Raw genomic sequence first — 57,671 nt, forward strand, 5'->3', positions numbered from 1 at the left:
AAAATCCGGCCTGCCGCTGAACGACGCCGTGCGCCTGATCGCCAACGAATCCCCCGAGCCGGTCAAGACCGAGTTCCGCCGCATAGTCGATTCGCAGCAAATGGGTTTGTCGATCCCCGACGCGGCCATGCGCATGCCAGAAACGATGCCGTGCACCGAGGCGAGCTTCTTCGGCATCGTCATCCAGATCCAGTCTCAGGCCGGCGGCAATCTTTCCGAAGCGCTGGGCAATCTTTCGCGCGTGCTTCGCGACCGCAAGAAAATGAAAGCCAAGGTCCAGGCATTGTCCATGGAAGCCAAGGCATCCGCCGTGATCATCGGCGCGTTGCCTTTCGTCGTCGCCTTTCTCGTCTATTTGACGAGCCCGAACTACATCATGCCCCTCTTCATCACCAGCACCGGCCATCTGATCCTCGGTTGTTCCGGCATCTGGATGTCGATGGGCGTCCTGGTAATGCGCAAGATGATGAATTTCGAAGTCTAGGACTCGCGTATGACCGATCACGTCATCAGAACTCTCACCGACCCGTCCCTGCTGATCGCACTGCTGGTCGGCATCGCGGTGTTTGCGACCGTCTTCACGCTGCTGCCCGCTTTTGGCGGGAACCAGCTCAAGGCGCGCATGAAATCCGTAGCGCTGGAGCGCGATGAGCTGCGCGCCAAGCAGCGCGCGCGGCTGGCAGTCGAAGCCGACCGCCGCCGCAAGGGCCTGCGCGAAGAACAGTCGGTCGGCATGCGCAATATTGTCGATCGCCTGGATCTCAGGCGTGCGCTGGCGGATGAAGGTACCTTGCAGAAATTGAAAGTGGCGGGTTTTCGCGGGCAAAATCCGCTGACGCGCTTCCTTTTCTTCCGTCTCGTCCTGCCCTTCATCGGCTTTGCATTGGCGGCGATGTATCTGTTCGTGCTCGGCGGATTGCCCGAGCAGCCGCTTTTCGTGAAGCTGTTCGTGTGCATCGTGGTAGCCTATGCGGGATTCTACGCGCCGGTGCTCTACGTCAACAACCGCGCTACCAAGCGCAAGCAATCGATTCAGATGGCGTGGCCGGACGCGCTCGACCTGTTGCTGATATGCGTCGAGTCCGGCATGTCGGTGGAAGCGGCGCTTCGCAAGGTCGCCGATGAGATCGGCGCGCAATCGGTGGCATTGGCGGAAGAATTCATCCTGACAAACGCCGAGCTTTCCTATCTGCAGGAGCGCAAGCAGGCCTATGAGAACCTTGCAAGCCGAACTGGCCTGGAATCCGTCAGGTCGGTGTCTCAGGCGTTGGTTCAGGCCGAGCGCTACGGCACGCCCGTGGCGCATGCGTTGCGGGTGCTTGCCAGTGAGAGCCGCGACATGCGCATGAATGCCGCCGAGAAGAAGGCGGCCGCGCTGCCGCCGAAGCTCACCGTGCCGATGATCCTGTTCTTCCTGCCGGTGCTGTTCGCCATCATTCTGGGTCCCGCCGGCATTCAGGTGAGCCAGCGCGGCATCTTTGGCGACCAGCCGAAATCCAGCAGCGAGTAGCGCCAGCGGCGTTGCCAGAAACGCTGATACGATTCAGAGCCACGCTGCCGGTGCACCGCGGCTCTTTGCGTTAGACATGTTGCGGAATTCGCGCGCCGGTTCGGCGCTCGAAGCGGTCAGTTGGTGGCGGGCTTTGCCTTGTCCTGGTCCTTGAGCTGGCTCCAGGCATTCTGCTGCGCCAGCATCTGGCGAAGGTAAGCGACGTTAGCCTGCGCCTGATCCTGCGACAGCTCTTGCGAGGCGATCTTCTCGGCCTCGTCGAAACGGCCTTGCAGACCGACGACCAGCGCAAGGTTCTGGCGGACGCGGCTATCTGCATTCGGCTGCTGGGCGGCTGAGCGCATATAGGTTTCGGCTGTGCGCAAATCACCTTCCAGCACGTACGACATGCCGAGATTGGAAAGGATCGACGGTTCGTTCGGCCTGAGGTCAAGCGCCTTGCGATAGCCTTGGCGCGCCTCGTCCTTCTGGCCGAGCTGGTCCAGAATGGCAGCTTCCGCCGATACCAGTTTCCAGTCAGGATATTCGGGCGTCTGGGCGCGGCGCACGGCATCGAGAGCCGGTTCGAACTGTCCGTTGGCGGCAAGCGCCTTGCCATAGGCGGCGAGCACGTCGCGGTCCTTCGGCAGGGCGATCGCCAGCTTGCGCATCACCGCAAGCGATTGGTCTGCGTCGCCGTCCATCTGCAGCGCCGCGGCATAATTTGTCGCGATCCGCTTGTCGCTGGGGTTTTTCGAATAGGACTGGCCGAGCGCCATCGTAGCGTTGTGCAGTTCGCCCGCCGACATTGTTTCCAGCGGCTTGCCGCTTGGACGAGAAATCGAGCCAGTCGTCAATTTGCTGGTTCCGCAGCCAGCGACGCCTGCGGCAAGCGCCATCATCAACGCCGTGCTGATCAGCCTATTTGCGCTGGCGTTCATCCTGCGGTTGGTCGGCATCGGCACCAGGGCTCCGTTCATGGGCGTGACCATTTGCGAGGTCATCTTTCCTCCCGCAGAAATATTCTGTTAACCCTAACGGAGAGTTAAGAAACGCCGACTCGGAAGCCGGAGGCCAGCGAAATGCCTGTCGAACTCGTCGAGAAAGAATTGAGCAATGCGCTGCCGGTCCATCTGGTGGCGAAGGATGCTCTGGCGGCGGCGGGCCTTGCGCCATCGTCGGTCGCCTGGGCCAAGGCCAACGGCTTTTCCGGCGAGGCCGGCAGGACGCTGATCGTGCCTGGCGACAACGGCGCGATTGCCGAAGCCCTGTTCGGCACCGGTGATGGCGAGGGCGCACTGGCCATCGGCGCACTAGCGAGAGCCTTGCCCGAAGGCGAGTGGCATTTTGCGTCCGCACCGGCCAAGCCGGAGCTTACGGCACTCGCCGTGGCGCTCGGCGGCTATGTCTTCACCCGCTACGGCAAGAAGCCAGGCAAGACGCTTCGCCTCGCGCTGCCGGCAGGCACCGACGCCGCCCGCATCCGCCGCCTCGCCGATGGCATTTTCCTGGCGCGCGATCTGGTTAACACGCCGACCAGCGATATGGGCCCCGGGCAGTTGGAGAAGGCCGCCCGGACCTTGGCCGCGACGCACAAGGCGGAAATATCGGTGACCAAAGGCGACGATCTTCTTACCGCCAACTTTCCGATGATCCACGCCGTCGGTCGGGCTTCTGCCGACGCGCCACGCCTGATCGACATGATTTGGGGGCCGAACAATGCCCCCAAGATAACGCTGGTCGGCAAGGGCGTCTGCTTCGATACAGGCGGTCTCGACATCAAGCCGTCCTCGGGCATGCTTTTGATGAAGAAGGACATGGGCGGCGCTGCCAATGTGCTGGGTCTCGCTTCCATGATCATGGCCACCGGGTTGAAGGTTCGGCTGCGCGTGCTCATCCCGGCTGTCGAGAATTCGATAGCCGGCAACGCCTTCCGGCCAGGCGACGTGCTGGTGAGCCGCAAGGGCATCACCGTCGAAATCGGCAACACCGACGCCGAAGGACGGCTGGTGCTCGCCGATGCCTTGGCCTTGGCCGATGACGAAGAGCCGCAGATGCTGGTCGATATGGCGACGCTGACAGGCGCTGCCCGTGTTGCGCTCGGTCCCGACCTGCCGCCGTTCTACACCGGTGACGAGGCGCTTGCATCCGAGCTGGCGGACGCCTCGGTTGCGGTCGAGGATCCGCTATGGCGCATGCCGTTGTGGAAGCCCTATGACGCCAAGCTGGCGTCGAAGGTGGCCAACATCAACAACGTCACGTCGGACGGTTTCGCCGGCTCGATCACCGCGGCGCTTTTCCTGAAGCGCTTCGTGGAAAAGACCGCCGGCTGGGCGCATGTCGACATCTTCGCCTGGAACCCGTTCGACCGCCCGCACGGCCTTGCCGGTGGCGAAGCGCAAGGCATCCGGGCGCTGGAGCAGGTCATTTCGAACCGCTACGGCTGATTCTCGGCATAGCCGACGAAGGTATTGACTGAAACGGAACCGAAACAATTTTCCGTCATGCTGGACGGATGTCGATTATCATGCGTCCAAGCCAGGCCTTGCGACTATGGCAACAGGTGGTGTTATCCGAGGTGCGTGACGACGCGCCCGATCTCACCATGCGCCAGACGGCGATCCTGTTCACCATCTATCTCGATCCGCCGCCGCACACGGTGCGGGGGTTAGCCGCCCGCCTCAACGTCACCAAGCCGGTGATCACCCGTGCGCTCGATACGATGGGGGCGCTGAAACTGGTGTCGCGCCACCGCGACGAGCTCGACAAGCGCAACGTGCTGGTCAGGCGCACAGTCGAAGGCGCGCTCTTTGTCGAGCGCTTTGGCGATGTTATCATTGCCAGAGCCCAAGAGTTGCCCATTTAAACGAGTTGCCGATTTGACCGCCAGGGATGCCCGCCTTCATGCCTTCCGCTCCGATCTCGCCGACGCCAGGCTGAGAGGCGAGGTCGCCGCCGACCGTTTCGTCGCCGGCCGGCCGGCTCGCATATCAGCCTCCGTCGCCGACATCCGCAAGGCGCCGCGCCCGGACGCCGGCGTCGATACCCAGCTTCTGTTCGGCGAAGACGTCCTCGTCTTCGAGGACGTTGAGGGCTGGGCCTGGATACAGGCCGAGCGCGACGGCTATGTCGGCTATGTCGCCGACACCGTGCTGGGCGGTCGGGAGCATGCGCCCACACATGTTGTCTCGGTGCCGCGCACTTTCCTCTATCCGGGACCGGATTTGCGGTTCCCGATCAGCGGGCAACTCTCGATGGGATCGGCGGTAACGGTGAAAGGCGCGGCTGAAACACGCCGCACGTACTATGCTCTGCTGCCATCCGGCGAGGCGGTCATATCTGACCATCTCAGGCCTGTCGCCGAGGTTGCCCCCGACTACGTCGCGGTCGCCGAGGCGTTTCTCGGCACGCCCTATCTGTGGGGCGGCGTTTCCGGCTTCGGCATCGATTGTTCCGGTCTCGTGCAACTTGCAATGCACATGGCTGGCAGGCAAGTGCTGCGCGACACCGACATGCAGGCGGCGACCGTCGGTGAACCGCTCGACCCCGGGCCGGATTTTGCCGGGTTGCGGCGCGGCGACCTGGTCTTCTGGAAAGGCCACGTCGCGATCATGACGGATCCGGAGACTATGATCCACGCCAACGGCCACACCATGCTGGTGTCGCGTGAAGGACTGAGGGAGGCGGTCGCCCGTATCGGCTATCTCTATGGCGGACCGACCTGGTTTCGCCGGCCGTAACGCGAATCGATCACCTTTTGTTCTGATTCTGCTTGGCGATTGCGCGCCGCCGCGCTACGTCTGGCGCGTGACAGAGCAGCCGCGCCTTGCCCAACAGAATGCCGCCGTCGTCCTGCCCGAGCCATTTGTCAAATGGTTTGAGGAAAAGGGCTGGTCGCCGCGCGCCCACCAGATCGATTTGCTGGCCAAAGCCCAGGGTGGGCAGTCGGTATTGCTGATCGCCCCGACCGGCGCCGGCAAGACGCTGGCCGGGTTCTTGCCATCGCTGACCGAACTGGCCGGCCGACCGAGGAGAAGGCCGGGGCAGGCGCATCGAGGCATCCACACACTCTACATCTCGCCGCTGAAGGCGCTGGCCGTCGACATCGAGCGCAATCTCGGCAAACCCGTCGAAGAAATCGGGCTGCCGGTCACCGTCGAGACGCGCACCGGCGACACGCCCGCACACAAGCGCCAGCGGCAGAAGCTGGCGCCGCCCGACATTCTCCTGACCACGCCCGAGCAATTGGCGCTGCTGATTGCCGCGCCCGATGCCAGGCGCTTCTTCGAGGACCTGCGCTATGTCGTGCTCGACGAATTGCATTCGCTGGTGACCTCGAAGCGCGGGCATCTCCTGTCGCTCGGGCTGGCCCGGCTGCGCTCGTTTGTGCCCGCCCTGCAGACGATAGGCCTGTCGGCGACGGTCGCCGAGCCTGACGAATTGCGGCGCTGGCTGGTCAGCCAGAATCCACCGGGGCCGATGGCCGAACTGATCGTCGTCACTGGCGGCGCCAAGCCCGACATCTCCATTCTCGATTCGGAGGAGCGCGTGCCGTGGGCGGGACATTCGGCCCGCTACGCAACGCCGGAGATCTACAACGAGATCAAGCGCCACAAGACAACTCTGCTGTTCGTCAACACGCGCAGCCAGGCGGAGTTGCTGTTCCAGGAGTTGTGGCGGGTCAACGAGGAGACCTTGCCGATCGCACTGCATCACGGTTCGCTCGACGTCGCGCAGCGCCGGCGTGTCGAAAAGGCAATGGGCGAGAACGCCCTGCGCGCCATCGTCGCCACGTCGACGCTCGACCTCGGCATCGACTGGGGCGATGTCGACCTGGTCGTCCATGTCGGCGCGCCGAAAGGTGCCAGCCGGCTGGCGCAGCGCATCGGCCGCGCCAACCACCGTATGGACGAGCCGTCTAAGGCGATCCTGATACCGGCCAACCGCTTCGAGGTGCTGGAATGCAGGGCGGCGCTCGACGCCAATTATCTCGGTGCCCAGGATACGCCGCCGCTGATCGATGGCGGGCTCGACGTCCTGGCGCAGCACGTGCTGGGCTGTGCCTGCGGTGCGCCGTTCCATGCCGATGCGCTGTTCGAGGAGGTGCGGACGGCAGCACCCTATGCCGATCTCGATCGCCCGACATTCGATCGCGTCATCGATTTCGTCGCCACTGGCGGCTATGCGCTAAAGAACTACGAGCGTTATGCCCGCATCCGGTTGAACAAGGACGGACTGTGGCGGGTCTCAAATCCTCGCGTCGCCCAGCAATACCGGCTCAACGTCGGAACCATCATCGAAGTGCCGGCGCTCAACGTCCGCTACGTCCAGGCCGGCAGCAGAGGCGCGGCGTCGCGTGGCGGCCGGGTTCTGGGCAAGATCGAGGAGGCGTTCCTCGAAACGCTGACGCATGGCGACACCTTCATGTTCGCCGGCAAGGTGCTGCGCTTCGAAGGTATCCGCGAGAATGAGTGCTTTGTCTCGAATGCACCCGGCAGCGACGCCAAGGTGCCGTATTACGGTGGTGGCAAATTCCCGCTTTCGACGTACCTGGCCGAACAGGTCCGCGCCATGCTGGACGATCCGCAGCGCTGGAAGAAGCTGCCGGAGCAGGTCGCCGACTGGCTACGCTTCCAGGCCGACAAGTCGGTGCTGCCGAAACGCGACGATCTGCTGATCGAGACCTTTCCGCGCGGCAACCGCTACTATCTGGTGGCCTATCCGTTCGAGGGCAGGCTGGCGCACCAGACGCTCGGCATGCTGCTCACCCGCCGCCTCGACAGGGCGGGAGCCAAGCCGCTCGGCTTCGTCGCCACCGACTATGCGCTTGCCATATGGTCGCTGGCCGATATGGGCCATATGTTCAGGGCGAAGAAACCGTCGCTGGCTGCGCTATTCGATCAGGACATGCTGGGCGACGACCTCGAAGCCTGGCTCGCCGGCAGTTGGTTGTTGAAGCGCACCTTTCGCAATTGCGCGCTGATCTCGGGATTGATCGAGAAACGCCACCCGGGGCAGGAGAAGAGCGGCCGCCAGGTAACCGTGTCGACTGACCTGATCTACGACGTGCTGCGCAGCCACGAGCCCGACCATATCCTTTTGCAGGCGACGCGTGCCGATGCCGCGACCGGTCTCTTGGATGTCAGCAGACTTGCCGAGATGCTCTCGCGCGTCCAAGGTCGAATCATGCATAAGAACCTCGAGCAGATATCGCCGCTCGCCGTGCCGATCATGCTCGAGATCGGCAAAATGCCGGTGCACGGCGAGGCCGACGACACGCTGCTGATGGATGCAGCCACGCTGGTCGAGGAGGCCATGGGGACGAAATGACTGTCGCGCTCGCCATGGCTGCGCCTCTGGCGGATGCGGGCGCTGTCCGTATCGCCGGCGAACGCGCGAGCTGCGACCGTCGCGGCGTGCTCTATTTTCCCGAATTCCGGCTTCTGACCGTATCCGACCTGCATCTGGAAAAAGGCTCATCACTGGCGAGGCGCGGCACGCTGGTCCCACCTTACGACACCGGTGCGACGTTGCTCCGGCTGCAGGCGGTGATCGCCGATTATCAGCCTGCGATCGTTATCAGCCTGGGCGACAGTTTTCACGATGGCGGCGGCGCCGCACGTATGCACGCGAGCTTTCGCCAAAGGCTGGAAGGGCTGATGGTCGGGCGCGACTGGTTCTGGGTCGCCGGCAATCATGATCCTGAAGCGCCGGCCGACTTGCCAGGCGAGACCGTGCGCGAGCTGGCCATAGGCTCGCTACTCTTCCGGCACGAGCCTTCGGCGGTGAGAGTGGAAGGCGAGATATCAGGCCACCTGCATCCTTGCGCCCGCATCGTGCAGCAAGGCCGTTCGGTGCGGCGTCGTTGCTTTGCCGGCGATGGCGGCCGCATGATCATGCCGGCTTTCGGCGCCTATACCGGCTCGCTCAACGTGCTCGATCGCGCCTATGCCGGGCTGTTCCGCCGCGAAACGCTGATGGCCTATATGCTTGGCACACAGCGCATTTTCGCGATTTCCCACGCGATGCTCAGGCCGGGCTGAACCTACCTGCCGTAGTACAAAGTGACCGTGTGCTTGGCCTCGGCGAAGAACAGCCAGCGCTCGACCAGCATTCCGGCGAGTTGGGCGATTGGGGCAAGTATCGACAGTGCTGCCGCATAGGGCCACGGCAAGGCGAACGCCGCGACCAGCAGCAACGCGGGCAAAGCAAAGGCCAGCACCTGCGTGATCTGGCGGAGTTTAGCGCTGTGCTTGCGCGCAATGCGAAAACCCATCTCCTTGAGCAGATAGTTTTCCTCGGTATGCGGCCATTCCAGCGACCGCACCGTGCCGCCGGAAAGCCCGGTTGCGGTGTTGGCGTTGGTCGGGATCTCCAGCCTGTCATTGTATCGCCAGGTCGCCAGCTTCAAACCCCAGCCGAGCGCGGTCAGCAACAGGGCAGCCGCCAGAAGCATATTCGAGCCTGCGGCAAATCCCTGCAGCAGGGCGTTGAGCAGTACGCTGCCGGTCATCGCCGAAAAGACCAGGTAGGCGGGCAGGGTGAAGCGGGTGTGCCACTGGGCAATCGGCTTCAACGACGCGTAGATCATGCCGGTGGTGCAGACGGTTGCGACCGCGCCGATGGCAGCGAGCAGCCCGGCGACAGCCGCCCAGCCGCTCGTACGGCCGAGGACCACCCAGCCAATACCGAACAGTCCCGCCGGCACGAAGGTGGCGACCGAGGCAACACCTTCGCGCGACAGCCATGAGCTACGCCATTGCGAGAAGGCACGCCAGGCGCGTTCGGGCCGGCCGAGATGGCCGGCCGACGACAGCAGGCCTGTCGAGATCAGGCCAAGCGCCAGCCCCATGCCGGTGAGGCCAAGCCAGAAATCGGGCGGGATAAAGCCCTGTCCAGCGAGCACGCCAAGCAGCGCGAGCAGGCCGTAACCGGCGCCCGTGGCCGTGGTGAAAAAAACGACAGAGAAGGCTGGATGCATGAAGGCACGGGTCAGTTCGAAAGCATGCGGTCGACCCAGCCGAGGAAGCCGCCTTCGGCCCGCACCGCTTCAAGCGCTGGCGCCGGCACCGATGCGGCGCGGGTGGTGTGGGCACGTGGCGGCAGATATTTGTTGGTTGGCTTATAGCCCATTTCCGGCATCAGATCGACACCGCCGCGCTCGGCCACCAGTTGCGAGATAGCCGATGCCGGATCGCCCAGATCGCCGAAATGCCGCGCGCTGGTCGGGCAAGCAGCGACGCAGGCCGGCACGCGATCTTCTTCCGCCAGATTGTCGTTGTAGATACGGTCGACGCACAGCGTGCATTTCTTCATCACGCCGACATCGCTGTCGAACTCGCGCGCGCCATAGGGGCAGGCCCAGCTGCACAATTTGCAACCGATGCACTTGTCCTCGTCGACCAGCACGATGCCATCCGACGCCCGTTTGTAGGAGGCGCCGGTCGGACAGACCGTGACGCACGCCGGCGTCTCGCAGTGCAGGCAGGAGCGTGGGAAATTGACCGTGCGCCCACCCATCTCGGTCATGTGCTCATAACTGTGCACGCGGTTGAACCAGACGCCGTCGACATTGCCGCCATAGGGGTCGATGTCGGTTAGCGGCGCCATATGGCCGCCGGTGTTCCATTCCTTGCAGGCGGTGACGCAGGCCTGGCAGCCGACGCAGGTGTCGAGGTCAATGACCAGGCCGAGCTTCTTGTCGGTATGGGCGGGAAGGCAGGTCATTCGGCGGCTTCTCTTTTCATGCGGAACTCGGCGCCGAAACTGAGTTTGTCGGGCGAGGGCTCAGAGTCCGGCAGCTGGCGGAACCGCTCGAACTGCGGTTCGGTGAAGCCGGCTTCCTCGGGCGCGCATTTGACGATGCGCACGCGCAGGTCGAACCATGCCGCCTGGCCGGTGACAGGATCGGAATTCGAATAGTGTTTGCCATTCGCATCGGCAGAGGTCTGGTCGCCGATGATGTGGTTGAGTAGAAAGCCGCGATTGGATTCGGCCGCATTATCCTTCAGCCCCCAGCTGCCGCGACGCTTGCCGATCGCATTCCAGGTCCACACCGTATTGGCGTTGACGCCGTCGACCAGCTTGATCTGTCCTTTGACCTTGCCGTTGATGCTCTCGATCCACACCCAGTCGTCATCGACAAGCCCGAGGCTGGCGGCGGTCCGATTGTGCACGAACAGCCGGTTCTGGCTGGTGATCTGCCTTAGCCACGCATTCTGCGCGCCCCAGGAATGGTACATGTGCATCGGCCGCTGCGTCAGCGCGTGGAGCGGATAGGCTTGGCTATCGACCGCAGCCTCTTCGAAGGGCGCGTACCAGAACGGCAGCGGATCCATATAGGTCTCGATACGGCTGCGCTCCGCCTCCGGCGGCAGCACCCCGCCATGGCCGCGCGCCGCAAGGCGAAAGCGCTGCATCGGCTCCGAATAGAGTTGGAAGACGATCGGCTCGGCCTTCGGCATGAAGCCCATGCTCTCAGCGAATTCGAGATACGAGCGGTTGGCCATCTTGTAGTAGCGCTGATCGGCGGCGAAATCCTGGTGCCAGAAGCCGCCATTGTCGATGTAGCGCTGCAACTGGTCGGGATTGACCTCGCCCTTGCCGATCGAGGCCCCGTCCTTGCCGCGCCAGCCGGCGAGCGGACCGACACCTGGCGTGCGCTCGTGATTGACGATGTAGTCGGCATAATCGCGGTACTTGGCGGAACCATCGTCATCGACGAAGCCGGGCAGGCTTAGCCGCGCGCCGAGTTCGATCAGCACCGTCTGGAACGCCCTGACGTCGCGATCCGGCTCGACAACGGGATGGCGGATAGCGTCGCCCGGCCCGTCGGCATGGCTGATCGGCCGGTCGAGCAGACTGATACAGTCATGACGCTCGAGATAGGTCGTGTCCGGCAGCACCAGATCGGCAAAAGGTACGGTCTCGGAATAATAAGCGTCGGAATAGATGATGAACGGGATCTTGTACTCGTCCGACGCATCGATATCGGTCAGCATCGCCATCGTCTCGACGGTGTTCATCGACGAGTTCCAGGCCATGTTGGACATGTACATGAACAGCGTGTCGATCTTGTAGGGATCGCCGGCCCAGGCGTTACGAATGACCGTGTGCATGAGTCCGTGTGCGGCCAGCGGCGCATCCCAGGAGTAGGCCTTGTCGATACGGATCGGTTTGCCGCCTCCGTCGATCAGCAGGTCTTCCGGCCCGCAGACGAAGCCGAGCGGCATGCCTTCGAGTGGTGTCATCGGCTTCACATTCTTGCCGGCGGGCTTTGGACCCGGCGGCGCGGACCGCGGATAGGGAGGCTTGAAGCGGAAGCCGCCCGGCACGTCCACCGTGCCGAGAAGCACCTGAAGCAGATGAATGGCCCGGCAAGAGTGAAAACCGTTCGAATGGGCCGAGATGCCGCGCATCGCATGCATCGACACCGGGCGGCCCTTGATGGTCTCGTGCCGGCGGCCAGCCCAGTCCGTCCAGGCCACCGGCAATTCGATTTGCTGTTCGAAGGCGACATGGGCGAGTTCTGCGGCAATGCGTCGGATGGTGTCGGCGGAGATGCCGCACCGGTCAGCCACGGCGTCCGGTGAATAGCTCTCGTCCAGATAGCGGTCGGCGACGAGTTGGAAGACCGGCACGCAGCGGCGGCCGTCGACGAGAAAGCTGCCGGTCAATGCGGGCTTCGCGTCGGCATCGCTGGCATTGACAGGCATCTTCGCCACCCTGTCCCAAGCCAGCGGATTGCCGTCGCCATTGCGCATGAACAGCCCGTCATCGACAGTTCCAGGCTCCTGAACGACCAGGATGTGGGCATTGGTGTAGCGCAAGAGGTACTCGAGATCGATGCGGCCAGCCTTCAGCAATTCATGGATGAGGGCGAACACGAACAGGCCGTCGGTGCCGGGCCGGATGCCGATCCAGTCGTCGGCAATTGCATTATAGCCGGTGCGGCAGGGATTGATTGAAACCACCTTGGCGCCGCGCGCTTTGAGCTTGCCGAGGCCGATCTTGATCGGATTGGAATCATGGTCTTCGGCAACCCCGAACAGCATAAAATACTTGGTGTTGTCCCAGTCGGGCTCGCCGAACTCCCAGAACGAGCCGCCAATCGTGTAGAGGCCGCCGGCTGCCATGTTCACCGAGCAGAAACCGCCATGGGCCGCGAAGTTCGGCGTGCCGAACTGGCTCGCCCACCAGCCGGTCAGCGATTGCGACTGGTCGCGCCCGGTGAAGAAGGCAAGTTTCTTCGGATCGGTTCGGCGGATGTTCGAAAGCCGTTCTGTCGCGATCGACAAGGCCTCCTCCCACTCGATTTCGCGGAACTCACCCGAGCCGCGCGGGCCGGTGCGCAGTAGCGGCTTCTTTAGCCGGGCCGGGCTGTAATGCTGCATGATGCCGGCGCTGCCCTTGCCGCACAGCACACCGCGGTTGACCGGGTGATCCTTGTTGCCGTTGATGTAGCGGACCTTGCCGTCCTTGATATGGACGTCGATGCCGCAGCGGCAGGCGCACATATAGCAAGTCGTCTTGGCGACGCTGTCGGAGACATCGGGCGACGTATCGACGCCGTCGCCTTCAGCGGGCGCGCGCGTATCGGCAAGCGGCCGTTGTGATGGTGCCGAATTGGCTCCGCGCAGCAGGTTGTTGGTCATGATCCGGTGATGCTCTTGCGCTCCGCGAACTTGGCTCTCGTCTTCGGGCCGGGGCCGCGCATGTAATGCTCTTCCGGCCGATAGCGTTCACCCAAGAGCCGCCGCCGCAGGCTGCGGGTCCAGTGCGCAAACACGGATTTGAACCGCCCCACCAATTCTACCCTCGACTGCTCTGGCGCGACTTTTTTCCAATTTCGGGTCAAAATTTAGAACAAAGCGACCGATCCGTCTAACAACTTGCTCTTGTAATTCCAATCGGATTTGCTTCTTAGTGTCGGAATGACCCTGGACCAGTTGCGGATCTTCGTCGCCGTCGCCGAACGGGCGCACATGACCAAAGCGGCCGAGTTGCTGGGCATCTCACAGTCGGCCGCGTCGGCCGCCATCCGCTCGCTCGAACAGCAGCACGGCGTCCAGTTGTTCAACCGAGTGGGCCGCAATATCGAGCTCGCCGAGACCGGACGCCGATTCTTGCCCGAGGCCAAGGCGGTCCTCGAGCGGACTGCGGCCGCCCACAATGTGCTGGAGCATGTCGCGCAGACGATATCAGGCAGTCTCTCGATCGCTGCCAGCCAGACCATCGCCAGTTATTGGCTGCCGCGCCGGCTCGCCTCTTTCCACGAAGCCTATCCTGCCGTCAGGCTGAGCGTGAGCATTGGCAACACCAGGCAGGTCGAGACCAATGTACTTGATGGCGCAGCCGATTTTGGCCTGGTCGAGGGGCGCACCGAATCCGACATTTTGCGCCGTGCCAAGGTCGATATCGATCGCATGATGCTGGTCGTGGCGCGCTCGCACCCTGAGATCGCAGAAGTTTCGCCTGGACATCCCGACCTTGGCGGGCTTCGCTGGATCATTCGCGAAGGCGGGTCGGGCACGCGCGAGGCGCTGGAGGACCTTGCCCGACGCGACGGGATTTCGTTCGCGGACCTGCAGATATTCCTGGTATTGCCGAGCAATGAGGCTATTCGCCAGGCGGTCGAGGCCGGCGCCGGCGCCAGCATCATTTCGGAACTCGTCGTCGCGCGCGCAGTCGCCGAAGGCAGTCTGCGTTCCGTGCCGATCGATCTGCCGAAGCGCGAATTTGCCATGATCACGCATCGCGACCGGCAGCCAAGCCTGGCCCAGATGGCGCTCAAGGCGCATCTCGGCGGCAAAGCTGAGATATCCGCGCCGCCTTAAGCCGATCAGCCGAACTTCCGCTGCGCGTCGAGCGCCAGCCCAAGCCCGACCGAGCCGAACACATCGCCTTCGATTACCGACGCCTGCGGCACCAGCGCCAGGATCTGCTGCCTGGCCAGCGGGATCGCGGTCGATCCGCCGGTCAAGAACACCGCGGTGATATCCGAGGCCTTCACCTGTGCGTCGCGGACGGTTTGCTCGACGGTAGCTGCAACGCGCTCAATATCCCTGGCTATGGTGGCTTCGAGACTCTTGCGCGTGATTTCTGCCGTGAACCTCACCTCCGGCAGCGCGACCTTGACATCGGCCGACGATCGGTCCGTCAGCTCGATCTTGGCCTTTTCGACCAGCGCCGCCAGCGCGTGGCCGTAACGATGCTCGACGATGTGGATGAAGCGGTCGACCAGGTCTGCGCGCTCTGCCTCGTAGCGGATCTGGCGCAGATGCGTCATCGCCCTTGCGGTATAGACCAGGTTGATGCGCTGCCACGTCGCCAGGTCGATGAAGTAGCTCGCCGGCAGATTACGTTTGCCATCCTTGGTCGGTGAGAGATGGCCGAGCTGCGGCATCACATGGGCGATGCTCAACAGCCGGTCGAAGTCGGTGCCGCCGATATGGATGCCGCGGCTGGCCAGGATGTCGTCCTTGCGGTCAAGCGAGCGGGCGCGCTCAGGCGAGACCCGCACGATCGAGAAGTCGGACGTGCCGCCGCCCATGTCGACGATCAATGCCAGTTCCTCGCGCGTCACCTTTTGTTCGTAGTCGAGTGCCGCGGCAATCGGTTCGAACTGGAAGGCGATGTGCTTGAAGCCGTGGGCACGAGCGGCATTTTCGAGTTCGTGCTCCGCCTTGGCGTCGGCCTCGGCATCGTCGTCGACGAACTGCACGGGCCGTCCCAGCACGACGCTGTCGACCGCGTCATGGGCTTCTTCTTCCAGCTTCTTTTTCAGATGGCCGACGAACAGGCCGACAATCTCCATGAAGCCGATCGAGCGCGCCTTGATGCGCGTCTTTTCGTGGGCGAGCGAGCTGCCGAGCACGCTCTTCAACGAGCGCATCAGGCGGCCTTCGATACTGTCCGTATAGTTGGCAAGGGCGCGTCGCCCGAAATAGGTGCGGTTGTCCTCGAAATTGAAGAATACCGCACTGGGCAGCGTGACCTGGCCGTCTTCCAACGCCACCAGCCGCGGCTGCCCGTTCCTGACCACGCTCACGGTGGAATTCGAAGTGCCGAAGTCAATACCGGCAAATGCTGGTCGCATCGTGCGTTCCTGTAGTTCTGATTTGGGGAGCAGCAGCTCGTATCCGGTCGGGCCGGGGGTCGCGGTCTAACCCATACCCTCGGAAAGGGAAACCACTTTTACGAGAGTTCAGTCTTTCCTGAACACCAGTCTTCCGAGCCAGCCGGTCAGCATGGCCAGCGATACGGCAAAGACACCGTAGAGGAAGGAATAGTCGTGCGCGACGCGGAAGATCGACTGTTCGAAACCGGACTTGCGGATTTCGAGCTGGGCGGAGCTTTCCTTGATGAACAGGCCGCTCTTGAACAGGAACGCGCGGGCCTTATGGGTGCCGACCGGAACGTTTGGGGCGAGCCTGACGGTGGCGCGGAACAGGTTCTGCGACAGGAACTGCACACCGCCGACATTCTCGCTGTAGAGGCCGGTCGCCGCCTTGCGTTCGCGCAGCGCGGCCGTGAACTCCTCGATTGTCGCCGGGCTGTCCTCCGCGTCGGCCGGCTGCAAATAGAGGTTGGAGGCGCCAAGCGACAGCTGCTTGTAGCTGTTCGGATCGGTGACGTCCTGCAGCGGCCGCGTCGTCGCCACCGAATAGGATACAGGTACGTTTTTGAAGGTCTCCGATTCCAGATTGACCCAGACGCCGAGCACCCGGTCCTTGCGGCGCACGACGACCGGCCGAGCCGGGCCTTCCAGCACGACGATCACGTCGTAGCGCCCTTGCCGCGCGACAAGCGGATCGGCATTTTCCAGTGAGCCGAAAATGGTCAGGTCGGCGCCGGAAAAGCCGGCGGTAATCGAGACATTGTCGGTGGAAAGGCCGATCTGGATGTTTTCGGTTAGTGGCGCCTGCGCCTTCGCCGGTGGCGCAGCAGCCAGCAGCGACAGCAAGGCGGCGGCCGCGAGCGTCCTTAGGCCGGCCATCAGCTCAGGCCCACGCCGGACAGAGAATAGAGATTGGGCGGCGTGACGAAAAGATCGATGGCAAGCCGGATGGCTACCGCCAGCACGAGCAGCGCCAGCAGCGCCCTGAGTTGCTCGCCCCGCAGCCTCTGACCAGCCTTGGCGCCATATTGCGCGCCGGCGACGCCGCCTGCCATCAACAGGAAGGCGAGCATGACGTCGACCGTCTGGTTGGTGGTGGCGTGGACCAGCGTGGTGTAAGCCGAGGTGAAGATGATCTGGAACAGCGAGGTGCCGATGACGACGTTGGTCGGCACTTTCAAAAGGTAGATCAGGGCCGGCACCATGATGAAGCCGCCGCCGACGCCCATGATCGAGGACAGGAAGCCAATCGCCGCGCCCAGCCCAAGCACCGGAATGACGCTGACGAAGAGCTTCGAGGCCCTGAAGCGCATCTTCAGCGGCAGGCGGTGGATCCAATTATGCTGGCCGGATTTTTTCAACACCGGTGCGGCGCCGCTGCGAGTGGCGCGCAGCGCATTGACGCTCTCGACCAGCATCAGTCCGCCGACGGTGCCGAGCAGCACGACGTAGAGCAGCGAGATGAACAGGTCGAGCTGGCCGAGCCGGCGCAGGAGCGCAAAGACATAGATACCACCGGTCGAGCCGACGATGCCGCCGGCTAAAAGCACGCCGCCGAGCTTGAAGTCGAGCGTGCCGCGCTTCATGTGCGACAGGGCGCCGGAGAAGGAGGAAGCGATGACCTGGTTGGCGCCGGTGGCGACCGCGATTGCCGGCGGTATGTTGTAGAAGATCAGCAGCGGCGTAATGAGAAAGCCGCCGCCCACGCCGAACATGCCCGACAGGAAACCCACCGCCGCACCCATGGCCAGCAGCACGAAGATGTTGACGGAAATTTCCGCGATCGGGAGATAGATGCCCACCCGTCAGTCTCGATCAGTTTGCCTCCTGGCGAATGCAACCGTTGCGGGCATTTTGCGTCAGCAGGCTATCTCGTTCTTGCGCCGGCCGGGCCGTGAAGTCAAACTTCGCCGCACCGCCGAAACAAAAAACAACTCAATCAGTTAACAGGCAAATCTGTGGCAAGGACGTCGCGGAAACGACGCATCCGCCGTTATTTACGCGCAAGCAGCGCCTTGACCAGCTTTTCGTCGATCGCGCCGGTTGCCTTCATATCGTTGTCGGCCTGGAAGGCCATGATCGCGTTCTTGGTTTTCTGGCCCATCATGCCGTCGGGATTGCCGGCCTCATAGCCGTTCTTGTTGAGAATTCGCTGGATGTTCTGGACCGCTTTCTTCATGTCGATGCCGGCGGTCGTCTGCGGTGTGCCGTCCTGCCACGATTCAGGAACGTCGGCCGAATTGGCGGCTGGATCGAGCGGCTTGGCCTTCCACAGTTCAGCCGCGGCCCGCGCACGCTCCAGCTGCTCGGGCCTCAGCGCCTTGGCGATCTCGTCGCGCTTGGCCGCCGCATCCTTGTCGCCGGTCTTGGCGACGAGTGCGAACCATTTGTAGCTCTCCTCGAGGTTCTGCTTCATGCCGACGCCCTTCGCCGCGAGGATGCCGAGATTGAACTGGCTATCCTTGACACCGAGATCCGCCGCCGCCTGGAACCAGCGCGCTGCCGATTCATTGTCGGTCACGCCATCCGCCGCCATCGCAAACAGCACGGCAAGATTGTGCATCGCGCTGGCATTGCCCTGCGCTGCGGCAAGCTGGTACCAGGTTTTCGCTTTCTTGATGTCGCGTGCGACGCCGATGCCCTTCTCGTAGAAATTGCCGATGCGGTATTCTGCCGGTGCGAAACCGAGTTCGGCAGCTTTTTCATACCATTTGGCCGCCGCCGCCATGTCTTCTTTGACGCCGCGAGACTCGGCGTAGCGCGAGCCGATCTCGAACAGCGCCTTGGCGTCGCCGCCGGCCGCTGCATCGCGCAGGGCGGCCGGACCGGCATCGGCCGGAACGTCGATCTTGGCAACGCCTGCCGCGGCAGCATCCGCCGACGGCACCGTGCCGGTCGTGTCCTGCGTCGCAGCGGTGGCTATAGCAGGCGCGGCAGCCATTGGCTCGGCGTCGCTGGCCGTCGCCGCTGCCGGCGCGGGCACTGCGGCCGCAGTGTCTTGCGCCGCCAGGTCAGCGGGCGCCGCGGAAGCCGAGGGCGCCGTCGATGTCTCGGCTGCCGGTGTAGCGGGGCCGGTTTGCGCCGCCGTGTCGTCCTTGGTCATCGATGCGGATGGCTCTGCCTGCCTGACCGTGGGCGACGGCGCGCTCTCCTGTGTTGTCGTCTGCGCGTCCGCCTTCGGCTCGCTGGCAACGCTGGCAAAAGCGGTTTCCGCCGGCTGTACGGCCACGGCCGGTGCCGCCTCATTGTCGGTGACTTCGACCGGGTCGGAGAAGAAGGCTTTGCCCAGTTGCAGGCCGGCAAGCGCCAGCATGATGGCGATTGCCCCCATCAGGATCGGCTTGCGCCGCGCCTTGAGCAGGTCGCCGATCCTGAGTGCCTTGACCGGGCCTTTCATCGTCGACTGGCGCTTGAGGGCGTCCGCCTCGGCGGCCGCCGCTTGCGCAGCCCGTCTGGCTGCCGCGATGAAGTCCGATTTCGCCGCCTCAGCGCCGCCTTCCCGGGTCGGCTGCCCGCGCTCGTCGCGCACGCGCTTCATGATGGCGCTGAGGTCGGGTGCGCCGGAGCCGGGTTCCAGTGGTCGGTTGGCGAGCTTGGGGTCGAGGGGCTCGTCGAGATCGACGCTGGGTATCTCGGCGCTCTGCGCCGAGCCTGCAAGCGGCGGCATCTCGGCGTCCTTCTTGCCCTTCAAGGCGCGCGCCAGCCCGCCTAACATCGATTTCCTGCCGCCGCCTTGCTCGGTTTTTTCACGCGTCGTGTCTGAACCGAGAGCCGCCAGGGCTGCTGCGGCGGCGGCCTCGGCTGGCGTACGCGGACCTGGCTCGTCGCGCACGAGCGCCGCGGCGCGGCCGTCGAGATCGGCCATGCTGCCCGTCAACGGCAGCGGCTGGTCGAGGTCCATCGACGGTGCGTCCTGCACCGAGATCTTGGATGGCCGGCCGAAACGCTTGCTCAACTCCGCGCTTGCCGGTTCACCCGTCTCCAATGAACCAAGCCTGTCAACGATCTTGAGCAGCGTATCGTGGATAGCCTCGAACGTTCTCGAATTGCGCTCGTCCGAACGGCGCGTCAGTGCCTCGAGCGTCTTCAGGTCCTGGGCGAGGCCGGTAACGGCCGCCGTGTTGGCGCTTGATCCGGCCAGTGAGCGGACGGCGCTCTCAGCCGCCTCGCGCGCCGCGCCGAGGACGGAATCGCGGGTTCCGGCCAGCGACTTCTCGATTTCGTTGAGACGCGGGCTGATGTCGTCGAATTCCGGCAGCGGCGTGCCGGGCTTGGAAAGATGCGCCGTCAGGCCGGCGACCTGCGCTTCAAGGCTGCGGATCAACGCCGGGTCGATGCTGGCGACCTGTGCCGCGGACGAATCCAGCCGGCTTGAGATGTCTTCGAGCCGGCTCTCCAGGCCACGGATCGCCGCCTCGTTGGCGGGATCTGGAACGCGCGTCTCAATCCGCTTGGCCAGCGCGGTGAAGCGGGCGTCGATGGCATCCATGATGCCAGCGCTATCGACCTGCGGCATGCGCTGGTCCAGCCTGTCGGCGACCTCGTCCAACCGGCGCTCAAGGTCGCGAAACAGCATGTTGCCTTGTTCGATTGCGTCGCCCTGGCGACGTTCCATCATGCTGGACAGCACGTCGAAGCGCTGCTCGAGCCCCTGGAAGATGTAGTCGGCGTCGGGCATGGCAGGTGCGTGGTCGATCTTGTCGGCAATAAGCGCGACTTGCCTGGCAAGGCGCTCCATCGCCTGTTCCGGCAGATTGGCTCGGCCGGCCAGTTCATCCACGCGGCTCGACAATGTGTTGAGACGGTCAATGACCTCCCGACCCGGACGATCCTGCGACACTTCTTCGATTTGCTGGGCCAGTGAATCGATCCGCTTCTCGATGCGTTCGAAGGGCTCGGGGTCGAACGAATTGGCTTGCGCGGCAACCGTCGAGGCGACGATCGCGCGGGAAATCTCGTCGAGCCGCTCGTCGATCTGACTGAATGTGTCGCCGCCGCGATTGTCCTGCTGGCGGGCGAAATGGTCGACCGCTCCGGCAAGCGTGCGGACCTTTTCCTCGAGCGAGCGCAGCGACAGCGATTCCGGCAAATTGCTGACGGCATTGCTGATCTGTTCGAGCCGCTCCGTCAGCGCCGACAGGCCGGGTGCATCGGAACGCTTGCGCTGATCGGCCTCGACGCGATCCTCGAAAGCGTTCCAGCGGCGGTCGAAATCGTCCCAGCGGCGTCCGACCGCCTGCACGCTCTCCTCGCGCGCCAGCGTTTCGAGCGCGGCTTTGACCTGCTCAAGCTCGAGCCGCAGCATATTGACGCTTCTGTCGTCGCTTTTTTCGGCCAGTGTCTGGATGGCGCCGGAAAGCCGCTCGAATTCGACGCTGAGTTCGGCGCTGCCTTTGCCGCCGCCATTTGACTGGAAGGCTCGCTCAATATTCTTGCGCAGTACCTCGAACTCGCGTTGCAGGCCGGAGGTCATCTGCTGGCGCAACTCTTCGCGCAGGCCGCGCAATTCCCCGGCGATCTTGCCGGCTAGGGCGACGCCGTCCTCCTGGCCGCGCACCCGGTCGATATCGCGGGCGATCGCCTGGTAATTCTGGTCGAAAGCCGCTGCTGGACCTTTCGGCCGCTGCGCGCGTGGATCCTCATACCGGCGCTGCTGGCCATAGGGTTGGGCGCTGGGATAGCGTGGTTCTGCCGCTGGTCGGCGCGGATCGGGGTGGCTTGCCGTCTCCTCGCGCGTCCGCTCCAGCCGCTGCTCCAGAGTTTCCAGGGAGCGGTTGAGCTCTTCAAGCGTCGTGTGCGGCCGGCGTTGCCTGCCGGCGTTGAGTGTATCGAGGTAGGACCGCTTGCTGTTCATCAATGCGCCCGTTTCAGAATTGCTGGCTTTCACCAGGTTCCCAAAGTCCTGCCGGGACGAAGGCGACTGCTTGGCTTGTTGCAGTGGAAGACGACCTTCCGGGGTCTCATCCGCGCTCCGAAAAACCGTGAAAAATTCAGTACAGGATAGACACGGGTAACCGACATGCGCACATTTCGCCCCAACGTGGTAAACAACGCGTTAACCAAGCTTAAGAAGTTGCAACTTTGTCGGCTGGCTGCCGACGGCGCCGGGTGTCTTTTTTGGACGCGCAAAAGACGTTGTAGAATTTTGATCAGCCGCATGATCGCTCCCGAAATCGGCAACGACCTTTTAGGTTGTCCGCTGGTGCTGCGGCATAAAGTTGCAAGACCAGAACGCTCTTGCGCGGTGAGGCGGCTATCGATATAGAATTGACGTAAACGTAAATGAGCGGATTACGCCGTTTGCGATTTGTTTGTTGAAACCACGAGTGGAAGCACGCCCCCGCTTTCACTCAGGCGACGCAAGGTCCGCGACCGCGACGCCACCAGACGGGGAAAGCCAGTGACCATGAAACTTATTTCGCCCGGCCAAGCCGCGGCCAACACCAACGATATGTCGAACGAAGCCGGTGAAGAGCTTGTCCGCATCGGCGAAATGGCCAAGAAATACGGAGTGACGCTGCGTACGCTGCGTTTCTATGAGGACAAGGGTCTGCTCAACCCGCAGCGCGACGGCTCGACCCGTCTCTATACACGCCGCGACAGGGCCCGGCTGAAGCTGATCCTGCTTGGCCGCAAGGTCGGGTTCTCGCTGCGCGATGTCAAGCAGATGATGGACCTCTATGATCCGAACGGCTCCAACACCAAGCAATTGCGGCTGGCGCTCGACAAGTCGGAGAAGCAGCTTGCCCGTCTGCAGAAGCAGCGGGCGCTGATCGACGACGCCATCAGCGAACTGAGTGCTTCGATGTCGACCGTCCGGCAAATGCTGATCGAGCGCTCGACGCCGCAGGCCAGCGTAGCGAGCTAAACTAAGCTTTCGATTTGTGACGACTAGTCTAAGAGCCGCGTGGCTTTCGCTGCGCGGTTCTTCGTCGTTTGCCGTGCTTTGTCGTTTGTCGTCCTGGCGCGCGGGAGAAAATTTGCCGCACCGCCGAATTGACGTTTACGCAAACGTCAATATTTGTTATCTCGACAACAACGTCGGTCCGTCTGCCATCCTCATATGCTGGGGCTGATTTCGGGGCCAAGACCGCATGGTGGAGGAAACGCATGCCGATCTACAGAGCGCCGGTCCGGGACACGCTGTTCGTGCTGAACGAAGTGCTGGGATATCAGCGTTATTCCAATCTTCCCGGATTTTCCGACGCGACGCCGGATGTGCTCGAGGCCATCCTTGCCGAGGGCGCGAAGCTCGCCGAAAACGTGATGCAGCCGCTGAACCGCGTTGGCGACATGGAAGGCTGCATGCGCCATGACGACGGTTCGGTAACGACGCCGAAAGGCTTCAAGGAAGCTTTCGACCAGTATCGCGAAGGCGGCTGGATGGGGCTCGCGGCACCTGTCGAGTTTGGCGGGCAAGGCTTGCCCTACGCGGTGCACACTGCGGTTGCCGAATACATGGTGTCGGCCAATATGTCGCTGATGATGTATGCCGGCCTGACGCAAGGCGCGATCGCTGCGATCATCACCCATGGCACCAAAGAGCAGAAGGCAACATGGTTGCCGAAGCTGGTCGAGGGCGCCTGGACCGGCACCATGAACCTGACCGAGCCACACTGCGGAACCGATCTTGGCTTGCTGCGCACCAAGGCCGTCCCAAATGGCGACGGCACCTACAGGATCTCCGGTCAGAAGATCTTCATCTCGGCCGGCGAGCATGACATGTCGGACAATATCGTCCACCTGGTGCTGGCCCGTATCGAGGGCGCGCCGGATGGCGTGAAGGGCATCTCGCTGTTCATCGTGCCGAAGCTCAAGCTCGATGCCTCAGGCAATCCGGGCGAGAAGAACACCGTCTCCTGTGGCTCGATCGAGGAGAAGATGGGTATCCATGGCAACTCGACCTGCGTCATGAATTACGACGACGCTGAAGGCACGCTGCTCGGCGAGGCCAATGGCGGGCTGAAAGCAATGTTCACCATGATGAATGAGGCGCGGCTTGGCGTCGCCCTGCAGGGACTTTCGCTATCTGAGGTTGCCTACCAGAATGCGGTTTCCTACGCCAAGGATCGTCTGCAGGGCCGCTCGCTGTCAGGGCCGAAGGCGCCGGACAGGAAGGCCGATCCGATCATCGTCCATCCGGACATCCGCCGCAGCCTGATGACCATGAAGGCTTTCAACGAGGCCGGCCGCGCGCTGGCGCTGTGGACGGCGATCAAGTCCGACATCGCTCACCGCTCCGGTGACGACAGGGACCGCCAGGCCGCCGACGACTATACCGGCCTGATGACGCCGGTGGTCAAGGGCGTACTCACCGACAAGGGTTTCGATCATGCGGTAATGGCGCAGCAGGTGTTCGGCGGACATGGCTACATAGAAGAGCACGGCATGAGCCAGTTCGTCCGCGATGCCCGCATCGCCATGATCTATGAGGGTGCCAACGGCATCCAGGCGCTCGACCTCGTCGGCCGCAAGCTGGCCTTGAATGGCGGCCGCGCGGTCCAGGCTTTCTTTAAGGAAGTCGGAGAGTTCTGCGAGGAAAACCGCACCGACGAGACGATGGCGCCCTTCACCAAGGCGCTGAAGAAGGGCCTCAACGATCTGCAGACGGCGACGATGTGGCTGGTGCAGAACGGCATGGCCAAGCCCGATAACGCCGGTGCCGCCTCGACCGATTACATGCATCTCTTCGGCCTGGTGGCGCTGGGCTATATGTGGGCGCAGATGGCCAAGGTGGCCGCAGCGAAATTGGCTGATGGCGCCGACGGCGCTTCGTCTTTCTACGACCACAAGCTGGTGACGGCGCGCTTCTTCATGGAGCGGATCATGCCGGAGACGTCGGCGCATCTTGCCCGCATCTCCAGCGGTGCCGATACATTGATGGCACTGCCGGCCGAAGCATTCTAGCTTCGGCATTCCCCTCCCCCTCGAGGGGAGGGTGGCCCGAAGGGCCGGGAGGGGGCCTGCGTGCAGTGCGCCGACCTTCATTCTGATGCATGCCTTGGAGGAAAATGATCGCAATGCCGTGGCACATGGCGCAAGTTGTAAAAGATAAGGTCGAGCAAGTCATCGGCGACCCCACCCGGCCGCTTCGCGGCCACCCTCCCCTCGAGGGGGAGGGGAACGTCGGCGCGAGGGAGGAACCATGACCAGTCCCGCCGAAATCCTCGGTCTCCCCAAACCCGCCTGGGCGGCGGACGAGGTCGGCATGCTTTACGACATGGCGCACCGCTTCATGTCGGAAGAGATCGCGCCGCGTTACGACGAATTCGAGAAGAACGAAATGGTCGACCGCGAGAGCTGGCTGAAGGCCGGTGCTGCCGGCCTGCTCTGCGCCTCGATGCCGGAGGAATATGGCGGCTCGGGCGGCACCTTCGCGCATGAGAGCGCCATCATCGAGGCGATCGGCCATGTCGGCGTCGACGGGTTCGGCATTGGCCTGCACAATTCGATCGTTGCCCCCTATATCCTTCACTACGGCTCGGAGGAGCAGAAGAAGAAATGGCTGCCGAGGCTGGCGACCGGCGAGCTGATCGGCGCCATCGCCATGACCGAGCCGGGTGCGGGGTCCGACCTTCAAGGCGTCAAGACGCGCGCCGAAAAGGACGGCAACCGGTACAAGCTCAACGGCTCGAAGACCTTTATCACCAACGGCCAGCTCGCCAATTTCATCATCGTCGTTGCCAAGACCGATCCTGAGAAGGGCGCCAAGGGCATCTCGCTGATCGTCGTCGAGACCGACGAGGTGGAGGGTTTCGAGCGCGGCCGCAACCTCGACAAGATCGGCCTCAAGGCCAACGACACGTCGGAACTGTTCTTCAACGACGTACGTGTGCCGACCTCGAACCTGCTCGGCAACGACGAAGGCCAGGGCTTCGTCCAGTTGATGCAACAATTGCCGCAGGAGCGGCTGCAGATCGGCACCACTGCTATCGCCATGGTCGAGCGGGCCCTGGCGCTTACCATCGACTACGTCAAGGAGCGCAAGGCCTTCGGCAAGCCCATCATCGAATTCCAGAACACCCAGTTCAAGCTTGCCGAATTGAAGACCGAGGCGACCATCGGCCGCGTCTTCTATAATGACTGCGTTGCCCGCCACATTAACGGCGGCCTCGACCCGGTGACCGCGTCTATGGCCAAATACTGGCTGTCGGACCTGCAAGGAAAAGTCGTCGACGAATGCCTTCAATTGCATGGCGGCTATGGCTACATGAATGAATATCCGATTGCGCGCATGTTCCGCGATGCCCGCGTCCAGCGCATCTACGGCGGCACCAACGAGATTATGAAATTGCTGATCGGGCGCTCGCTCTGAGCGAGTTTCAGCAAACCCAAGGAGCAGGAAAATGGCCGAAGCTTATGTCTATGATGCCGTGCGCACGCCGCGCGGCAGGGGCAAGAAGGATGGCTCGCTGCACGAAGTGCCGGCGGTGCGGCTCGGCGCCAAGGTGCTCGAGGCCATCCGCGACCGCAACGGGCTGGACACCGGCACCGTCGACGACATCATCTTCGGTTGTGTCGATCCGGTTGGCGAGGCGGGTGCGGTCATTCCACGTGCCGCCGCTTTCGAGGCCGGCTACGACACCAAGGCGCCTGGCATGCAGATATCGCGCTTCTGCGCCTCGGGCCTCGACGCCATCAATTTCGGCGCCGCCAAGATCGCGCAGGGCGCCGACGAGATCGTCATTGCCGGTGGCGTCGAATCGATGTCGCGCGTCGGCATGGGCGCCTCAGGCGGCGCCTGGTTCATGGACCCATCGGTCGGCCTGCCCGGCTGGTTCGTGCCGCAAGGAATCTCGGCCGACCTGATCGCCACCAAATACGGGTTTTCGCGCGACGACGTCGATGCCTACGCAGTCGAAAGCCAGAAGCGTGCCGCCAAGGCGTGGGGCGAGGGCCGCTTCAAGAATTCGGTGATCTCGGTCAAGGACCAGAACGGCCTGACCATCCTCGACCATGACGAACATATGCGGCCCTCGACCGACATGCAGTCGCTGGCCGCGCTCAACCCGTCCTTCGTCATGCCCGGCGAAATGGGCGGCTTCGACGCCGTCGCCGTGCAGAAGCATCCCGAGGTGGAACAGGTCAACCACGTCCACCATGCCGGCAATTCCTCCGGCATCGTCGATGGCGCGGCGGCCGTGCTGCTCGGCTCGAAAAAGGCGGGAAAGACGCTCGGCCTCAAGCCGCGCGCACGCATCCGTGCGTTCGCCAACATCGGCTCCGAACCGGTGCTGATGCTGACCGGCCCCGTCGACGTCACCGAGAAGCTGTTGAAGCGGGCGAAGATGAAGCTGTCGGACATCGACCTGTTCGAGCTCAACGAGGCCTTCGCTTCGGTGGTGCTGCGCTACATGCAGGCTTTCGACATTCCGCATGACCGGATCAACGTCAATGGTGGGGCCATCGCCATGGGCCATCCGCTCGGCGCCACCGGTGCGATGATCTTCGGTACGGTGCTGGACGAATTGGAACGCCGCGACCTCAACACCGCGCTGGTGACGCTTTGCATCGGCGCGGGCATGGGCACTGCAACGATCATCGAACGCGTCTGACGGAGAGAGATGATGAGCTACACCAATTTCACCCTCGACATCGACGCCGACGGCATTGCGCTGGTCACCTGGGACATGCCGGACCGTTCGATGAACGTCTTCACCGAGGAGGTGATGCTCGAACTGAATACCATCGTCGACAAAGTGGCGAGCGATGCAGCGATAAAGGGCGCGGTGATCACCTCCGGCAAGGATACGTTCTCGGGCGGCGCCGATATCACCATGCTGCAGAAGATGCTGGCGACCTTCGCCGCCGACAAGGCGAAGGACCCGGAGAAGGCGACCAAGGCGCTGTTCGACAATGCGGGCACCATGAACGGCCTGTTCCGTAAGCTGGAAACTTCGGGAAAGCCATGGGTTTCGGCGATCAACGGCACATGCATGGGCGGCGCGTTCGAATTGTCGCTCGCCTGCCATGGCCGTGTCGCAGCCGATTCAGACAAAGTGAGGATGGCGCTTCCCGAAGTGAAGATCGGCATTTTTCCGGGCGCCGGCGGCACCCAGCGCGTGCCACGGCTGACCGACCAGCAGCAGGCGCTGCAAATGCTGACGTCCGGCCAGACGCTGTTGCCTCAGAAGGCCAAGTCGATGGGCCTGATCCATGAGATTGCCGAGCCGGACAAGCTGGTCGAAACCGCCAAGGCGATGATCAAGAACGGCTTGAAACCGGTGGCGCCATGGGATGAAAAGGGCTTCAAGCTGCCCGGCGCCCCGATCTATTCGGTGGCCGGTGCCAATCTGTGGCCGCCGGCCATCGCCATTCTGCGCCGAGAGACCTATGGCAATTATCCCGCCGCTGCCGCCATCCTGAAATGCGTTTACGAGGGCTTGTTGGTGCCGTTCGACACCGCCCTGCGGATCGAGCAACGCTATTTCACCGAGATTATGCAGACCAGGGAAGCGGCAGCGATGATCCGTTCGCTGTTCGTGTCGCTCCAGGAACTGAACAAGGGCGCGCGCCGCCCGGCCGGTGTGCCGGAAACGAAGTTCAAGAAGATCGGCGTACTCGGCGCCGGCTTCATGGGCGCTGGCATTGCCTATGTGACGGCCAAGGCCGGCATTCCGTTGGTGCTGCTCGACCGTGACATGGAGTCCGCCGCCAAGGGCAAGGCGCATTCCGAGACCCTTATCTCGGATCAGGTGAAGAAGGGCCGTGCCAAGCCGCAGGACAAGGATCGGTTGCTGTCGCTGATCACGCCGACGGCCGATTACGCGGATCTTGCCGGCTGCGATCTTGTGGTCGAGGCGGTGTTCGAGGACTCGGCCGTCAAGAAGGATGCCACCGAACAGGCCGAGGCTGTGCTCAAGCAGTCGGCGATCTTCGCCTCGAATACGTCGACCATACCGATCACATCGCTGGCCAGGAATTCGGCGCGGCCAAAGAATTTCATCGGCATCCACTTCTTCTCGCCGGTCGACAAGATGATGCTGGTCGAGATCATCCTCGGCAAGAAAACCGGCGACAAGGCGGTGGCAACCGCGATCGACTTCGTCCGTGCCATCAAGAAAACGCCGATTGTCGTCAACGATACGCGCGGCTTCTATGTTAATCGCTGCGTGCTGCGCTACATGTCGGGGGCCTACAAGATGCTGATCGAAGGTGTTCCGGCGCCAATGATCGAGAACGCGGCCAAGGCCGCCGGCATGCCGGTCGGTCCTTTGGCGTTGACCGACGAGACGGCGATCGACCTTGCCCAGAAGATCATGAAGCAGACCATGCGCGACCTCGGCGACAAGGCGGTCGATCCGAAGCAGATGGCGCTGATCAACACGATGGTCGACACGCATGGTCGCTTGGGCCGCAAGAACGGCAAGGGCTTCTATGACTATCCGGCAAAACCGGCCAAGAAGAAGCTGTGGCCAGGCCTCAGGGATCTCTACCCGCAGCTGGCGCCGGAGCAGGTCGATTATGAGGAACTGAAGCAGCGGCTGCTGGTCACCATCGCGCTTGAGGCGGTACGGGTGATGGAAGAGGGCATCGTTACCGACCCACGCGAGGCCGATGTCGGCTCGATCCTGGCCTTCGGCTTCGCGCCCTATACAGGCGGTGCACTGTCCTACATCGACGGCATCGGCGCGAAGAAATTCGTCAAACTCGCCAAGCGCCTGCAGAAGAAATACGGCACCGAGTTCAAGGCGCCGAAGCTGCTGCTTGATATGGCCGAGAAGGGCGAGACCTTCTACGAGCGCTTCGATCCCTATACCAGGGACGAGGCCAAGGAGGCAGCCTGACGCCGTCTTCGGCGGTGGACAAGATGGCGGCCAAGGGATAGAACAGGAAAGGTATTTTTTCCTGTTTCGAAGGAAGAGCAAGGTGCTCTCGCACGACCGCGTTTGGGCCGCCATCGACGCTCTTGCCGAGCGTTATTCGCTTTCGGCCTCTGGACTGGCCAGGCGCGCTGGCCTCGACTCGACCGCCTTCAACAAATCGAAGCGGCTGTCCTCAGATGGACGGCCGCGCTGGCCGTCGACCGAATCGCTGGCCAAGATCATCGAGGCGACCGGCGCCTCGCTGGATGAATTTGCGGGGCTGGTCGAGGGTCGGGGTAATTCCGACGCACTACCCGTGCAGAGATCGTCGGTGCCGCTGCTCGGCTTCGCCCAGGCGGGCGCCGGTGGCTTCTTCGACGACGCCGGGTTTCCAGCGGGGCAGGGATGGGACCTGATCGAGCTTCCGGCACGGGCAACCGAAACCTCCTATGCCTTGAAGGTCCAGGGCGATTCCATGCTGCCGCTCTATCGCAATGGCGACGTCCTGATCGTCGAGCCAGGGGCTACCATACGAAAGGGTGATCGCGTCGTCGTCAAGACCAATGCCGGCGAGGTGATGGCCAAGGTGCTCGACGGCCAGACACCAAGGTCGATCGCGCTGGTCTCCCTCAATCCCGATCACCCGGACCGCGACATCCCCATGCGCGATGTCGAATGGGTGGCGCGGATTGTCTGGGCAAGCCAGTAGGCGCGGGGCCGGTGCGTCTGCCTCACCTTGCCTTGGCTGTTCTGGCGATCCCGGCGATGGCCACGGCAATTGTCGCCGGCGGCCGCGCCGTCCAGAGCGAAAGCGGCGGCCCCTGGGAGCAAATCCAGGTCGGCGCTGAACCGCAGCCCGCCGCGCCGGCTACGTCGGCCATCCCGAAATCAATGCCGGCCAAGCAGGCGGCGCATTCGAGGGCAATCGATCCAGAAATCGTGGTGCCGCCGCAGCTCGGTTCCAACGAGCTTGAACGGATAGAGCCGCGCGCCCCGTTGAGCGATCTGGCATTGGCCGGACCGCCCAAGCCGCCAAAAACGAAAATGCCCGACGACTGGAAAGGCACGAAACTATTCCAGCCCGTCGCGTCGGCCGCCGGGGTCATCGAAGCAAAGGGCTATTCGATTGCGGTTTCCGGTATCGACATCGTCAAGCAGGAGGAGACTTGCACCGACGGCGGCGAGTCCTGGAATTGCGGCATTCGGGCGCGAACGGCCTTCCGCGCCTTTCTCCGCAGTCGTGCGGTGGTCTGTGCCGTGCCGCCCGAAGGCGGTCGTGATCTGATCGCCGCCGAGTGCCGGATCGGCAATCAGGATATCGGCCAATGGCTGGTCGAAAATGGCTGGGCGCGCGCCGCCAAGGGCGGCCCTTACGTAGAAGCCGGCGAGAAGGCGCGTGCAGCAAAAAAAGGCGTCTTCGGGCCGGCGCCGAGCGTTTCAGGCCTGCCGCCGCTGCCGGCTGCTGCGTCGCGATCCGCGCCTGTAGCGCCTAGCTCGATCCTGGAGGAGCAAGACGGCGTCCTCATGCCGCCAGCTGACCAGCCAGCGCCCGCTGAATGAGCTCGCGCGTTTCGGCGATGCCGTAGAGCGCGGCGAAGGAGCCGAAGCGCGGCCCGCGTTCCTGACCTATCAGCACCTGATAGATCATCTGGAAGAAGGCGACGGAGACACCGGGTCCGCCCTCCGGGCTCTGCTTGGAATGATCCTGGTAGCGCTCGATCTTGCGCGCAACATTGAGGGCAGCGTTCTGGATTGCCTCGCTGTCGGCATCAGCCGGCAGCGCGGCGAGCGCTTCCGAAAGCTTGGTCAGCGCCTCGCGCTCGACCGCGTCGGCAGCACGGTACACTTTCGCCGGCTTCACGAAATCGTCGAAATAGCGGATGGCATATTCGGCCAGCCGGTCGAGCTCGGGATGGGTTGTCGGCGTCACACCCGGCGCGTGGCGCGAAATGAAACCCCACAGCACGTCCCTGTTCTGCGCATTCGAGGCGCTGACCAGGTTGAGCAGCAGCGAGAACGGAACCGGCAGGTCGACTGCCGGGGGATTGCCGTCATGCATGTGCCAGACCGGATTGCCCAGCCGCTCCTTCCAGTCCTGCCTCTGATAGGCAGAGAGGAACGTGTAATATTCGTCTACGGCCTTCGGGATGACGTCGAAATAGAGCTTCTTCGCGGTTCGCGGGCGCTGGAACATATAAAGGCTAAGGCTCTCGGTCGGCGCGTAAGTCAGCCACTCGTCGATGGTCAGCCCATTGCCCTTCGACTTCGAGATCTTCTGGCCGTTCTCATCGAGGAACAGCTCATAATTGAAGCCTTCCGGTGCCGGAGCATCGAGCGCGCGGCAAATCTGCCCGGCGAGCTTGACGGAATCGATCAGATCCTTGCCGGACATCTCGTAATCGACGCCGAGTGCTGCCCACCGCATCGCCCAATCTGGTTTCCATTGCAGCTTGGCATGACCGCCGGTCACCGGCGTCTCGAAGCGCTCGCCGGTGTCCGGGTCGCGCCATACGATGGTGCCGGCGTCGAGCTTGCGCTCGTCGATCGCGACTTGCATGACGATGCCGGTCTTGGGATGGATCGGCAGGAAGGGCGAATAGCTCAGCGCCCGCTCCTCGCGCAGCGACGGCAGCATAATTGCCATCACCTTATCGAAGCGCTCGAGCATCTTGAGCAGCGTCCCGTCGAAGCGGCCGGAAGTATAATAGTCGGTCGAGGAAGCGAATTCGTAATCGAAGCCGAAACGGTCGAGGAAAGCGCGCAGCCGTGCGTTATTGGCGGCGCCGAAGGACGGATACTCATTGGAGAACGGGTCCGGTATCCTGGTCAGCGGCTTGCCGAGATAGGCGCGCAGCATGTCCTTGTTAGGCACATTGTCCGGCACCTTGCGCAATCCGTCCATGTCGTCGGAGAAGCACAGCAGCCGCGTCTTGACCTTGTCTTCAGTCAGCACGCGGAAGGCGTGGCGCACCATAGATGTGCGCGCCACCTCGCCGAACGTGCCGATGTGCGGCAGGCCGGACGGGCCGTAGCCGGTCTCGAACAGCACCGTTTCCGGGTAGCCGCTGCTCGCGTAGCGGGCGACGATCTTTTTCGCTTCCTCGAATGGCCACGCCTTGCTTTCGGCGGCGGCGGCGAGGACTTCCGGGCTGAGATCGATCGGCTGTTGTTCGGCCATGATGCTATTCCTGCAACTTTGCCAGCATCAATGCCGGCAGCCGCATGCTCTAGACCATGATCCCGAAAAGTGGAACCCGGTTTTCGGGCAGCACCGTGATCAGGCAAGAAGATTAAGAGCCCCGTCCCGATAGTCAGGATGGATCAAGTTCCAAGGCGTGATCGGAGCGCCAACGATCGCGGCTGTTTTTCCTTGCGGCGCCGGTCCCTCGTTCCTAACTTCGGGACCATCTCAAGGAGTTGTAAATGCCATTGTCGCCACACGAAGCCATGATCTACCTGATGGTCATCACCTCGGCGTCAGACCGCGACATGACCGACGTCGAACTGGCGCGGATCGGCGACGTCGTTCGATCCTGGCCGGTGTTTGAGGATTTCAACCAGGAGCGGCTGGTCGAGGTCGCCCAGGCCTGCCAGAAAATGCTGCATGAAAAGGATGGGCTGGAGGGCGTCCTGGCGCGCGTCGCCGAGGCGCTGCCCGAACGCCTGCGTGACACCGCCTATGCCGCCGCCTTCGAGGTCGCAGCTGTCGATCTCGAAATGCGCCTGGAGGAGGTGCGCGTCCTGCAGCTCGTCCGCCGGGAACTCGACCTCGATGCGCTGACGGTCGCCGCCATTGCGCGAGCCGCCAAGGCCCGCCTTCGCACGCTGACCTGAGCCGGCGGCCAAGTTTAGAAAAAACTGACGGGAAAATAGCGCAGATAGAACTCGGCGAACGTGCCGTTCACCGAGATTTCCTGCAGCGCGTAGTCGAAAGCGGCGGCCAGCGCCGGATCGTCGGCCCTGGTGGCGAGTGCCATGCCTGAGCCGAGATATTCGGGCGCCAGATAGGGGCCGACGGCAAAGCGGCAGCAGCCCGCTGCATCCGAACCGCCGAGCCAGAAGGCGAAACGCATGCCGTCGCCGAAGGCGGCGTCGATCTTGCCGGCTTTCAGCTCGCCATAAAGCTCCTCCGGCTTTGCGAACGGGACGATTTGGACGTCGCCGAAATAGTCGCGCAGCATCCGCTCGTGCGCGGAGCCGGCGATCACGCCGACACGCTTGCTGCGCAGCTTGTCGAACATTGGTTCGGTCAGCGCCTGTGTCTTCAGCATGATGAAGCGTGCCGGAAATTGCAGGTAGGAGCGTGAAAATGCGTATTTCGACCGCGACTCCGGCGTCGCGGCGATGCCGGCAATGATCGCTTCGCCCTCGCCTTTCCCGAGCGCACCTTCGAGCTCGGCCCAGGGCAGCGCCTGGATCTGGCATTTTTCGGCAATGCCGAGCTCGGCGCAGATGGCGCGCGCCAGGTCGACATGGAAGCCCGACAGCCGGCCTGCCCCATCGAGGAAATTGAACGGCGGGAAATCCGTGGTGGTCAGGAATCGCAGCCGCGGCAGCATCGAAAGGTCCGGCTTTGGCAGCCGCTCCTTGGCGTCCCAGAACACGGGCACCTGCGGCTCCGCGGCGAGCGCAGCAGCCGCAAGCGATTGCGCTCCGATCAATATCGAGATCAATGAAATGGATATGCGCCGAAACGCCACGCGACGACTCCGCTCGGTCTTGCCCCGGCTTTCGTACGAAATAACACAGGTTTTTGTACGAAAAAAATACAGGTGCGACGGTTTTTGGTTTCATCATTGCAATTTAGGGATATTGTTTAGTGAGTTTGCAAGTGACTGCGTGATGCCGGCTGAAGAGGAGCAGTAGGACGCACAGGGGAGGCAGCTTTGCAGTCCGGGGTTGATGGCGTGGTGCGGGTTGATCACTGCCATTGGCCTCAAGAGCGGAAGGCAACATGGGGTAGATGTTGCGATGGGTCATTTCGATCGTACGTTGGAGTTGATAGATCAGTTGCAGCACGCCGGCACAGCCGCCGCCGTCTGCGAAAAGCTGCTGGGGGTAACAAGCGGGTTCGGGCTGACGGCGCTGATGGCTGGGACGGTTCCGCAACCTGGCACGCCGAGAAACCAGCAAAAGGACCATGTGCTGCTCTGCGACTGGCCGGCTGAATGGCTTGAGCGCTACGTCGCGCGCAACTACGTCGATCACGACCCCGTCGTCAGCCACATGAAGCAGCTTCAAGCGCCATTCCAGTGGCGGGAAGCATCTCAGGGCATCCGCATCGGCAAGAGCGGCGGCGAGGTGATGGGCGATGCCGGCGAATTCAAGCTGCGCGACGGGTTGGCCTTCCCGCTAATCACGCTCGATGGCCAGATCGTCATGGTGTCGCTAGGCGGCGAGGCTGTCGAATTGTCGAGCGCCGAGTTCGGGTTGGTGTCGCTGGTCTCGACTTATGCGATTGGCCGCGCAATGCAGCTCCACACCATGGCGGGCAAAACCATCGATCATGTCGAATTAACGCCGCGTGAGCGCGAATGCCTGCAATGGGCTGCTGTTGGCAAGTCCGAATGGGAGATTTCACAAATTCTCGGCATTTCGGAACACACGTCAGAGAAACACCTTCTTAACGCCAAAAGCAAACTCGGTGCTGTCAACCGGGTCCAGGCCGTCGCGGAAGCGATAAGGCGCGGCTATATTAACTAGGTCGGCCGCGCCGGCCTAGAAATTCTTGCTTGCGTGATCGCGTAATTTTTTTGGGAAAGCACGGCCGTATCTTCCTATTGAAACTAGGAGACGGCAAATGCTTTTTTCCCTCACGACCCAGGAATTGATGGAACGGCCCGACCTCTGGGAGGCAGTTCATCGTTTGCGTTACAGAGTTTTCGTCGAAGAGATGGGATGGACCGATCTGCAGCGCCCTGATGGCCTCGAGATCGATCAATTCGACCACGACGAGGCAGTGCACCAGATCGTCATCCGCAATGGCGAGCTCGCCGGTTATCAGCGGATGTTGCCGACGACTCGGGCACATCTTCTAACCGATGTGCTGGCGGACCTTTATGAGGGAACCCCACCGTCGGGCCCGAATGTCTATGAACTGACCCGCTATGCGGTTGCGCCGGGATTCCGCGACGGTCGGCGCGGCGTGTCGACGGTCGGCACCGAGCTGATCGCCGGCTTCGTCGAGTGGGGTCTGAAGCGCAACGTCAACCAGGTGATCATCGAATTCGAGCCGATGTGGGTGCTTCGCGCGCTGCAGCTGCATTTCCTGGCAACGCCGCTCGGTTACCAGCGTACCTATGGCAACCAGCAGGTGGTTGCCACACTGCTCACCTTCAACGAGCACACGCTCGACGTGGTGCGTTCGCGCCGCAACCACTTTGCGCCGGTGCTGGCCAGAGGGTACCCGGACATGCTCGGACAGAGACGCGCCTCGTGAGATTGGAGAGAGGCCATGAACGTTCACTCAAAAGCAGAATTCCGCAATCACACGCTGATCGTCACGGTATCGTCGGGTGACGGCCGCCCGGTGCTGGACAGGCGGGCCTATGAAAGCCTGGCCAGGACATTCCACGAAGCCGCTGTCGACGACGACGTCCGCGTCGTGGTCCTGCGCGGCTTGGCCGGGTGCTTCTGCCTCGGTGCCGATTTCTCCGAATTTCTCGACGCCACCAAACATCGGCGACTGATCGCCGCCGTCACGGATATGTTCCGCACGCTGGCGACGTTCCCGAAACCGGTCCTTGCCTGTGTCGACGGCGACGCCGTCGGCGTCGGTTGCACCATCCTGTTCCACTGCGACATGGTGATCGCCTCGAGCAAGAGCACGTTTCGGGTGCCGTTCGTTGATTTCGGCCTGGTGCCGGACGCGGCGACCAGCATTCTGGCGCCGCAGAAGCTCGGCTATGCCGGGGCGTTCCGCTTCTTCTGCCTGGGCGACACGCTCGCCGCCGAAGATGCCAGGGCACTGGGCCTTGTCGGCGAGATCGTGACGGACGGCAGCGTCGAGGAAGCCACGTTGGCAAGAGCCAGGCAACTCGCCAAGAAGCCTGTCGCGGCGCTGCTGCAGACGCGCGACCTGCTTAGGGGCGACACTGGCGCGCTCTGCGACCGTATCGACCAGGAGATATCCCTTTTCCAGCAGGCGCTGCAGGACGACACCACGCTGAAGCGACTGCAGCGGATTGCCCGGCTGGCGGCATGAGAGCCGCGTATCGATGAGGTGAGCTTATTTTTCGAGGAAAGTCGGCCCTTCGCCGATGATCTTCTTGTCCTCCTTGCCGATGACGTCGAGGTCGCGGCCGTCATAGGGAAGCGAAAGGAGAATACGCTGCATGACGGCCAGCCGCGCGCGCCGTTTGTCGTTCGCCCGCACAATGATCCAGGGCGCGAACTCCTTGTGCGTGCGCTCGACCATCAGGTCGCGCGCTTTGGTGTATTCGTCCCATTTGGTGATGCCGGCGATGTCGATTGGCGAAAACTTCCAGCTCTTCAGCGGGCTCCAGCGGCGGTCGTGGAATCGCTCGAGCTGCGTTTCCCGGCCGATGTTCAGCCAGAATTTGAAGAAATGTATGCCCTCGTTGCGAATCATCCGCTCGAAATGCGGAACCTCGTCCAGAAATTGCTCGTGCTGCTCGGGCGTGCAGAATCCCATCACCGGTTCAACGCCGGCGCGGTTATACCAGGAGCGGTCGAAGGTGACGAATTCGCCCGACGTCGGGAAGTGGTCGACGTAGCGCTGGAAGTACCATTGTCCAAGCTCGGTGGGCGTTGGCTTGGTCAGCGCCACGTTGCGCGCCGTGCGAGGGTTCAGATACTGGCGCAAAACGAAGATCGTGCCGCCCTTGCCGGCAGCGTCGCGCCCCTCGAACAGCGACATTACCCGCTTGCCCGTCGACTGCAGCCACGCCTGGGCCTTGACCAGCTCGATCTGCAGCTTCTCTAGCCTCTCGTCATACTCCTCGCTCTTCATCTTCTTGTCGTAAGGATAACCGCCGGCGGTGAGCTTGCGGTCCTCGACCCAGTCGGGAAGCGCGGGGGCCTCGATGTCGAACGCCCTCTCCTTGCCGTCGATCATGATCTTCAGCGGCTCAGATGAGGGTGCGGCCGGGCTTTCCTTGGCGTTTTTCATCGAGGCGAACCTTTCCAGCTTCCGGACTCGTGCTATTGGGAGCCTTACTGCATCGGCCCGAAAATCGGAATCGATTTTCGGAAAGAACGATGCAGCAGATAAAGTGGTAGAGCGTCCTTTGTGCGTCCAATTGGACGCACTGCGCTCTAGCGCCGGCCCAGCAAGAAGTTCTTGAAGTGGCCGCAGACGGAGCGCAAATGGCCGACATCGGCACAGAGCGGAGAGGCAGGGCGCAAGCCGTCGCCATGCGGCTGTGGAACAGCCGCTGGCTGCTGGCGGCCGGCCTCGTTGCGGTTCTGATGGTCTATGGTTTTGCCGGCATGTCTGGCTATGTGGTGCTGCTGGCTGGCGCCGTGCTGGTTGCCGCTGCGATGCTGCCGGCCGGCATCGCCCGCCAATCGACCGAAAATGCCGCGGCCATCGAGTCGAGCGTGCAACAACTTTCCGGCGAATATCTCGCGGCGGCGGTTGCCGATCCGCTGATCATTTTCGATCGCTCCGCCGCCATCGTCCACGCCAACGCCGCTGCCTTTGCCGCCTTCGGCGGGATTGCCCCCGGCATGTCGCTGTCGCTGAAATTCCGCGCGCCGGAAATGCAGGCCTTGCTGGATAGTATCTTGGCGGGCAACGTCGCTTCGGACAGCGTCGACTACATAGAAAAGCTGCCGGTCGAACGAGCCTATCGGGTGAGCGCGTCTTCAGTCGGCCATGCCACGGATCTCTACGTGCTGGTGTTCAAGGACCAGAGTGAGGCGCGCCGGATCGACAGAATGCGTGCCGACTTCATTGCCAATGCCAGCCACGAGCTGCGCACGCCTCTCGCCTCGATCGCCGGCTTCATCGAGACGCTGCGCGGGCCGGCCCGCAACGACCCCGCGGCGCGCGAGCAGTTCCTGCAGATCATGCAGAACCAGACCAGCCGCATGGCGCGCCTCATCGACGACCTTCTGTCGCTGTCGCGCCTGGAGATGAAGCCCTATCTCAAGCCGGGAACCGAGGTCGACCTGCGCCAGGCCATCGACAGCGTCATCGATTCGCTTGGGCCGCTCGCAAAGGAAAACGGCGTCGTCATCGAGCGTGATTTCGCGGAAGGGCCGCTCGACGTGCCCGGCGATCGGGACGAGCTTTTCCAGGTCTTCGAAAACCTGCTGGAAAACGCCTGCAAATATGGTCAGTCGGGCGGACGTGTCGTGGTGTCGATCGTACGCAGCGACAGCGATCCCGAACCGGGCATCGACGTCACCATCAGGGATTTCGGCCCCGGCATCCCCGAAGAGCACATCCCGCGCATCACCGAGCGCTTCTACCGCGTCGACGTCGAGAACAGCCGAACCCAGAAGGGCACCGGCCTTGGCCTGTCCATCGTCAAGCATATCCTGACCCGCCACAACGCCAGACTCTCCATCAGGTCGGAGGTCGGCAAGGGTGCGGCGTTCACGGTCCATTTGCCGGCTCGCTAGCGTAGTACTATCTCTGGCACATAATGGGCCGTTTCTTTTTTCTGTCATCCGGCTAGCTTATCAGCGGGGATTCGAGGGAACGACTCAACCACGAAATCCCGGGAAGGCATTTCGTCCATGCAATCCGTGCATATCGTCAGCGCCTATGACGAGGAACTGAAATATCTGTCGAAGCGCATCGCGGCGATGGGCGGGCATGCCGAGCGCATGGTCGAGCAGGCGGTCGCGGCGCTGGTCAATGCGGATCCGGGGCTTGCCCAGAAAGTCATTCGGGACGACCTGGTTCTGGATGAGGGACAGCGCGAGATCGACGACAAGGCGATCATCATCATTGCGAAACGCCAGCCGATGGCGACGGATCTGCGCGAGATCGTAGGCGCGATCCGCATCTCGGCTGACCTCGAACGGGTAGGCGACCTCGGCAAGAATGTCGCCAAGCGGGTGGTTGCCGTCGCAGACGGGCGCCAGCCGGACAGCCTGTTCCGCGGCCTCGAGGCTTTGGCCAATCTGGCACTGACCCAGCTCAAGGAAGTACTCGACGTCTATGCGTCGCGGTCGGTGGAGAAAATCGGTTTCGTGCGCGACCGCGACGACCAGATCGACGCCATGTACACCTCTCTGTTTCGCGAATTGCTGACCTACATGATGGAAGACCCACGCAACATCACGCCCTGCACACATCTCCTGTTTTGCGCCAAGAACATCGAGCGCATCGGCGACCACGCCACCAACATCGCCGAGACGATCTACTATATCGTCACCGGCGATCAGATGCCGGCCGATCGTCCGAAGGGCGACAAGACGGACCAGATTATTCTTCCCGCAACCCAACCAGCGAAGTGAGTTCTCTCAGCACTGATGCGAATTTCGGATTCGCCACCTGACAGAAAATTGCGCTAAGCTTTCGACGCGCCGACTTCTCAGTTCCGCGATGAAGGCCCCGCCCTTCAGGAGGCTGCGATGGAATACGTCCGCGAGTTTGCTCCTGCGCCGCCGATGTCGGGTATAATCGCTTGCGGCGTCTATACGGCTGGGCGGCGCATCGCCGACATTCCGATCGAGGAAGCCGGCGAATGGGCCGGGAAGCCGGGCCACGTGGTCTGGATCGGACTGCTGGAGCCCGACCGCAATTTGTTGCTGCGCGTCCAGGCGCAATTCCATCTGCATGAGCTGGCGATCGAGGACGCCGAGCATCCGCACCAGCGACCGAAGATCGAGCAATATGGTGATGCCCTGTTCATCGTTGCCCGCACGGCGCAGCTGATCGACAGCCGCGTCACCTTCGGCGAGACGCATCTGTTCGTCGGCGCGGGCTACATTGTCAGCGTCAGGCATGGTCCGTCGACCTCCTACGCCGCCGTTCGCCAGCATTGGGAAAGCTGCCCGCATTCCCTTGCCAAGGGCGAGGATTTCGTCCTCTACGCCATTCTCGATTTCATCGTCGACAACTATATGCCGGTGCTTGAGCAGATCGAAAACGAGGTCGAGGCGATCGAGGACAAGGTTCTGCTGAAACCGATGACCGGTTCCGATATCGAACGGCTTTACATGCTGCGCCGCGATCTCTTGCGCCTGCGTAATGCGGCCCTGCCGCTGGTGGAGGTCTGCCGGCGGCTCACCAGCGCCGATCTGCCGCAAATCCACACAGCCATGCACCCGCTGTTTCGCGACGTCACCGACCACATCCGCACTGTCCAGGAAAAGATCGACAGCCTGCGTGAGGTTCTCGCCTTCGCCTTCGAGGCGAGCCTTCTGGTCGGTCAAAGCCAGGAGACGGCGATCTCCAAGAAGCTTGCCTCATGGGCCGCAATCTTGGCCGTGCCGACGGCATTCGCCGGCATTTACGGCATGAATTTCAGCGACATGCCGGAACTGAGGATGGAATATGGCTACCCGGCCGTCCTGGCGGCAATTGCCCTGATCTGCACGTTTCTTTACTGGCGGTTTCGCAAGAACGGGTGGCTTTGAAGCGAGGGCAGTAGGGCAGTAGGGCAGTAGGGCATAACGGCAGTAGGGCAGAAGTTCACTAGGGAAGTAGGGCCGTACTGCAGTAATCAACTACTCTATCGCTTCGGGAGCGCGCTTCTCTACAATTCACCTACTGCCGTACTGCCTTGCTCCCCTATTCCCCTAACTATCTGCTCCGCCGCCGCTCCGATGCCGGCTGGAACGCCACGCGGGCGTGGTACTTGCAGTAGGGGCCGGTTTCGGCGGCGTCGTTGCCGCAGAAATGGAAGTCTTCCGAAAGCGGATCGCCGTTCGGCCATTTGCAAGTGCGCTCGTTTAGTTCGACAAGTTGCAGATGCCGCGAGATCGGCACGACGACGTTCTCGACCGGGCGAATATAGTGGCGCGCCACCGGTTCGGCATCGAACTGCGCCTTGAGCGCGGTCGCACCGATCGACATCGAGGTGGTGGCATGGCGCGTGGCGCTTGCTGCCCGGGACACCGATTTCTGGATCGTCGATCCCTGCACCGTCTTCTTCTGGCGTGCCAGTGAGGCGGTCGTGCGTCCGCGACCGGACAGTTTCAGCCGGTGCACTTTGCCGATGACCGCATTGCGGCTGACCCCGCCAAGCTGTGCGGCGATCTGGCTGGCGCTGAGGCCCTCCGACCACAATTTTCTGAGAAGTTCGACTCGCTCGTCAGTCCAGTTCATGAGACCGCGCTCCTGCTGAAACGTGCGGCAATCGGAATCCATTCCCGACCCGGCTTCTGCCGGGCAGACACCACATATATCGGGTGATTAGGTCCGCCGCACGAAATCTAGTTATTTCTCTACTACAATTACCTTATGCGCTGACTCGGTGACAAGAGTCCCAAGGCCAACACGAATCGGTTTTTTCGGTTTTCCCCAACTTGCCCGGTCGCTTATGAGCCGGCGTTATGCTGGGGGACTTGCCGCGCGACCTTGCGCGACCTTTTCGTTGACTTCACGGCCGAAAAACACGATAAGCCACAAGGGCCGCCGCTTTGGCGGCTTTTTGATTTTTCCGGTTCCGGAGACGCATATAATGAGCGGTTCGGCGCTTTTCGAGACCTTTGTTCGCGCACCCCTGGCTTTCGACCACGGTGAAGGCACCTGGCTGGTCACCGACAAGGGCGAGCGATATCTCGATTTCGCCGGCGGCATCGCCGTGAATTCGTTGGGCTACAGCCATCCGCATCTGGTCGCGGCCCTCACCGAGCAGGCCGCCAAGCTCTGGCACGTCTCCAATCTGTACGAGATTCCGGGACAGAGCCGGCTCGGCGAGCGGCTGGCCGACGCAAGCTTCGCCGACAAGGTGTTCTTCACCAATTCCGGCGCAGAGGCGCTCGAATGCGCCATCAAGACGGCGCGGCGCTACCACTTCGTCAAGGGCCATCCCGAGCGCTACCGCACAATCACCTTCGAAGGCGCCTTCCACGGCCGCACCCTGGCGACCATCGCCGCCGGCGGCCAGTACAAGTATCTGGAAGGTTTCGGCCCCAAGGTCGACGGCTTCGACCAGGTCGGTTTCGACGATATGGATGCCGCCGAGAAGGCGATCACGCCTGAAACCGCGGCGATCCTGATCGAGCCGGTGCAAGGCGAGGGCGGCATCAGGCAAGTGCCGACGCAATCGCTGAAGCGGCTCAGGCAGCTCTGCGATCAGCACGGACTGCTCCTGATTTTCGACGAGGTCCAATGCGGCGTCGGCCGCACCGGAAAGCTGTTCGCGCATGAGTGGGCGGGTGTCACACCCGACCTCATGGCGGTGGCCAAAGGCATCGGCGGCGGCTTCCCGATGGGTGCCTGCCTCGCCACCGACGAGGCAGCGGTCGGCATGACCGCCGGCGTGCACGGCACCACCTTCGGCGGCAATCCGCTGGCAATGGCGGTCGGCAACGCCGTGCTCGACGTGGTGCTGGAAGACGGCTTTCTCGAAGACGTCCGGCGCAAGGCACTGCTGTTGAAGCAGGGGCTCGCTGGCGTCGCCGACGAATTTCCGGATGTTATCGAAAGCATCAGGGGCACCGGCCTGATGCTCGGGCTTAAATGCGCGATGCCCAACACCAAGGTCACGGTGGCACTGCGTGACCAGCATCTCTTGACGGTTCCGGCCGGCGACAACGTTATCCGCCTGCTGCCGCCTCTCACCGTCACCGACGCCGAGATCCGCGAAGCGCTCGAGCGCATTCGTGCCGGCGCCAAGAGCCTGGCAGATGCCATCGTCGCTGCCGCTGCGAAGTAATCCTGGAATTCCTGATGTCCCTTCGCCATTTCACCGATCTTTCCGCCGTTTCCGAAGGCGATCTGCGCTTCATGCTCGACGACGCAGCGGTGCGAAAGGCAAGGCTCAAGGCCGGCGAACGCAGCAAGCCGCTCGAAGGCAAGGTGCTGGCGATGATCTTCGACAAGCCGTCGACGCGCACGCGCGTGTCGTTCGACGTCGGTATGCGGCAGTTGGGTGGCGAGACGATCATGCTGACCGGCACCGAGATGCAGCTTGGCCGCTCGGAGACCATTGCCGACACGGCCAAGGTGCTGTCGCGCTATGTCGATGCCATCATGATCCGCACCACCTCGCATGACCGGCTGCTGGAACTGACGGAAAACGCTACGGTCCCCGTCATCAACGGGCTGACCGACGAGACCCATCCCTGCCAGCTGATGGCCGACATCATGACCTTCGAAGAGCACCGCGGTCCGGTGGCCGGTAAAACGATCGCCTGGACCGGCGACGGCAACAACGTGCTGCATTCGCTGCTGGAGGCATCCGCGCGGTTCCATTTCAAGCTGAACGTCGCCGTGCCCGAGGGCAGCGAACCGGCCCAGAAGCATGTCGACTGGTCGAAAGCCAATGGCGGCAAGCTGAAATTCACCCGTTCGCCCGAGGAGGCCGTTCACGAGGCCGACTGCATCGTCACCGACTGCTGGGTGTCGATGGGCCAGGAGCACCGTGCCCGCGGCCACAATGTCTTCCTGCCCTATCAGGTCAATGCGGCACTGATGGCGAAAGCCAAGCCGGACGCGCTGTTCATGCACTGTCTACCGGCGCATCGCGGTGAGGAGGTTACCGACGAGGTCATCGACGGACCGCATTCGGTGGTGTTCGATGAGGCCGAGAACCGGCTCCATGCCCAGAAGGCGGTCTTGGCCTGGTGCCTGGGCGCTTGATACGAGCCGCGGTGATCCGGGCCGGCCTGATCTGCGCCGCCTTGATCTGGGCCGCCTTGATCCGGGAGTTGGTGGTGCCTATCTCAGGCGCATCACGCAAATCGAGCGCGTCTCGTCGCATGCGCCCCGGAGGGCGGCATCGCCGCGCCCCGGAGCTTTGTCATGTTGGAAACTCATCAATTGGCTGAACATAAACCCAAGCTCGGCGAATTCGGCTACGCCGGCGACGACCATGTCGTGCCGTTCGAGGTCGGCCCGCTCGACGTGCGCGGTCGCACCGTCCAGCTCGGGCCGATGCTCGATGCTATTCTCAGCCGCCACGACTATCCCGAGCCGGTCGCCCGGCTCCTGGCTGAAGCCTGTGTGTTGACGGTATTGCTCGGAACTTCGCTGAAGTTCGAGGGCAAGTTCATTCTGCAGACCCGCACCGACGGGCCGGTCGACATGCTGGTCGCGGATTTCTCCACGCCGCACGCGCTGCGCGCTTATGCCCGCTTCGATGCCGACCGGCTGCAGGCTTTGACTTCTGCCGGCGAGACGTCACTGCAGACGCTGCTCGGCAGCGGCGTCCTGGCGCTGACCATCGACCAGGGCGCTCACACACAACGCTACCAGGGCATCGTCCAGCTCGACGGCGTCACACTGGAAGATGCCGCACGCACTTATTTCCGCCAGTCGGAGCAGATTCCGACCGACCTCCGGCTTTCGGTTGCCAAGCTTCTGACGCCCGGCGTCGGCGGTGCCCGCGAGCAATGGCGGGCCGGTGGCCTGCTGGCACAATTCCTGCCGCAGTCGGCGGAGCGCATGCGCGTACCCGACCTTCCCGGTGGCGACGGCGATCCGCGTGAGGAAATCCACGACCCGACCGACAATTCCTGGCAGGAGCTGCTGGCGCTGGTTGGTACTATTGAACCGACCGAGCTGATCGATCCGACGATCGGCGCCGAACGGCTGCTTTACCGGCTTTTCCACGAGCATGGCGTCCGCGTGTTCGGCGGGGTGCCGGTCGCCGACCAGTGCTCATGCTCGAGGGAGAAGATCCACGGCATCCTCGAAGGCTTTTCCGCCGAGGAGATCAGGGACAGCACCGAGGATGGCAGCATTCACGTCGCCTGCGAATTCTGCTCGAAGCAATATGACTTCGACCCGGCGGAGTTTGCAGCGGCCGGATGACGGCCATCAATTGACGGTGCGCCGCATTCCCGGCAAGTCGAGCGAGAAGGCGGGGATGGCGACGTCGAACGTCTCGCCCCGCTTGTTGCGCATGGTGTAGTGCCCGACCATGATGCCGGACGGCGTCGAGAGCGGGCATCCAGACGTATACTGATAGCTGTCGCCGGGGTTGAGTCCGGGTTGCTCGCCGACGACCCCGGGGCCGCGCACTTCCTCGACCTTGCCGGTGCCGTCGGTAATCTGCCAGTAGCGCGACAGAAGCTGCACGAACTCATCCGACTGATTGTCGATGGTCACCTGATATCCCCAGACATAGCGGTTTTGCGGCGGGTCGGAGTGATCCTCCAGATAGAACGGCCTGACCTGCACTTCGATGTTGCGGGTGACGGCGCTATACATAAACTGCTCCAAAGCAATGTAGATGGAACTTCGACGCTCAGCGCAGTTTGATCAACGATGCGCGTCATCTTCTTGCCCGACTCGAGCGCAGGTGCCGAAAAACAATGTCATTTAAGTGACACATGACAATGATGGTGTGCAGGCTTGTGCCGGCGACTCAGCGTTCTGTCGAATTGTTGAAAACGGCCGTCATGCGGCCGGCACTTCTGGAGTGACCAGATCTCGATGGAACCGACATTCGCAGCCGCCCTCCTTTCCATAGCCCTCCTTCTTTCAAATCTCGCCAGCATCCTGTTAGCTTCGCTGAAGCTGAAGCGACCAGGAAGGATCGCACCGCCCGCGGCCAACGCGCTGCCGGTATCGATCGTCATCCCGGCGCGCGGCGTCGAGCCGTTTGCCGAAGAGACGCTGGAGCGCGCCTTCTCACTCGACTGGCCGTGAAGGGTTGGGAAGCGGCGCATTATAGCTGGGTCATCCTTGCCGATTCCAACGTGCTTATGCCGAGCGACTACGTCCAGCACCTGATGGCGGCGTGGCGGCACGACACCGGCCTCGTCTGCTCGACGCCGATCGGCTCGCGGCCGGACGGCTTCTGGGGCGAGGTCGAATGCGCCTTTCTCAACACGCTGCAGGCACGCTGGCAGTACGCCGGAGAGGCGCTCGGCCTCGGCTTCGCGCAAGGCAAGAGCATGTTGTGGAATAAGCCGATGCTCGACGCCAATGGCGGCATCGGCGCGCTTGCTGCCGAGATCGCCGAAGACGCCGCCGCGACCAAGCTGGTCAACGGGCTCGGACTGCGGGTCAATCTTGTCGCCTCGCCCTTTGAACAGCCGCTCGGCCGGCGCACGTTTGGCGAGATCTGGTCGCGGCAGGCGCGCTGGGCGCGGCTGCGCCGCGTCACCTTCGCGCTGTTCTTCGCCCCCGAGATCCTGATCGGCGCAGCGCCGCCGCTGGTGCTTGCGCTGATCGCGGCGGCTGACGCCGGCGTCAGCCTGCCGGCAACCGCCATCGCCGTGCTGGTCGCGGCCTACCTGCCGGAATGCGCCTTGGCCTCGGCCAAGGGATGGCACCTGTCGCTGCGCACCATCCTGGCGATGATGGCGCGAGACCTGATGCTTCCCGCCATTTGGGCGCGCGGATGGCTGAGCGGCGCCGTCGACTGGCGCGGCAATGTGATGACTATCCAGACCAAGGCCGTCGCGGAGCTGGAAGAGACCCCGTCCGGCGCCTGATCGGCGCGTCCCCGCTCGCCTCTATTCGGCCAGCCCTTATCCGGCAACTCTCAGTGCCTGCTCGATGTCTTCGAGCAGGTCGTCGGCGTCCTCAAGGCCAACTGACAGCCTGAGCGTTCCCGGTCCGATGCCGAGCTCGGCGCGGGCCTCATCGGTCAAGTTCTTGTGCGTCGTCGTCGCCGGGTGGGTGATCAGGCTCTTGGCGTCGCCGAGATTGTTGGAAATCAGCACGACGTCGAGTGCGTTCTGGAAGGCAAAGGCCGCCTGCTTGCCGCCCTTCACATCGAGGCAAATCAGCGTCGAGCCGCCCGACATCTGCTTCTGGACCACGGCCGCTTGCGGGTGGTCGGCGCGGCCGGGATAGATGACGCGGGCGATTTCCGGGCGCTCGGCCAGGAAATCCGCGATGCGGCCGGCACTTTCCGTCTGCTGGCGTACGCGTAGCGGCAGCGTCTCCAGGCCTTTCAGCAGCGTCCAGGCATTGAAGGGCGAGAGGCTCGGGCCGGTGTGACGGAAATAGTCATGCAGGTTCTCGTCGATCCATTTCTTGTCCGACAGAACGATGCCGCCAAGACAGCGCCCCTGGCCGTCAATATGCTTCGTGGCCGAATAGACGACGATGTGGGCGCCGAGATGCAGGGGTTTCTGCTGCAAGGGCGTGGCGAAGACATTGTCGACGATCAACCTGGCGCCGATCGAATTGGCAAGTGCCGCGACGGCGGCAATGTCGACTACCTCCAGCGTCGGATTGGTCGGGCTTTCCAGGAAAAACAGTTTGGTGTTGGGCTTGACCGCCTTTTCCCAATTGGCGATGTCGGTGCCGTCGACCAGCGTTGCCTCAATGCCGTATTTCGGCGCCAGCGTCTCGACCACCCAGCGGCAGGAGCCGAACAGCGCGCGCGCCGCCAAGATATGGTCGCCCGCCTTGGCGCTGCACAGCAGTGCTGCCGTCACCGCCGCCATGCCGGATGCCGTGGCGCGCGCGTCCTCGGCTCCTTCCAGCGCGCACATGCGTTTCTCAAACATGTCGACCGTCGGATTGGCATAGCGCGAATAGATGAAGCCCGGCTCCTCGCCCTTGAAGCGGGCCTCCGCCGCTTGCGCCGTCTCGTAGACATAGCCTTGGGTGAGATACATCGCCTCGGAGGTCTCGCCGAAGCCGGAACGCAGCGTCCCGGCATGCACGAGTGCGGTCTGAGGCTTCCAGTCGCGCTTCTTGGTCATCATTCCATCCAAACACCAAAATTGGTCCAAACAACAAAAAACCGGTCGCGAAAGTCGCAACCGGTCCATATGGCCTTGCGGCCCGACGGTCCTTTAGCGACTTGTTTAACGTGGCTGCAAGCCGACCGGCCAAATCACCACGGGATAACGAGCTTTAGACCCGCGCCACGCTTGCGTCAATTGCCGGCATGATTAAGAGGGTTGTACCAAGCAGGTGCCAAAGGCGTCCACGGTCGGACCTGCGACAGAACAAGACGTCGCCCGGCGTTCGAACGGAGCCAGACCTTGCGGCAGACAGGCATTCTTCCCGATCAGGATATTTCCGTGCTGTTCCAGACGGGCGCGCTGAAATCGCCGCGCACGCTCGATGCCGATCAGATCCAGCCGGCCAGCCTTGACCTCAGGCTCGGCGACAAGGCCTGGCGGGTGCGCGCTTCCTTCTTGCCCGGCCCGGACCACAGGGTTGTCGACAAGCTCGACCGGCTGAAGCTGCACGAGATCAATCTCGCCGAAGGTGCCGTGCTGGAAACCGGCTGCGTCTACATCGTGCCGCTGCTCGAAAGCCTGGCGCTGCCCGCCCATATTTCCGCCTCCGCCAACCCGAAAAGCTCGACCGGACGGCTCGATATCTTCACCCGGGTAATGACCGACCGTGGCCACGAGTTCGACAAGATCGCCGCCGGCTATGAAGGCCCGCTCTATCTGGAGGTCAGCCCGCGCACTTTCCCGATCATCGTGCGCACCGGCTCGCGGCTGTCGCAGATCAGGTTCCGCACCGGCAATGCGCTCTTGTCGGAAAGCGAGCTGCACGACCTGCACCGCGCCGAGATGCTGGTCGCCACCGAACCACCCAACATCTCAGGCGGCGGCATCGCGCTGTCGATCGACCTCGACGGCGACAAGGATGGGCTTGTCGGCTATCGCGGCAAGCACCACACCGGCCTGGTCGACGTCGATAAGCGCGCCGCGCAGGACGTCGTCGATTTCTGGGAGCCGCTCTACAAGAGCGGTGCCGGCGAGCTGGTGCTCGATCCGGACGAATTCTATATTCTGGTGTCGCGCGAGGCGGTGCATGTGCCGCCACTCTACGCCGCCGAAATGACGCCTTTCGACCCGCTGGTCGGCGAGTTCCGCGTCCATTATGCCGGTTTCTTCGACCCGGGTTTCGGCCATTCGGCGTCGGGCGGCACCGGCAGCCGGGCGGTGCTCGAGGTGCGTAGCCACGAAGTGCCGTTCATCCTCGACCACGGCCAGATCGTCGGACGGTTGGTCTACGAGCACATGCTGAAACGGCCGCAGGCGCTCTACGGCACAGATCTAGGCTCGAACTATCAGGCGCAGGGCCTGAAACTGTCCAAGCATTTCCGCGCCGCGCGCTGAGCTTCCTCTCACCTGCGGGCTACGCCCGGCTCAAAGAGCCTTCACCGCCACCTTCACCGGCTGCTCGATTTCAAGCGGGTTGCGCAGCGGCAGGCCGAAATCCTGCGCCTCGATTTCGAATACGTCGCCGGCCTCGGTCCTGATGCCGTCGGCGAAGGACAGCGTCGCCGTGCCGAACATGTGTACATGCACGTCGCCCGGCTGGCGGAAGGCCGAGTATTTGAAGTGGTGATGCTCGAGATTGCCAATGGTGTGCGACATGTTCGCCTCGCCCGACAGGAACGGCTTTTCCCAAAGCAGCTTGCCGTCGCGTAGGATGCGTGAAGCGCCGCGGATGTCGGACGGCAGGTCGCCGATCAGGATCTCCGGGCCGAACGAGGCGTTGCGCAGCTTGGAATGGGCGAGGAAGAGATAGTTCACACGTTCGGTGACGTGGTCGGAAAACTCGTTCGACAGGGTGAAGCCGACACGGAACGGGGCGCCGTCGTCGCCGATCACATAGATCCCGGCGATTTCCGGCTCCTCGCCGGCATCCTGGGCGAAGGCCGGCGACATAAGCGCCGCACCGGGCGCCACCGCCATGGTGCCGTTGCCCTTGTAGAACCATTCCGGCTGCACGCCGGTCTGGCCCTTCGCCGGCTTGCCGCCCTCAAGCCCCATGCGGAACATCTTCATGGAATCGGTCAGCTGTTCCTCGCCGTCCGTGCTGAGCTTCTTGTGCATGGAATCGCGGGTCGCGGCGGAGCCGAGATGCGTCAGCCCGGTACCGGTGAGATGGAGATGCGCCGGATCGGGATGGTTGATCGGCGACAGCAGCCGGCCCTTCTTGTAGGCTGCGTCGAGATCGACGGTTTCGCCGAAGCCCTTGCGCTCGATCAGGGCGACAAGCCCGCTGCCGGTACGCGCGGCTTCCATCGCCAGCGAATAGACGCTGCGGGCGCCGTTGATGACGCGGGTCTTGCCGCCGCTGCGGGCAACGACGCGGATCGTCTCGGCGTCGTCGAGGATTTGTGAGATCAGCATGGTAACCCTCTCTGAATTGTGGGCTTGGCGTGCCTTTCTTGGCAAACCCTGCCCTGCGCGGCCCGGACCCTGTCCGCGCCTCGGTTGAAATTCTTCGTCCGGATTGCGCTCGCGGATCAGGTCCCTCGGGGGACTTCTTTGCGCCGCCCGGCAGCGCCGCGATGTGACCCGTATGCCTCCTGGTTGCCTCTCAAGCCTTGTTCTTGTTGTAGACGTCGAAGACGACGGCGCCGAGCAGCACCAGGCCTTTGACCACCTGCTGCCAATCGACATTGACGCCCATGATCGACATGCCGTTGTTCATGACGCCCATGATGAAGCCGCCGACCACCGCGCCGATGACCTGGCCGACGCCGCCCATCGCCGAAGCGCCACCGATGAACACCGCGGCGATGACGTCGAGCTCGCTGCCGAGGCCGGCCGCCGGCACAGCCTGCCCCAGGCGCGCTGCGATAATCAGGCCGCCGAGTGCCGACAGCACGCCCATATTGATGAACACCATCAACGTCAGCCGTTCGGTCTTGATGCCCGATAGCTGGGCTGCCTTGACATTGCCGCCCATCGCATAGATGCGACGGCCGATCGTCATGCGTTTGGTAACGAAGACGAACAACGCGATCAGCACGCCCATCACCATGAGAACGATGGGGAGGCCCCTATAGGTGGCGAATTGGTAGACGAGAAACAGCGCCAGCGCGCTGATCACCAGGGTCTTGACGACGAACAGCGAGAAGGGCTCGGCTTCGTAGCCATGTTTCTCGCGGGTGCGCCGTGCCCTGAGCCCGAAATAGGCATAGGCGAGCACGGCGACGAGGCCGATCACGATCGTCGTCAGGTGCAGCGTCAGGCCGCTGCCGACAATGGTTTTGCCGGCGGCGTTCACGGTTGGCGGTATCAGCGTCAATGGGCCGATCAGGTCCGGAATGAAGCCGGAACTGAGCGCCTTGAAGCCGACGGGAAGCGGCCCTACGGAAGACCCGCCACCCAGCAGCGCCTGGCAGATGCCGCGGAAGATCAGCATGCCCGCCAGCGTGACGATAAAGCTCGGTATTCGGTGATAGGCAATCCAGTAGCCTTGTGCCGCGCCGATCGCACCACCGACGATCAGGCAGATGATCGACACCACCAGCGGATTGCTCAATGGGCCAAGCGGCCAGATGACCATCATCATCGCCGCCAGTGCGCCGATGAAGCCGGCGACGGAGCCGACGCTGAGATCGATGTGACCCGAAACGATCACCAGAAGCATGCCCAGCGCCATCACGATGATGAAGCTGTTCTGCTGCACGAGATTGCTGAGGTTCACCGGCTTGAACAGCGTACCGGACGTGGTGAACTGGAAGAACACCATGATTGCGATCAACGCCAGCACCAACCCGTATTCGCGCAGGTTGGTGACCAGCGCCGAGACGGCAATGCGAGGTCCCTGTTGTAGATCCTGGGCAACGCCGGTCTGCGGCCCGGGAGCGCTTTCGGTGCTCATGATGCTTTTCCTTCTCCGCGGACGATGGCGCGCATTATCTTTTCCTGGCTGGCGTCGCTTGCCGCCATTTCGCCGACGATGCGTCCTTCGTTCATGACGTAGATGCGGTCGGTGATGCCGAGCAGTTCGGGCATTTCCGACGAGATGACGATGATTGCCTTACCCTCGGAGGCGAGACGCGCGATGATCGTATAGATTTCATACTTGGCGCCGACGTCGATACCGCGTGTCGGCTCGTCGAGGATCAGCACTTCCGGATTGGCGAACAGCCATTTCGACAGCACCACCTTCTGCTGATTGCCGCCAGAAAGGTTGCCGGTCATCTGGTAGACGCTCGAGGCGCGGATATTGGTCCTGCCGCGATAATCGTTGGCGACCGAAAGCTCGCGCAAATCGTCGATCACGCCGTGGCGCGACACGCCGGGCAGGTTGGCGAGTGTGATGTTGTGCTTGATATGATCGATCAGGTTGAGCCCGTAGGTCTTGCGGTCCTCGGTAACGTAGGCGATGCCGTGTTCCACCGCCTTGCTCACCGAGGAGACATCGATCGGCTTGCCGTCAAGGAACACCTCGCCGGTGATGCGGCGGCCATAGGACCGGCCGAACAGGCTCATGGCAAACTCGGTCCGGCCGGCGCCCATCAGCCCGGCAATGCCGACCACTTCGCCCTTGCGGGCGTTGAGGTTGATACCCTTGATGACCTGCCGCTCGGCATGGATGGGGTGGTAGACCGACCAGTTTTTCACTTCGAGAACGGTCTCGCCGATCTTCGGCTCGCGCGGCGGATAGCGGTCGTCGAGCGAACGGCCGACCATCGAGGTAATGATGCGGTCCTCCGAGATGTCCTTCTTGGCCAGCGTCTCGATGGTCCGCCCGTCACGGATGATGGTGACCTTGTCGGCGACCCGGTTCACCTCGTTGAGCTTGTGCGAGATCAGGATCGAAGTGATGCCTTGCCGCTTGAATTCGAGCAGCAGATCGAGCAGCGCCTGGCTGTCCTTTTCGGACAGGCTCGCGGTCGGCTCGTCGAGAATGAGCAACTTCACTTCCTTGCTGAGCGCCTTGGCGATCTCGACCAGCTGCTGCTTGCCGACGCCGATATTGGTGATCAGCGTGTTGGGGTCCTCCTTGAGGCCGACCTTCTTGAGCAGGGCGCTGGTGCGCGCCTCATTGGCATTCCAGTCGATGACGCCGTATCTGGCGTGCTCGTTGCCGAGAAAGATGTTTTCGGCGATCGACAGCATCGGCACCAGCGCAAGCTCCTGGTGGATGATGACGATGCCCTTGCGCTCGCTGTCATGGATGCCTTTGAAATGGCACTCATCGCCGCGATAGATGATCTGGCCGTCATAGGTGCCTGACGGATATACACCCGACAGCACCTTCATCAGCGTCGACTTGCCGGCGCCGTTCTCGCCGACCACGGCATGGATCTCGCCTTCCTCGACCATGAGCTTGACGTTCGACAGCGCCTTGACGCCGGGAAACGTCTTGGTGATGTCGCGCATCTCCAAAATCGTCGATGCCATTGAGAATACCACTCCTGCGAGGTCCGCAAACAATACCGGGCTGGCTCGCCAACGAAAAGGGGCCCTGCCTGCGCAGGACCCCAGGCTTTGTAACCGCGATTACTTCAGTTCTTCGGCCTTGATGTAGCCGGAGTCGACCACCAGGGCCTGATAGTTCGACTTGTCGACGTCGTGCGGTGTCAACAGGATCGAGGGAACGACCTTGACGTCGTTGTTGTAGGTCGTGGTGTCGAGGCCTTCCGGCTTGCCGCCCGAGAGCACCTTGTCGACGAGTTCGACCGTCGCCTTGGCGAGTTCGCGGGTGTCCTTGAACACGGTCGAATACTGTTCGCCGGCGATGATCGCCTTGACCGAAGCGGTCTCGGCGTCCTGTCCGGTGACGATCGGCCATGGCTGATCGGCGGTGCCGTAGCCTACGGCGCGCAGCGAAGCGATGATGCCGCGCGACAGGCCGTCATAGGGCGAGAGCACGCCATCGACGCGGCTGCCGTCCGAGTAGTTGGCGGAGAGCAGATTGTCCATGCGGGCCTGGGCGGTTGCCGCCAGCCAGCGCAGCGTGCCGACCTTGTCCATGCCCATCTGGCCGGACTTCACGACGAGGGTCTTGTCGTCGATCAGCGGCTGAAGAACCGACATGGCGCCGTTATAGAAGAAGAACGCATTGTTGTCGTCCGGCGAACCGCCGAACAGCTCGATGTTGAACGGGCCCTTCTTCTCGGGATAACCGAGACCCTTGAGCAGCGATTTGGCCTGGATGACGCCGACGCCGAAATTGTCGAAGGTGGTGTAGTAGTCGACATTTGGCGTCTTCTTGATCAGGCGGTCGTAAGCGACGACGACAACGCCGGCGTCATTCGCCTTCTGCAGCGCATCGCCCATCGTGGTGCCGTCGATCGAAGCGATGATCAGCGCCTTCGGGCCCTTGGTGATTTCGTTTTCCAGCTGGCTGAGCTGGTTCGGAATGTCGTCCTGCGCGTACTGCAGGTCGACAGTGTAGCCCAGAGCCTCGAGCTGGGACTTGACGGCATCGCCGTCGTTGATCCAGCGCTGCGAGGTCTTGGTGGGCATCAGCACGCCGATCAGGCCTTCGCCAGCCTGCGCCGGCAGCGTCATGGCCGCGATGCCTAGGGCCGCGACGGCGGCCAGTGTCTTGACAATCTTCACATTAACTCTCCCTGGTTGATGGACGCGTACCCTTGGGTTTTGTGGGCCGCGCAATCGTGCAGGAGCGCCAAACGCGCCGCTGCCGTCAATCGATCTCCGGTATCCTCCCAATCGGCCCCGAGACTCTGGTTTCAATCGATACGAGTTTTCCCTCGTCACCGACCGTCAAGCCTCAGGACACGCGAAGGGTGTGTCGCTTTGCCATAACTGTCAAATGCGATCTTTGATGGTTGCTATATCGAGACTGATATGGCTTAGGCTAGTGACGACGCTGCCGGATCCAGCCAGGGCGCCGGGCGTAAGAGTAGGGAAGAATCATGGCGGCGCTGCGAAATCCTGACGGAATATCAGCCAGTTACGATGAAATTCCGGGTGATGGCAGAACCTTGCTGCGCAGCGGCTTGAGCCTGCGTCACATGCGCATGATCGCAGCCCTCGACGAGCACGGCCGGGTGAGTGCCGCGGCCCAGGTCATGAACATCTCGCAGCCGGCGGCCTCGCGCATGATCGCCGAGATGGAGGCGGTGCTCGACGTCAAGCTCTGCGAAAGGCTGCCGCGCGGCATCACGCTGACACCCTATGGCAAGGCGTTGGCACGGCGCGCGCGATCGATCCTGCTCGAGATGCGCGAGGTCGACCGCGAGATTTTCGAGCTCAAGGCGGGCAAAGGCGGCTCGGTGTTCCTGGGCGCGGTGACAGCACCGGCGATCGAGCTGGCGGTGCCGGCGATCCGCGAGATCCGGCGCCTTTATCCGCGCATCGAAATCACCATGCAGGTCGAGACCTCGAACGTCCTGGCGCGCGAGCTGATCGCCTCGCGCCACGATTTCATCATCGCCCGCATCCCCGACGACCTCAATCCGCGGCTGTTCGAAGCGCGCGTCATCGGCGTCGAGAAAGCCTGCCTGATCGTGCGCCGCGGCCACCCGCTGACCAAGGGCAAGGCGGTGCGGCTGGAAGACACCGCCGCCTATGACTGGGTTTTCCAGTCGGGCGGCTCGCCGCTGCGCCAGGCGATGGAGAGCAACTTCCTGAACCGCAACATCGCGCTGCCGGACCGCATCCTCAATACCAGCTCGCTGCTATTGACTCTGGTCATGGTCGCGCAATCCGACGCCATCGCGCCGGTGTCGATCCAGGTCGCGAAGTTCATCCAGAACCCCGAAGGCCTGGCCGGCGCTATCGATGTCGTCCAGACTGAATTCGACATCGAGGTCAGGCCCTACAGCCTGATCACGGTGAAGAACCGCGCGCTGTCACCGGCAGCCAAGATGCTGCACGATTTTATTTTGCGAGAGGTGGGCTGAGAGTTGGAGCGGGTAGCGGGCGCATCCCGCGGCCGGCCAGACGACCAGACAGGCCCGCCAGCAGCGGCGCCGATGCACGTCGGCCACTACTGCCTGATGCTCAAAAAAAAGCCCGCCAGCAGAAGCCAGCGGGCCAAGGGTAGACTTTCCGGTTGGGGTCATTCGAGGCCCCGCCGACCCTCAATGTGAGATATTCCACGAACTGGCACATCGGCCAAACAGATGAAAGACGGCCAGCCGGGCTGTAAAACTGCCTATAAATCCGCTGGTTTTCAGCTTGGCCAGAACAAGTGCAATGCACCGGGGGCAAAAGCTGGAGCGGGTAGCGGGAATCGAACCCGCGCGTTCAGCTTGGGAAGCTGACAAGCTACCATTACATCATACCCGCGCTGGTTCTCCGATATCATGGCCCGGCGCCGATGCGCAATCCGGTTTGAGGGCTCGGCTTGATGCAGGGCTATCAACTGCGTATTTCTAGGCATGTGCCCGAATCGCGGCACCCGACTGTGGAGACAGGCTTGTCCGCACTGAACCGCTTTCTCGGCGATACGCCGCTCCGGGTGATCCTGAAGCTGCTTGTGGTGTCGTTCCTCGTCGGGCTGGTCATGAATGCCTTCGGCTGGTCGCCGATGGATGTGCTTTACGGCATTCGCAAATTCTTCATCGACCTGTGGAATTTGGGCTTCCACGCCATCGACCGTTTCCTCGGCTACATCCTGCTCGGTGCCGCGATCGTCGTGCCGGCCTTCATCCTGCTCAGGATCGCTAACTACCGGAAGTGAATTTTCAGGCGTAGCCCGCCGCCACCTCGAACAGGATGGCGTGCCGTGCAGCAAGTGCTGCGACATCCGTCGAATAGCCGCCGCCGATAACGCCGCATACCGGTATGCCAAGCGTGCGGAAATGGCGGATCACCATATCGTCGCGGGCGCGCAGCCCGTCATCCGTGAGCGACAACCTGCCGAGCCGGTCCTCGACATGGACATCGACGCCGGCATTGTAGAAGACGAGGTCCCAGCGCCTTCGCGCCGACAGCTCCGGCAGGATGGCGTCCAGCCGCTCCAGATAGGCTGCATCGCCGGCGCCGTCGGGCAGGGCGACATCGAGGTTGGAGGCGATCTTGCGTGCGGGGTAGTTGCGGTCGCCATGCATGGAGAAGGTAAACACGCGCGGCTCGTCGTTCAGGATATCCGCCGTGCCGTCGCCCTGATGCACGTCGAGGTCGACGACCAGGATGTTTTGGACAGCAGCTTCGGCGAGCAGCACCAGCGCGGCAACGGCTACGTCGTTGAAGGTGCAGAAGCCGGCGCCTTGCTCGCGCCGTGCATGATGGCTGCCGCCGGCGGTGTTGCAGGCGATGCCGTTCAGCAACGCCAGCCGCGCTGCCAGCACCGTGCCGGCCGTTGCGAGCTGCGCCCTCAGCGAAACCCGCGGTCCCACGGGAAAGCCGATCTCGCGCTCGATCGCCACCGGCACTTCGCAGGCAAGCACCTGGTCGACATAGTCGACCGCGTGGGCAAGCTTCAGCCATGATGGCCGCGCCGCCTCCGGCATGTTGAGCGCTTCGGGCTGCGCCAGGCCGCGTGCCCGCAAGGCATCCATCAGCAGCGGAT

General features: G+C 62.8%; 47 protein-coding genes, 1 tRNA gene, 1 pseudogene and 1 riboswitch (2 of these 50 only partly in view). Of the genes and pseudogenes, 29 read left to right on the forward strand and 20 right to left on the reverse strand.

What is annotated here, in order from left to right:
- Together NKI59_RS08200 and NKI59_RS08205 are read left to right on the forward strand one after the other, a co-directional pair.
- Positions 1–484, forward strand: the end of a protein-coding gene (locus NKI59_RS08200; RefSeq protein WP_023676935.1) for a type II secretion system F family protein. It extends 530 nt beyond the left edge of the window; the window shows 484 of its 1,014 coding nt (coding positions 531–1,014); its start codon lies off the left edge, out of view; its stop codon occupies positions 482–484.
- Between the two features lie 9 nt (positions 485–493).
- Positions 494–1,510: a type II secretion system F family protein gene (locus tag NKI59_RS08205; RefSeq protein WP_023676936.1), complete on the forward strand. Its 1,017-nt coding sequence runs from the start codon at positions 494–496 to the stop codon at positions 1,508–1,510.
- A gap of 116 nt (positions 1,511–1,626) precedes the next feature.
- Here NKI59_RS08205 and NKI59_RS08210 read toward each other — a convergent pair whose 3' ends face one another.
- Positions 1,627–2,448: a tetratricopeptide repeat protein gene (locus NKI59_RS08210; protein WP_023676937.1), complete on the reverse strand. Its 822-nt coding sequence runs from the start codon at positions 2,446–2,448 to the stop codon at positions 1,627–1,629.
- Positions 2,449–2,571: 123 nt separating this feature from the next.
- Between NKI59_RS08210 and NKI59_RS08215 the strand changes: the two genes are divergently transcribed.
- The 5 genes from NKI59_RS08215 (at position 2,572) to pdeM (ending at position 8,532) form a co-directional block, all read left to right on the forward strand.
- A complete protein-coding gene (locus tag NKI59_RS08215) occupies positions 2,572–3,936 on the forward strand; it encodes a leucyl aminopeptidase family protein (protein ID WP_352703472.1) in 1,365 nt (454 codons plus the stop codon).
- A gap of 68 nt (positions 3,937–4,004) precedes the next feature.
- On the forward strand, positions 4,005–4,355 hold the full coding sequence (locus tag NKI59_RS08220) for a MarR family winged helix-turn-helix transcriptional regulator (protein ID WP_023676939.1): 351 nt from the start codon (positions 4,005–4,007) through the stop codon (positions 4,353–4,355).
- A complete protein-coding gene (locus tag NKI59_RS08225) occupies positions 4,318–5,229 on the forward strand; it encodes a C40 family peptidase (RefSeq protein WP_502898365.1) in 912 nt (303 codons plus the stop codon). The genes NKI59_RS08220 and NKI59_RS08225 overlap by 38 nt, the downstream gene beginning before the upstream one ends.
- A 67-nt stretch (positions 5,230–5,296) precedes the next feature.
- Entirely contained in the window at positions 5,297–7,819 is a 2,523-nt protein-coding gene (locus NKI59_RS08230) for a ligase-associated DNA damage response DEXH box helicase (protein ID WP_352703476.1), read from the forward strand.
- Positions 7,816–8,532, forward strand: coding sequence for a ligase-associated DNA damage response endonuclease PdeM (gene pdeM, locus NKI59_RS08235; RefSeq protein WP_352703478.1), 717 nt, complete (start codon positions 7,816–7,818; stop codon positions 8,530–8,532). The genes NKI59_RS08230 and pdeM overlap by 4 nt, the downstream gene beginning before the upstream one ends.
- Before the next feature lie 2 nt (positions 8,533–8,534).
- Here the strand turns inward: pdeM and NKI59_RS08240 are convergent, their stop codons facing one another.
- The 3 genes from NKI59_RS08240 to NKI59_RS08250 are packed head-to-tail and all read right to left on the reverse strand — an operon-like array spanning position 8,535 to position 13,143.
- Positions 8,535–9,470 carry a dimethyl sulfoxide reductase anchor subunit family protein gene (locus NKI59_RS08240; protein ID WP_352703480.1) on the reverse strand — a complete coding sequence of 312 codons (936 nt, stop codon included), beginning with the start codon at positions 9,468–9,470 and terminating at the stop codon, positions 8,535–8,537.
- An 11-nt stretch (positions 9,471–9,481) separates the two neighbouring features.
- A complete protein-coding gene (locus NKI59_RS08245; RefSeq protein ID WP_352703482.1) occupies positions 9,482–10,216 on the reverse strand; it encodes a 4Fe-4S dicluster domain-containing protein in 735 nt (244 codons plus the stop codon).
- Positions 10,213–13,143 (reverse strand): molybdopterin oxidoreductase family protein, encoded by a 2,931-nt coding sequence (locus NKI59_RS08250; RefSeq protein ID WP_352703484.1) that lies wholly within the window; start codon positions 13,141–13,143, stop codon positions 10,213–10,215. The genes NKI59_RS08245 and NKI59_RS08250 overlap by 4 nt, the downstream gene beginning before the upstream one ends.
- Before the next feature lie 279 nt (positions 13,144–13,422).
- Between NKI59_RS08250 and NKI59_RS08255 the strand changes: the two genes are divergently transcribed.
- Positions 13,423–14,325: a LysR substrate-binding domain-containing protein gene (locus NKI59_RS08255; RefSeq protein ID WP_352703486.1), complete on the forward strand. Its 903-nt coding sequence runs from the start codon at positions 13,423–13,425 to the stop codon at positions 14,323–14,325.
- 5 nt (positions 14,326–14,330) lie between these two features.
- On the opposite strand, the gene NKI59_RS08260 is transcribed toward NKI59_RS08255, so the two are convergent.
- The 4 genes from NKI59_RS08260 to NKI59_RS08275 all read right to left on the reverse strand — a co-directional run bounded on the left by NKI59_RS08260 (position 14,331) and on the right by NKI59_RS08275 (position 21,462).
- A complete protein-coding gene (locus tag NKI59_RS08260; protein ID WP_352703489.1) occupies positions 14,331–15,587 on the reverse strand; it encodes an Hsp70 family protein in 1,257 nt (418 codons plus the stop codon).
- Between the two features lie 108 nt (positions 15,588–15,695).
- Positions 15,696–16,487: a TIGR02186 family protein gene (locus tag NKI59_RS08265; protein WP_352455141.1), complete on the reverse strand. Its 792-nt coding sequence runs from the start codon at positions 16,485–16,487 to the stop codon at positions 15,696–15,698.
- Positions 16,487–17,410, reverse strand: a complete 924-nt coding sequence (locus NKI59_RS08270; RefSeq protein ID WP_023676949.1) for a sulfite exporter TauE/SafE family protein — start codon at positions 17,408–17,410, stop codon at positions 16,487–16,489. The genes NKI59_RS08265 and NKI59_RS08270 overlap by 1 nt, the downstream gene beginning before the upstream one ends.
- A gap of 191 nt (positions 17,411–17,601) precedes the next feature.
- The gene (locus tag NKI59_RS08275; RefSeq protein ID WP_352703491.1) at positions 17,602–21,462 is read right to left on the reverse strand and encodes a peptidoglycan-binding protein; all 3,861 of its coding nucleotides are present in this window, start codon (positions 21,460–21,462) and stop codon (positions 17,602–17,604) included.
- A gap of 552 nt (positions 21,463–22,014) precedes the next feature.
- On the opposite strand from NKI59_RS08275, the gene NKI59_RS08280 reads away from it, so the two are divergent.
- The 7 genes from NKI59_RS08280 to NKI59_RS08310 all read left to right on the forward strand — a co-directional run bounded on the left by NKI59_RS08280 (position 22,015) and on the right by NKI59_RS08310 (position 30,973).
- Positions 22,015–22,476, forward strand: a complete 462-nt coding sequence (locus NKI59_RS08280) for a MerR family transcriptional regulator (RefSeq protein WP_352703594.1) — start codon at positions 22,015–22,017, stop codon at positions 22,474–22,476.
- A 242-nt stretch (positions 22,477–22,718) separates the two neighbouring features.
- Positions 22,719–24,515, forward strand: a complete 1,797-nt coding sequence (locus tag NKI59_RS08285; protein ID WP_352703494.1) for an acyl-CoA dehydrogenase — start codon at positions 22,719–22,721, stop codon at positions 24,513–24,515.
- A 238-nt stretch (positions 24,516–24,753) separates the two neighbouring features.
- Positions 24,754–25,923, forward strand: coding sequence for an acyl-CoA dehydrogenase family protein (locus NKI59_RS08290; RefSeq protein WP_352703496.1), 1,170 nt, complete (start codon positions 24,754–24,756; stop codon positions 25,921–25,923).
- Positions 25,924–25,954: 31 nt separating this feature from the next.
- Complete coding sequence (locus NKI59_RS08295; RefSeq protein WP_352589120.1) at positions 25,955–27,163, forward strand: acetyl-CoA C-acetyltransferase; 1,209 nt, start codon at positions 25,955–25,957, stop codon at positions 27,161–27,163.
- Between the two features lie 12 nt (positions 27,164–27,175).
- The gene (locus NKI59_RS08300; RefSeq protein ID WP_352703498.1) at positions 27,176–29,395 is read left to right on the forward strand and encodes a 3-hydroxyacyl-CoA dehydrogenase NAD-binding domain-containing protein; all 2,220 of its coding nucleotides are present in this window, start codon (positions 27,176–27,178) and stop codon (positions 29,393–29,395) included.
- 82 nt (positions 29,396–29,477) lie between these two features.
- Complete coding sequence (locus NKI59_RS08305; RefSeq protein WP_352703500.1) at positions 29,478–30,122, forward strand: S24 family peptidase; 645 nt, start codon at positions 29,478–29,480, stop codon at positions 30,120–30,122.
- 11 nt (positions 30,123–30,133) lie between these two features.
- Positions 30,134–30,973 (forward strand): thermonuclease family protein, encoded by an 840-nt coding sequence (locus NKI59_RS08310; protein ID WP_352621877.1) that lies wholly within the window; start codon positions 30,134–30,136, stop codon positions 30,971–30,973.
- On the opposite strand, the gene NKI59_RS08315 is transcribed toward NKI59_RS08310, so the two are convergent.
- On the reverse strand, positions 30,936–32,591 hold the full coding sequence (locus NKI59_RS08315; RefSeq protein WP_352703503.1) for a lysine--tRNA ligase: 1,656 nt from the start codon (positions 32,589–32,591) through the stop codon (positions 30,936–30,938). The genes NKI59_RS08310 and NKI59_RS08315 overlap by 38 nt on opposite strands.
- A 245-nt stretch (positions 32,592–32,836) precedes the next feature.
- Between NKI59_RS08315 and NKI59_RS08320 the strand changes: the two genes are divergently transcribed.
- The gene (locus NKI59_RS08320) at positions 32,837–33,247 is read left to right on the forward strand and encodes a tellurite resistance TerB family protein (protein ID WP_023677339.1); all 411 of its coding nucleotides are present in this window, start codon (positions 32,837–32,839) and stop codon (positions 33,245–33,247) included.
- Between the two features lie 14 nt (positions 33,248–33,261).
- Here NKI59_RS08320 and NKI59_RS08325 read toward each other — a convergent pair whose 3' ends face one another.
- Positions 33,262–34,113, reverse strand: coding sequence for an ABC transporter substrate-binding protein (locus tag NKI59_RS08325; RefSeq protein WP_352703505.1), 852 nt, complete (start codon positions 34,111–34,113; stop codon positions 33,262–33,264).
- A 271-nt stretch (positions 34,114–34,384) separates the two neighbouring features.
- Between NKI59_RS08325 and NKI59_RS08330 the strand changes: the two genes are divergently transcribed.
- The 3 genes from NKI59_RS08330 to NKI59_RS08340 all read left to right on the forward strand — a co-directional run bounded on the left by NKI59_RS08330 (position 34,385) and on the right by NKI59_RS08340 (position 36,617).
- Positions 34,385–35,116 (forward strand): helix-turn-helix transcriptional regulator, encoded by a 732-nt coding sequence (locus NKI59_RS08330; protein ID WP_023677341.1) that lies wholly within the window; start codon positions 34,385–34,387, stop codon positions 35,114–35,116.
- Between the two features lie 97 nt (positions 35,117–35,213).
- The gene (locus NKI59_RS08335; RefSeq protein ID WP_023677342.1) at positions 35,214–35,852 is read left to right on the forward strand and encodes an acyl-homoserine-lactone synthase; all 639 of its coding nucleotides are present in this window, start codon (positions 35,214–35,216) and stop codon (positions 35,850–35,852) included.
- A gap of 15 nt (positions 35,853–35,867) precedes the next feature.
- Positions 35,868–36,617 carry an enoyl-CoA hydratase-related protein gene (locus tag NKI59_RS08340; RefSeq protein WP_023677343.1) on the forward strand — a complete coding sequence of 250 codons (750 nt, stop codon included), beginning with the start codon at positions 35,868–35,870 and terminating at the stop codon, positions 36,615–36,617.
- Between the two features lie 24 nt (positions 36,618–36,641).
- On the opposite strand, the gene ppk2 is transcribed toward NKI59_RS08340, so the two are convergent.
- Complete coding sequence (gene ppk2 / locus NKI59_RS08345) at positions 36,642–37,544, reverse strand: polyphosphate kinase 2 (RefSeq protein ID WP_352703507.1); 903 nt, start codon at positions 37,542–37,544, stop codon at positions 36,642–36,644.
- A 197-nt stretch (positions 37,545–37,741) separates the two neighbouring features.
- Between ppk2 and NKI59_RS08350 the strand changes: the two genes are divergently transcribed.
- The 3 genes from NKI59_RS08350 to NKI59_RS08360 all read left to right on the forward strand — a co-directional run bounded on the left by NKI59_RS08350 (position 37,742) and on the right by NKI59_RS08360 (position 40,972).
- Positions 37,742–39,004: a sensor histidine kinase gene (locus NKI59_RS08350; RefSeq protein ID WP_352703509.1), complete on the forward strand. Its 1,263-nt coding sequence runs from the start codon at positions 37,742–37,744 to the stop codon at positions 39,002–39,004.
- Between the two features lie 117 nt (positions 39,005–39,121).
- Positions 39,122–39,847, forward strand: a complete 726-nt coding sequence (gene phoU / locus NKI59_RS08355) for a phosphate signaling complex protein PhoU (RefSeq protein ID WP_352703511.1) — start codon at positions 39,122–39,124, stop codon at positions 39,845–39,847.
- Positions 39,848–39,964: 117 nt separating this feature from the next.
- Positions 39,965–40,972, forward strand: a complete 1,008-nt coding sequence (locus NKI59_RS08360; RefSeq protein ID WP_023677347.1) for a magnesium and cobalt transport protein CorA — start codon at positions 39,965–39,967, stop codon at positions 40,970–40,972.
- Between the two features lie 166 nt (positions 40,973–41,138).
- On the opposite strand, the gene NKI59_RS08365 is transcribed toward NKI59_RS08360, so the two are convergent.
- The gene (locus NKI59_RS08365) at positions 41,139–41,663 is read right to left on the reverse strand and encodes a GcrA family cell cycle regulator (protein WP_352703513.1); all 525 of its coding nucleotides are present in this window, start codon (positions 41,661–41,663) and stop codon (positions 41,139–41,141) included.
- A gap of 355 nt (positions 41,664–42,018) precedes the next feature.
- On the opposite strand from NKI59_RS08365, the gene NKI59_RS08370 reads away from it, so the two are divergent.
- The 3 genes from NKI59_RS08370 to NKI59_RS08380 all read left to right on the forward strand — a co-directional run bounded on the left by NKI59_RS08370 (position 42,019) and on the right by NKI59_RS08380 (position 45,317).
- Positions 42,019–43,218, forward strand: coding sequence for an aspartate aminotransferase family protein (locus NKI59_RS08370; protein ID WP_352703515.1), 1,200 nt, complete (start codon positions 42,019–42,021; stop codon positions 43,216–43,218).
- Positions 43,219–43,232: 14 nt separating this feature from the next.
- On the forward strand, positions 43,233–44,144 hold the full coding sequence (argF, locus tag NKI59_RS08375; RefSeq protein WP_254816329.1) for an ornithine carbamoyltransferase: 912 nt from the start codon (positions 43,233–43,235) through the stop codon (positions 44,142–44,144).
- A gap of 162 nt (positions 44,145–44,306) precedes the next feature.
- Positions 44,307–45,317, forward strand: coding sequence for an Hsp33 family molecular chaperone (locus tag NKI59_RS08380; RefSeq protein ID WP_352703517.1), 1,011 nt, complete (start codon positions 44,307–44,309; stop codon positions 45,315–45,317).
- A 6-nt stretch (positions 45,318–45,323) separates the two neighbouring features.
- Here NKI59_RS08380 and apaG read toward each other — a convergent pair whose 3' ends face one another.
- Positions 45,324–45,716, reverse strand: a complete 393-nt coding sequence (gene apaG / locus NKI59_RS08385) for a Co2+/Mg2+ efflux facilitator ApaG/CorD (RefSeq protein ID WP_352703520.1) — start codon at positions 45,714–45,716, stop codon at positions 45,324–45,326.
- A gap of 225 nt (positions 45,717–45,941) precedes the next feature.
- Here apaG and NKI59_RS08390 point away from each other — a divergent pair.
- A pseudogene (locus NKI59_RS08390) lies at positions 45,942–46,948 on the forward strand (glycosyltransferase).
- Between the two features lie 36 nt (positions 46,949–46,984).
- Here NKI59_RS08390 and NKI59_RS08395 read toward each other — a convergent pair.
- On the reverse strand, positions 46,985–48,175 hold the full coding sequence (locus NKI59_RS08395) for an O-succinylhomoserine sulfhydrylase (RefSeq protein ID WP_352703522.1): 1,191 nt from the start codon (positions 48,173–48,175) through the stop codon (positions 46,985–46,987).
- A gap of 70 nt (positions 48,176–48,245) precedes the next feature.
- A riboswitch (SAM riboswitch) is annotated at positions 48,246–48,323 on the reverse strand.
- 134 nt (positions 48,324–48,457) lie between these two features.
- On the opposite strand from NKI59_RS08395, the gene NKI59_RS08400 reads away from it, so the two are divergent.
- Complete coding sequence (locus NKI59_RS08400) at positions 48,458–49,552, forward strand: 2'-deoxycytidine 5'-triphosphate deaminase (RefSeq protein WP_352703524.1); 1,095 nt, start codon at positions 48,458–48,460, stop codon at positions 49,550–49,552.
- 30 nt (positions 49,553–49,582) lie between these two features.
- On the opposite strand, the gene araD1 is transcribed toward NKI59_RS08400, so the two are convergent.
- The 4 genes from araD1 to chvE form a co-directional block, all read right to left on the reverse strand.
- Positions 49,583–50,575, reverse strand: a complete 993-nt coding sequence (araD1, locus tag NKI59_RS08405) for an AraD1 family protein (RefSeq protein ID WP_023677357.1) — start codon at positions 50,573–50,575, stop codon at positions 49,583–49,585.
- 190 nt (positions 50,576–50,765) lie between these two features.
- Positions 50,766–52,058 (reverse strand): multiple monosaccharide ABC transporter permease, encoded by a 1,293-nt coding sequence (gene mmsB / locus NKI59_RS08410; RefSeq protein ID WP_023677358.1) that lies wholly within the window; start codon positions 52,056–52,058, stop codon positions 50,766–50,768.
- Positions 52,055–53,587, reverse strand: a complete 1,533-nt coding sequence (mmsA, locus tag NKI59_RS08415) for a multiple monosaccharide ABC transporter ATP-binding protein (RefSeq protein WP_352488233.1) — start codon at positions 53,585–53,587, stop codon at positions 52,055–52,057. The genes mmsB and mmsA overlap by 4 nt, the downstream gene beginning before the upstream one ends.
- A 99-nt stretch (positions 53,588–53,686) precedes the next feature.
- Entirely contained in the window at positions 53,687–54,751 is a 1,065-nt protein-coding gene (gene chvE / locus NKI59_RS08420; protein ID WP_023677360.1) for a multiple monosaccharide ABC transporter substrate-binding protein, read from the reverse strand.
- A gap of 317 nt (positions 54,752–55,068) precedes the next feature.
- On the opposite strand from chvE, the gene NKI59_RS08425 reads away from it, so the two are divergent.
- On the forward strand, positions 55,069–56,058 hold the full coding sequence (locus tag NKI59_RS08425; protein ID WP_352703526.1) for a LysR family transcriptional regulator: 990 nt from the start codon (positions 55,069–55,071) through the stop codon (positions 56,056–56,058).
- A gap of 314 nt (positions 56,059–56,372) precedes the next feature.
- On the opposite strand, the gene NKI59_RS08430 is transcribed toward NKI59_RS08425, so the two are convergent.
- Positions 56,373–56,446 (reverse strand) — tRNA-Gly (locus NKI59_RS08430).
- 130 nt (positions 56,447–56,576) lie between these two features.
- On the opposite strand from NKI59_RS08430, the gene NKI59_RS08435 reads away from it, so the two are divergent.
- Entirely contained in the window at positions 56,577–56,840 is a 264-nt protein-coding gene (locus NKI59_RS08435; RefSeq protein WP_023677362.1) for a DUF6460 domain-containing protein, read from the forward strand.
- Between the two features lie 4 nt (positions 56,841–56,844).
- On the opposite strand, the gene NKI59_RS08440 is transcribed toward NKI59_RS08435, so the two are convergent.
- Positions 56,845–57,671 carry the 3' portion of a histone deacetylase family protein gene (locus NKI59_RS08440; RefSeq protein ID WP_352703528.1) on the reverse strand. 76 nt of this gene lie beyond the right edge of the window, so only the last 827 of its 903 coding nucleotides appear in the window; its start codon lies beyond the right edge, outside the window; the stop codon is at positions 56,845–56,847.

Origin of the sequence: Mesorhizobium sp. M0598, assembly GCF_040320865.1 — a bacterium.
Classification (GTDB): Bacteria; Pseudomonadota; Alphaproteobacteria; order Rhizobiales; family Rhizobiaceae; genus Mesorhizobium.

Excerpts from the sequence above, each read along its gene's own strand:
- NKI59_RS08205 (WP_023676936.1), top strand. The coding sequence starts at position 494 with ATGACCGATCACGTCATCAGAACTCTCACCGACCCGTCCCTGCTGATC.
- NKI59_RS08210 (WP_023676937.1), bottom strand. The coding sequence starts at position 2,448 with ATGCCGACCAACCGCAGGATGAACGCCAGCGCAAATAGGCTGATCAGC.
- NKI59_RS08215 (WP_352703472.1), top strand. The coding sequence starts at position 2,572 with ATGCCTGTCGAACTCGTCGAGAAAGAATTGAGCAATGCGCTGCCGGTC.
- NKI59_RS08220 (WP_023676939.1), top strand. The coding sequence starts at position 4,005 with ATGTCGATTATCATGCGTCCAAGCCAGGCCTTGCGACTATGGCAACAG.
- NKI59_RS08225 (WP_502898365.1), top strand. The coding sequence starts at position 4,318 with ATGTTATCATTGCCAGAGCCCAAGAGTTGCCCATTTAAACGAGTTGCC.
- pdeM (WP_352703478.1), top strand. The coding sequence starts at position 7,816 with ATGACTGTCGCGCTCGCCATGGCTGCGCCTCTGGCGGATGCGGGCGCT.
- NKI59_RS08240 (WP_352703480.1), bottom strand. The coding sequence starts at position 9,470 with ATGCATCCAGCCTTCTCTGTCGTTTTTTTCACCACGGCCACGGGCGCC.
- NKI59_RS08245 (WP_352703482.1), bottom strand. The coding sequence starts at position 10,216 with ATGACCTGCCTTCCCGCCCATACCGACAAGAAGCTCGGCCTGGTCATT.
- NKI59_RS08250 (WP_352703484.1), bottom strand. The coding sequence starts at position 13,143 with ATGACCAACAACCTGCTGCGCGGAGCCAATTCGGCACCATCACAACGG.
- NKI59_RS08255 (WP_352703486.1), top strand. The coding sequence starts at position 13,423 with ATGACCCTGGACCAGTTGCGGATCTTCGTCGCCGTCGCCGAACGGGCG.
- NKI59_RS08260 (WP_352703489.1), bottom strand. The coding sequence starts at position 15,587 with ATGCGACCAGCATTTGCCGGTATTGACTTCGGCACTTCGAATTCCACC.
- NKI59_RS08265 (WP_352455141.1), bottom strand. The coding sequence starts at position 16,487 with ATGGCCGGCCTAAGGACGCTCGCGGCCGCCGCCTTGCTGTCGCTGCTG.
- NKI59_RS08275 (WP_352703491.1), bottom strand. The coding sequence starts at position 21,462 with ATGAACAGCAAGCGGTCCTACCTCGATACACTCAACGCCGGCAGGCAA.
- NKI59_RS08280 (WP_352703594.1), top strand. The coding sequence starts at position 22,015 with ATGAAACTTATTTCGCCCGGCCAAGCCGCGGCCAACACCAACGATATG.
- NKI59_RS08285 (WP_352703494.1), top strand. The coding sequence starts at position 22,719 with ATGCCGATCTACAGAGCGCCGGTCCGGGACACGCTGTTCGTGCTGAAC.
- NKI59_RS08290 (WP_352703496.1), top strand. The coding sequence starts at position 24,754 with ATGACCAGTCCCGCCGAAATCCTCGGTCTCCCCAAACCCGCCTGGGCG.
- NKI59_RS08295 (WP_352589120.1), top strand. The coding sequence starts at position 25,955 with ATGGCCGAAGCTTATGTCTATGATGCCGTGCGCACGCCGCGCGGCAGG.
- NKI59_RS08300 (WP_352703498.1), top strand. The coding sequence starts at position 27,176 with ATGAGCTACACCAATTTCACCCTCGACATCGACGCCGACGGCATTGCG.
- NKI59_RS08315 (WP_352703503.1), bottom strand. The coding sequence starts at position 32,591 with ATGGCCGAACAACAGCCGATCGATCTCAGCCCGGAAGTCCTCGCCGCC.
- NKI59_RS08320 (WP_023677339.1), top strand. The coding sequence starts at position 32,837 with ATGCCATTGTCGCCACACGAAGCCATGATCTACCTGATGGTCATCACC.
- NKI59_RS08330 (WP_023677341.1), top strand. The coding sequence starts at position 34,385 with ATGGGTCATTTCGATCGTACGTTGGAGTTGATAGATCAGTTGCAGCAC.
- NKI59_RS08335 (WP_023677342.1), top strand. The coding sequence starts at position 35,214 with ATGCTTTTTTCCCTCACGACCCAGGAATTGATGGAACGGCCCGACCTC.
- NKI59_RS08340 (WP_023677343.1), top strand. The coding sequence starts at position 35,868 with ATGAACGTTCACTCAAAAGCAGAATTCCGCAATCACACGCTGATCGTC.
- ppk2 (WP_352703507.1), bottom strand. The coding sequence starts at position 37,544 with ATGAAAAACGCCAAGGAAAGCCCGGCCGCACCCTCATCTGAGCCGCTG.
- NKI59_RS08350 (WP_352703509.1), top strand. The coding sequence starts at position 37,742 with ATGGCCGACATCGGCACAGAGCGGAGAGGCAGGGCGCAAGCCGTCGCC.
- phoU (WP_352703511.1), top strand. The coding sequence starts at position 39,122 with ATGCAATCCGTGCATATCGTCAGCGCCTATGACGAGGAACTGAAATAT.
- NKI59_RS08360 (WP_023677347.1), top strand. The coding sequence starts at position 39,965 with ATGGAATACGTCCGCGAGTTTGCTCCTGCGCCGCCGATGTCGGGTATA.
- NKI59_RS08365 (WP_352703513.1), bottom strand. The coding sequence starts at position 41,663 with ATGAACTGGACTGACGAGCGAGTCGAACTTCTCAGAAAATTGTGGTCG.
- NKI59_RS08370 (WP_352703515.1), top strand. The coding sequence starts at position 42,019 with ATGAGCGGTTCGGCGCTTTTCGAGACCTTTGTTCGCGCACCCCTGGCT.
- argF (WP_254816329.1), top strand. The coding sequence starts at position 43,233 with ATGTCCCTTCGCCATTTCACCGATCTTTCCGCCGTTTCCGAAGGCGAT.
- NKI59_RS08380 (WP_352703517.1), top strand. The coding sequence starts at position 44,307 with ATGTTGGAAACTCATCAATTGGCTGAACATAAACCCAAGCTCGGCGAA.
- apaG (WP_352703520.1), bottom strand. The coding sequence starts at position 45,716 with ATGTATAGCGCCGTCACCCGCAACATCGAAGTGCAGGTCAGGCCGTTC.
- NKI59_RS08395 (WP_352703522.1), bottom strand. The coding sequence starts at position 48,175 with ATGATGACCAAGAAGCGCGACTGGAAGCCTCAGACCGCACTCGTGCAT.
- araD1 (WP_023677357.1), bottom strand. The coding sequence starts at position 50,575 with ATGCTGATCTCACAAATCCTCGACGACGCCGAGACGATCCGCGTCGTT.
- mmsB (WP_023677358.1), bottom strand. The coding sequence starts at position 52,058 with ATGAGCACCGAAAGCGCTCCCGGGCCGCAGACCGGCGTTGCCCAGGAT.
- mmsA (WP_352488233.1), bottom strand. The coding sequence starts at position 53,587 with ATGGCATCGACGATTTTGGAGATGCGCGACATCACCAAGACGTTTCCC.
- NKI59_RS08425 (WP_352703526.1), top strand. The coding sequence starts at position 55,069 with ATGGCGGCGCTGCGAAATCCTGACGGAATATCAGCCAGTTACGATGAA.